General features: G+C 49.2%; 47 protein-coding genes and 1 other RNA gene (1 of these 48 running past the window's edge). 23 read left to right on the top strand and 25 right to left on the bottom strand.

Annotated elements, in window-relative coordinates; translation table 11 throughout:
• Positions 1 to 1,958, top strand: partial view of a serine hydrolase domain-containing protein gene (locus A5320_RS00710; RefSeq protein ID WP_157605564.1) — the 3' portion only. 43 nt of this gene lie to the left of the window's left edge; only the last 1,958 of its 2,001 coding nucleotides appear in the window; its start codon lies beyond the left edge, outside the window; the stop codon is at positions 1,956 to 1,958.
• Between the two features lie 60 nt (positions 1,959 to 2,018).
• Positions 2,019 to 2,705 carry a hypothetical protein gene (locus A5320_RS00705; RefSeq protein WP_068059661.1) on the top strand — a complete coding sequence of 229 codons (687 nt, stop codon included), beginning with the start codon at positions 2,019 to 2,021 and terminating at the stop codon, positions 2,703 to 2,705.
• A gap of 20 nt (positions 2,706 to 2,725) precedes the next feature.
• On the opposite strand, the gene A5320_RS00700 is transcribed toward A5320_RS00705, so the two are convergent.
• Positions 2,726 to 4,297, bottom strand: a complete 1,572-nt coding sequence (locus A5320_RS00700) for a serine hydrolase (protein WP_082971462.1) — start codon at positions 4,295 to 4,297, stop codon at positions 2,726 to 2,728.
• Positions 4,298 to 4,434: 137 nt separating this feature from the next.
• Between A5320_RS00700 and A5320_RS00695 the strand changes: the two genes are divergently transcribed.
• Positions 4,435 to 5,409 (top strand): GlxA family transcriptional regulator, encoded by a 975-nt coding sequence (locus A5320_RS00695; RefSeq protein WP_068059660.1) that lies wholly within the window; start codon positions 4,435 to 4,437, stop codon positions 5,407 to 5,409.
• Between the two features lie 243 nt (positions 5,410 to 5,652).
• Here the strand turns inward: A5320_RS00695 and gcvP are convergent, their stop codons facing one another.
• The 7 genes from gcvP to A5320_RS00660 form a co-directional block, all read right to left on the bottom strand.
• Complete coding sequence (gene gcvP / locus A5320_RS00690) at positions 5,653 to 8,541, bottom strand: aminomethyl-transferring glycine dehydrogenase (RefSeq protein WP_068059659.1); 2,889 nt, start codon at positions 8,539 to 8,541, stop codon at positions 5,653 to 5,655.
• A gap of 159 nt (positions 8,542 to 8,700) precedes the next feature.
• Entirely contained in the window at positions 8,701 to 9,087 is a 387-nt protein-coding gene (gene gcvH / locus A5320_RS00685) for a glycine cleavage system protein GcvH (protein WP_068059658.1), read from the bottom strand.
• 99 nt (positions 9,088 to 9,186) lie between these two features.
• Positions 9,187 to 10,266 (bottom strand): glycine cleavage system aminomethyltransferase GcvT, encoded by a 1,080-nt coding sequence (gene gcvT, locus A5320_RS00680; protein WP_068059657.1) that lies wholly within the window; start codon positions 10,264 to 10,266, stop codon positions 9,187 to 9,189.
• Between the two features lie 280 nt (positions 10,267 to 10,546).
• Positions 10,547 to 11,770, bottom strand: coding sequence for an FAD-dependent monooxygenase (locus A5320_RS00675; protein WP_068059656.1), 1,224 nt, complete (start codon positions 11,768 to 11,770; stop codon positions 10,547 to 10,549).
• A 24-nt stretch (positions 11,771 to 11,794) separates the two neighbouring features.
• Positions 11,795 to 13,108 carry a 2-octaprenyl-6-methoxyphenyl hydroxylase gene (gene ubiH / locus A5320_RS00670; RefSeq protein WP_231916632.1) on the bottom strand — a complete coding sequence of 438 codons (1,314 nt, stop codon included), beginning with the start codon at positions 13,106 to 13,108 and terminating at the stop codon, positions 11,795 to 11,797.
• Positions 13,105 to 14,409, bottom strand: a complete 1,305-nt coding sequence (pepP, locus tag A5320_RS00665; RefSeq protein WP_068059740.1) for a Xaa-Pro aminopeptidase — start codon at positions 14,407 to 14,409, stop codon at positions 13,105 to 13,107. The genes ubiH and pepP overlap by 4 nt, the downstream gene beginning before the upstream one ends.
• Positions 14,410 to 14,455: 46 nt before the next feature.
• Positions 14,456 to 15,034 carry a UPF0149 family protein gene (locus A5320_RS00660; protein ID WP_068059655.1) on the bottom strand — a complete coding sequence of 193 codons (579 nt, stop codon included), beginning with the start codon at positions 15,032 to 15,034 and terminating at the stop codon, positions 14,456 to 14,458.
• Between the two features lie 121 nt (positions 15,035 to 15,155).
• Here A5320_RS00660 and A5320_RS00655 point away from each other — a divergent pair, with 121 nt between their 5' ends.
• The 5 genes from A5320_RS00655 to A5320_RS00635 all read left to right on the top strand — a co-directional run bounded on the left by A5320_RS00655 (position 15,156) and on the right by A5320_RS00635 (position 19,749).
• Positions 15,156 to 15,419 (top strand): cell division protein ZapA, encoded by a 264-nt coding sequence (locus tag A5320_RS00655; protein ID WP_068059652.1) that lies wholly within the window; start codon positions 15,156 to 15,158, stop codon positions 15,417 to 15,419.
• A 36-nt stretch (positions 15,420 to 15,455) separates the two neighbouring features.
• A non-coding RNA gene (gene ssrS / locus A5320_RS00650) (6S RNA) lies at positions 15,456 to 15,639 on the top strand.
• Positions 15,640 to 15,771: 132 nt separating this feature from the next.
• The gene (locus A5320_RS00645) at positions 15,772 to 16,380 is read left to right on the top strand and encodes a 5-formyltetrahydrofolate cyclo-ligase (protein WP_197489936.1); all 609 of its coding nucleotides are present in this window, start codon (positions 15,772 to 15,774) and stop codon (positions 16,378 to 16,380) included.
• Positions 16,381 to 16,509: 129 nt separating this feature from the next.
• The gene (locus A5320_RS00640) at positions 16,510 to 17,847 is read left to right on the top strand and encodes a hemolysin family protein (RefSeq protein ID WP_331712105.1); all 1,338 of its coding nucleotides are present in this window, start codon (positions 16,510 to 16,512) and stop codon (positions 17,845 to 17,847) included.
• 198 nt (positions 17,848 to 18,045) lie between these two features.
• Positions 18,046 to 19,749, top strand: coding sequence for a M28 family metallopeptidase (locus tag A5320_RS00635; protein WP_231916630.1), 1,704 nt, complete (start codon positions 18,046 to 18,048; stop codon positions 19,747 to 19,749).
• A gap of 74 nt (positions 19,750 to 19,823) precedes the next feature.
• Here the strand turns inward: A5320_RS00635 and rlmM are convergent, their stop codons facing one another.
• The 6 genes from rlmM to mutY all read right to left on the bottom strand — a co-directional run bounded on the left by rlmM (position 19,824) and on the right by mutY (position 24,483).
• On the bottom strand, positions 19,824 to 20,894 hold the full coding sequence (gene rlmM, locus A5320_RS00630; RefSeq protein WP_068059645.1) for a 23S rRNA (cytidine(2498)-2'-O)-methyltransferase RlmM: 1,071 nt from the start codon (positions 20,892 to 20,894) through the stop codon (positions 19,824 to 19,826).
• Between the two features lie 2 nt (positions 20,895 to 20,896).
• A complete protein-coding gene (locus A5320_RS00625; protein WP_231916629.1) occupies positions 20,897 to 21,289 on the bottom strand; it encodes a hypothetical protein in 393 nt (130 codons plus the stop codon).
• 94 nt (positions 21,290 to 21,383) lie between these two features.
• Positions 21,384 to 22,076, bottom strand: a complete 693-nt coding sequence (locus tag A5320_RS00620) for an alpha/beta fold hydrolase (protein ID WP_082971461.1) — start codon at positions 22,074 to 22,076, stop codon at positions 21,384 to 21,386.
• 2 nt (positions 22,077 to 22,078) lie between these two features.
• Positions 22,079 to 23,014 carry a transcriptional regulator GcvA gene (locus tag A5320_RS00615; protein ID WP_068059639.1) on the bottom strand — a complete coding sequence of 312 codons (936 nt, stop codon included), beginning with the start codon at positions 23,012 to 23,014 and terminating at the stop codon, positions 22,079 to 22,081.
• A 29-nt stretch (positions 23,015 to 23,043) separates the two neighbouring features.
• A complete protein-coding gene (locus A5320_RS00610) occupies positions 23,044 to 23,322 on the bottom strand; it encodes an oxidative damage protection protein (RefSeq protein WP_068059636.1) in 279 nt (92 codons plus the stop codon).
• Positions 23,323 to 23,400: 78 nt separating this feature from the next.
• Positions 23,401 to 24,483, bottom strand: coding sequence for an A/G-specific adenine glycosylase (mutY, locus tag A5320_RS00605; protein WP_068059633.1), 1,083 nt, complete (start codon positions 24,481 to 24,483; stop codon positions 23,401 to 23,403).
• A 132-nt stretch (positions 24,484 to 24,615) separates the two neighbouring features.
• On the opposite strand from mutY, the gene trmB reads away from it, so the two are divergent.
• Positions 24,616 to 25,353 (top strand): tRNA (guanosine(46)-N7)-methyltransferase TrmB, encoded by a 738-nt coding sequence (trmB, locus tag A5320_RS00600; RefSeq protein WP_068059630.1) that lies wholly within the window; start codon positions 24,616 to 24,618, stop codon positions 25,351 to 25,353.
• On the top strand, positions 25,353 to 26,375 hold the full coding sequence (locus A5320_RS00595) for a methyltransferase (RefSeq protein ID WP_068059627.1): 1,023 nt from the start codon (positions 25,353 to 25,355) through the stop codon (positions 26,373 to 26,375). The genes trmB and A5320_RS00595 overlap by 1 nt, the downstream gene beginning before the upstream one ends.
• A gap of 83 nt (positions 26,376 to 26,458) precedes the next feature.
• On the opposite strand, the gene A5320_RS00590 is transcribed toward A5320_RS00595, so the two are convergent.
• Complete coding sequence (locus A5320_RS00590; RefSeq protein ID WP_068059625.1) at positions 26,459 to 26,851, bottom strand: DUF3293 domain-containing protein; 393 nt, start codon at positions 26,849 to 26,851, stop codon at positions 26,459 to 26,461.
• 202 nt (positions 26,852 to 27,053) lie between these two features.
• Here A5320_RS00590 and A5320_RS00585 point away from each other — a divergent pair, with 202 nt between their 5' ends.
• Both A5320_RS00585 and arcA read left to right on the top strand, forming a co-directional pair.
• On the top strand, positions 27,054 to 28,691 hold the full coding sequence (locus A5320_RS00585) for a sensor histidine kinase (protein ID WP_068059623.1): 1,638 nt from the start codon (positions 27,054 to 27,056) through the stop codon (positions 28,689 to 28,691).
• A gap of 198 nt (positions 28,692 to 28,889) precedes the next feature.
• The gene (gene arcA, locus A5320_RS00580) at positions 28,890 to 29,597 is read left to right on the top strand and encodes a two-component system response regulator ArcA (RefSeq protein ID WP_068059620.1); all 708 of its coding nucleotides are present in this window, start codon (positions 28,890 to 28,892) and stop codon (positions 29,595 to 29,597) included.
• 172 nt (positions 29,598 to 29,769) lie between these two features.
• On the opposite strand, the gene A5320_RS00575 is transcribed toward arcA, so the two are convergent.
• On the bottom strand, positions 29,770 to 32,067 hold the full coding sequence (locus A5320_RS00575) for an ATP-binding protein (RefSeq protein ID WP_068059617.1): 2,298 nt from the start codon (positions 32,065 to 32,067) through the stop codon (positions 29,770 to 29,772).
• 32 nt (positions 32,068 to 32,099) lie between these two features.
• Complete coding sequence (locus A5320_RS00570; RefSeq protein WP_157605562.1) at positions 32,100 to 33,815, bottom strand: cyanophycinase; 1,716 nt, start codon at positions 33,813 to 33,815, stop codon at positions 32,100 to 32,102.
• Positions 33,816 to 34,313: 498 nt separating this feature from the next.
• On the opposite strand from A5320_RS00570, the gene yfcC reads away from it, so the two are divergent.
• The 5 genes from yfcC to A5320_RS00545 all read left to right on the top strand — a co-directional run bounded on the left by yfcC (position 34,314) and on the right by A5320_RS00545 (position 44,672).
• Complete coding sequence (yfcC, locus tag A5320_RS00565) at positions 34,314 to 35,795, top strand: putative basic amino acid antiporter YfcC (RefSeq protein WP_082971460.1); 1,482 nt, start codon at positions 34,314 to 34,316, stop codon at positions 35,793 to 35,795.
• A 10-nt stretch (positions 35,796 to 35,805) separates the two neighbouring features.
• Positions 35,806 to 37,020, top strand: coding sequence for a beta-aspartyl-peptidase (gene iadA / locus A5320_RS00560; protein ID WP_068059611.1), 1,215 nt, complete (start codon positions 35,806 to 35,808; stop codon positions 37,018 to 37,020).
• A 317-nt stretch (positions 37,021 to 37,337) separates the two neighbouring features.
• A complete protein-coding gene (folE2, locus tag A5320_RS00555) occupies positions 37,338 to 38,264 on the top strand; it encodes a GTP cyclohydrolase FolE2 (RefSeq protein WP_068059609.1) in 927 nt (308 codons plus the stop codon).
• 512 nt (positions 38,265 to 38,776) lie between these two features.
• The gene (gene gltB / locus A5320_RS00550; RefSeq protein ID WP_068059606.1) at positions 38,777 to 43,243 is read left to right on the top strand and encodes a glutamate synthase large subunit; all 4,467 of its coding nucleotides are present in this window, start codon (positions 38,777 to 38,779) and stop codon (positions 43,241 to 43,243) included.
• Positions 43,244 to 43,259: 16 nt separating this feature from the next.
• Entirely contained in the window at positions 43,260 to 44,672 is a 1,413-nt protein-coding gene (locus A5320_RS00545; RefSeq protein ID WP_068059603.1) for an FAD-dependent oxidoreductase, read from the top strand.
• Between the two features lie 104 nt (positions 44,673 to 44,776).
• Here the strand turns inward: A5320_RS00545 and A5320_RS00540 are convergent, their stop codons facing one another.
• The gene (locus A5320_RS00540) at positions 44,777 to 45,136 is read right to left on the bottom strand and encodes a hypothetical protein (protein ID WP_157605560.1); all 360 of its coding nucleotides are present in this window, start codon (positions 45,134 to 45,136) and stop codon (positions 44,777 to 44,779) included.
• A gap of 980 nt (positions 45,137 to 46,116) precedes the next feature.
• Here A5320_RS00540 and A5320_RS22085 point away from each other — a divergent pair.
• Entirely contained in the window at positions 46,117 to 46,392 is a 276-nt protein-coding gene (locus tag A5320_RS22085) for a glutaredoxin family protein (protein ID WP_197489935.1), read from the top strand.
• A 152-nt stretch (positions 46,393 to 46,544) separates the two neighbouring features.
• On the opposite strand, the gene A5320_RS00525 is transcribed toward A5320_RS22085, so the two are convergent.
• Entirely contained in the window at positions 46,545 to 48,026 is a 1,482-nt protein-coding gene (locus A5320_RS00525) for an alpha/beta hydrolase family protein (RefSeq protein WP_082971458.1), read from the bottom strand.
• A gap of 9 nt (positions 48,027 to 48,035) precedes the next feature.
• Positions 48,036 to 48,269, bottom strand: coding sequence for a hypothetical protein (locus A5320_RS00520; protein WP_157605558.1), 234 nt, complete (start codon positions 48,267 to 48,269; stop codon positions 48,036 to 48,038).
• Positions 48,270 to 48,434: 165 nt separating this feature from the next.
• Here A5320_RS00520 and A5320_RS00515 point away from each other — a divergent pair, with 165 nt between their 5' ends.
• Positions 48,435 to 48,827 (top strand): GntR family transcriptional regulator, encoded by a 393-nt coding sequence (locus A5320_RS00515; RefSeq protein ID WP_068059589.1) that lies wholly within the window; start codon positions 48,435 to 48,437, stop codon positions 48,825 to 48,827.
• On the top strand, positions 48,824 to 49,597 hold the full coding sequence (locus A5320_RS00510; protein WP_068059586.1) for a hypothetical protein: 774 nt from the start codon (positions 48,824 to 48,826) through the stop codon (positions 49,595 to 49,597). Before A5320_RS00515 ends, A5320_RS00510 begins: the two co-directional genes overlap by 4 nt.
• Here the strand turns inward: A5320_RS00510 and A5320_RS00505 are convergent.
• A complete protein-coding gene (locus A5320_RS00505) occupies positions 49,594 to 50,739 on the bottom strand; it encodes an alpha/beta hydrolase family protein (RefSeq protein ID WP_082971467.1) in 1,146 nt (381 codons plus the stop codon). The two genes, A5320_RS00510 and A5320_RS00505, sit on opposite strands and share 4 nt — an antisense overlap.
• A gap of 159 nt (positions 50,740 to 50,898) precedes the next feature.
• Here A5320_RS00505 and A5320_RS00500 point away from each other — a divergent pair, with 159 nt between their 5' ends.
• The 3 genes from A5320_RS00500 (at position 50,899) to A5320_RS00490 (ending at position 54,978) form a co-directional block, all read left to right on the top strand.
• Positions 50,899 to 52,482, top strand: coding sequence for an amidase (locus A5320_RS00500; protein ID WP_197489934.1), 1,584 nt, complete (start codon positions 50,899 to 50,901; stop codon positions 52,480 to 52,482).
• Between the two features lie 4 nt (positions 52,483 to 52,486).
• Entirely contained in the window at positions 52,487 to 54,019 is a 1,533-nt protein-coding gene (locus tag A5320_RS00495; RefSeq protein ID WP_068059581.1) for an FAD-binding oxidoreductase, read from the top strand.
• 68 nt (positions 54,020 to 54,087) lie between these two features.
• Positions 54,088 to 54,978, top strand: coding sequence for an SMP-30/gluconolactonase/LRE family protein (locus A5320_RS00490; RefSeq protein WP_068059578.1), 891 nt, complete (start codon positions 54,088 to 54,090; stop codon positions 54,976 to 54,978).
• Between the two features lie 53 nt (positions 54,979 to 55,031).
• On the opposite strand, the gene A5320_RS00485 is transcribed toward A5320_RS00490, so the two are convergent.
• The 4 genes from A5320_RS00485 to A5320_RS22200 form a co-directional block, all read right to left on the bottom strand.
• Positions 55,032 to 55,331 carry a DUF1840 domain-containing protein gene (locus A5320_RS00485; RefSeq protein WP_068059575.1) on the bottom strand — a complete coding sequence of 100 codons (300 nt, stop codon included), beginning with the start codon at positions 55,329 to 55,331 and terminating at the stop codon, positions 55,032 to 55,034.
• A gap of 145 nt (positions 55,332 to 55,476) precedes the next feature.
• On the bottom strand, positions 55,477 to 56,415 hold the full coding sequence (locus tag A5320_RS00480; RefSeq protein ID WP_068059573.1) for a glutaminase: 939 nt from the start codon (positions 56,413 to 56,415) through the stop codon (positions 55,477 to 55,479).
• The gene (locus A5320_RS00475) at positions 56,412 to 57,296 is read right to left on the bottom strand and encodes a hypothetical protein (RefSeq protein ID WP_068059570.1); all 885 of its coding nucleotides are present in this window, start codon (positions 57,294 to 57,296) and stop codon (positions 56,412 to 56,414) included. The genes A5320_RS00480 and A5320_RS00475 overlap by 4 nt, the downstream gene beginning before the upstream one ends.
• 1 nt (position 57,297) lies before the next feature.
• Positions 57,298 to 57,671, bottom strand: a 374-nt coding sequence (locus tag A5320_RS22200; RefSeq protein ID WP_231916628.1) for a hypothetical protein, incomplete at its 5' end; no start/stop codon positions are given.

Raw genomic sequence — 57,671 nt, 5'->3', positions numbered from 1 at the left:
TGAGCGCGGGTGCATTCGCCGCCGATACTAAATTGCCAGCCAATAATAAATCGCCCGGCCTTTTTCTGGGTCAGCAACGTCTGCAAATGACTGAGGGCAGCCGCCTTGTCGTTCCTGGCGGCTGGCAGATAAACAACGCGAGCAATATGCTGGTACTCAATATGCCGGGGCATGGTGGCCAGATAGCAGTTGTCGAGGTGCAAGCCGAGGACGCAGCACATGCCATCGCTGCCGCCTGGGCACGCTTCAAACCAGACTTCACTAGTCCGCTACCCAAATTGACGGCGCAACCAGACGCAAACGGCTGGAGCAAACAGGCGCTGGCCAGCTACGAAATGCCCGCCGGCAGTGCAGAGTTTATCCAGGCACAGGCCCGCCATAGCGGGACATTTTGGAACGTGACCCTTAGCGTCGGTAAGGCCGCGCTGTTTGACCAACGCGCCATCGACGTAGCCATCATTAACAGCAGCCTATGGGCACCTGGATTCGAGCGTGAGTCTCTGCTGGGCCGGAAGCCGCATCGGCTCGACGCTGATCGCATCGCCAAGATGAAAGCGTTCATGGCCGATGGCATGGCGCGCCTGCACATTCCTGGGCTCGCTTTTGCGTTGCTCGACGGTGGCGAGATCGTGTTTGAAGGCGGTATGGGCGTACGCCAACTCGGCAAGCCAGAACCGGTAGACATCCACACTGCGTTCATGAACGGCTCGTCCCTCAAACCGATGACCACCATGCTGATGGCGCATCTGGTCGATCAAAATAAGCTGCGCTGGGAGCAAAACGTCACCGGCATTTATCCTGCTTTTAGATTGAGTGATGCCGCCACCACACAACGGGTTCAGTTGCGCCATCTGGGATGCCATTGCACCGGGGTGCCCAATTACCAGCTGAATAATTTTTTCGGCTTTGGCAGTGTCACTCCCGAAATTATGATGGCCCGCATCGCCGACTTGCCGCTGACCACTCCGTTCGGCGAGGTGTACCAGTACAGCAACCAGATGGTGGCTGCAGCCGGTTTCATCGCCGGCCGCGCAGCGTTTCCCAAGCTGGCGCTCGGCCCGGCCTATGACAAGGCGATGCAGGAGTACCTGTTTAACCCGCTGGGCATGCGCGACAGTACTTTCGACATGGCGCGCGCACAGCGCGGCAACCATGCCGCCCCGCACGGGAATGGTCCCGATGGCAAGACCGGCGTCGGGGCCATGCCATTAAATCATCATCTCATCCCGCTTCGCCCCGCTGGCGGTGGCTGGACATCCGTGCACGACATGGCGCTTTTTATGCAGTTCGAAGCACGCGCCGGAAAACTACCCAACGGTAAGCAGCTCATAAGCGCCGAACACGTGCTGGAGCGCCGGGTGCCGCAAGTCGCCACCGGGTTAGACGGCTATTCGGGGATGGGTTTGGGCGTGAGCAATAGACTCGGGGTCACCACCCTGTCACATATGGGTACGGTGCTCGGCTCGAACAGCGACTTCTTTCTCGTGCCGGAGAGCGGGATCGGCATCGTGGCGCTGTCCAATGCCGATCAAGGGCATTACCTTTTTATGATGGCCCGTCAGCGACTGCTGGAATTAACTTATGACGTCAAGCCCACAGCAGAGTCGATGTTGCCTCAGTTGGTCGCTCAGAATGAAGCCGATGCCGCCGCGCGTTTAGCCGAGGTAGCCAAGCCTGACCGTAGCCTGGAAAAACACCTCGCCGCCCGCTATGCCCATCCCGTCTTCGGGAAATTGACGGTGTCCACTGCGGGAGATTTCCCGGTATTTGACTTCGGCGACTGGAAAGCCAGATTTGTCGGGACCACGAAGCCTGATGGTAGCGTGGTCTTCAGCGCCATCGACCCGATCCACGGCCTGTTTGAATATCGTGTCCAGAACACGGCTGACGGGCGGGCTATTGTGCTTGATGATGGGCCGGGGCAACGCATCCAATTTAATGAAGTGAAAGGGGAATAGGTTAATGCGGCACGTCGTATGCCGCTGTCAGAAAACACTTAGCCAGCAAGGATAGACCCTATGTACTTCTTTCGCGCCGTCGGTTCTTTATTGTTGGCCGCCATGCCGTATCTTGTGCATGCAACGCCACCACAAAAAGTGCCATCGGAGGCTAGCCGCGCTGGCAAGCTAATTTTTCTTGAGCAGGACGAAGAAATGCGACTGGCGCTCGGCGCAGCGCCCGAACATTTACGCGCACAGGCGACTGTGTATGTCTTTAAGAGCCAGGGTTACCAAATGGTCAGACAAGGCAGCAACAACGTCGTCTGTCTGGTCAATCGGGATGGGCAACAAACGGGCAGCGATATCCTGCGCCCGACATGCTGGGATGCCGAAGGCAGCGCAACCATAGTGCCGGTGATGTTGCGCGTTGGAGAATTGCTGGCGCAAGGCAAACCGGCACTGGAGATCAAACATGACATTGACGATGGGTTTTCCAAAGGGCGTTTTTCCAGCCCGCGCAAAACCGGCGTCGCTTACATGCTGCTCGGTGACATACGTTATGACAGCGCCACCAAAGTCGTGACTACCTTGTTCCACCCCCACTATATGATTTATGCGCCCGGCGTTACCAACAGTGATATCGGACTAACGAAGGCTGCGCAGGATAACCATAGCAACCTGCCTTTTATCTTTGCGGGCTATTCGGGCGGCGCACATACCGCCTACCTGATCATCGCGGCCAGCCTAGGTCACAGCACGCCATGACGAACCTCTGGCGGTAGCGTTTAGTGTCCGGACTTTCCGGCAGCTACACGGCGGGTGAAAACGATATCTTGCACACCATCTTGCAAGTCCATTTGTAGCGAGCTCACCTGGCCATCTAGCGCCGTGTTGAACTGTACCCGCTGCAACTCAAATAGAGCATTGACTGCGGCCCGATCCCCCACAAACATGTCGTAATGCCAGTGTTGCAGGGGGGTCACCACACCATGAAAATCAAAGCTTAACTTGCCCTTTTGTTCCTGCACGGTAACGGTGCCATAAGCCGGGTGTTCAAAGCTGCCAGTAAAGTCTTGTAGCGTATGGCTGGGTTGGGTACCGGCGACTCGTTTTTCCGGTGGTTCTAAATCCATATGGTGTGGGTTTATTCCTTTGGCCAGCTTTTCCAGCGCACGCGCGCTCCAATCCACCCGAGGCAAATGCAGTAAACGGTCAGCCGCGGCGCGTGCGGTGAAATGATGGGCATCGGTCATATCCAAATTGGCCAGCACAACGATACCGATATTATCATCCGGGAATATCACCATGGCGCTGCCGAACCCGTCAATGATGCCGCTGTGTTCCAGGCGACGATGTCCACGGTAAAAACTGGCGAACCACCCTGGTGCATAGCCAGTGGGGACCAACTCGGCGGTAATCTCGCCGTCGCTCAGCGTGTGCGGCGTATGCAGAAAATCGATACTAGCCGCTGACAATATTTTTTTGCCCTGGTACTGCCCACTGTTCAGGTGCATCCGTAACCATGCTGCCATCTCATTGACACTAGAGAAAATTCCGCCCGCCGGCGCAATTTGGTGAGTCGGCGTGAAAGGTATGTTCTGCACGGCTCCGTGTACTGGTTTTTGATAGCCCAGACTGAAATTGCCATCCCGCTGGCTTTGCGTCACGGTGAAGTTAGTGCGCGTCATGCCTAAAGGTCCAAGCAATTGCTCGCGCACGGTATCTTGCCAGCTCTTGCCGCTGACAACCTCCGTGACGTGACCGGCGGCAACAAACATGATGTTGTTATACTGAAATTGAGTGCGAAAATCCGTTGCTGGCTCTAAGTATTGCAGGCGCTGGGTGATATCAGCGAGTGTAAGGTCAGGTGCGTTATACCAAATAAGGTCATGCCGGGGCAGGCCGGTGCGATGGCTCACCATGTCGAGCAGACTCACACGTTCAGTAGCCATATTGTCGTGCATCTTGAATGCGGGTAGCCAGGTTTTCACCGGCTTGTGCCAATCAAGTTTCCCCTCCTCTACCAGCGCGGCAATCGTAGCGGCGGTAAAGGATTTGCTGCTACCAATTTGTAGCAAGGTATCCGCGGTCATCGGTAAGTTTTGCGCCACATCGCGCAAGCCATGGCCTTTGGCGTATAGCACTTGATCACCCTTGACTATCACCACGGCCATTCCCGGTACGTCCCAATCCTGCCGAATTTTTTCAACTTCACTGTCAAATCCAGCCAAGTCGTTTTCTTTAGCAAGATGTTGAGTTGCCTCAGCAGGGGCTGCAGCCTGTGCGGGTGCTATAATTGGGGCCCCCACGCTCAGCAGTGTGGTCACAAAGAGTAAGGTCAAACCAAAGTGTTTCATTTTTTTGCTCAATCAGGATGGTTGTCAATGATAAGGCATGGGCAGTTTTTACCAACACCGTCCAATCTCTAGAAAACTGGGCCATGATAGAGTGTTCCAATTAGACAAAAATGCCAAAAACAGGTTAAATTCTGCCAATGACACTGCCACGCAATATAGCAATCCTTTGTTTTGACGGGATCCAGATACTCGATGTAACTGGACCAGCTGCGGTCTTTGCCGCAGCCAATGATGCCGCCGGCCGTGCGTTCTATAACGTACTTATCTTGTCTGCCGAAGGCGGACTCGTACAAAGCAACAGCGCAATCACCTTGTCCACCCAAGCGGTTCTTACCATAGCCCACGACAGCATCGATACCTTGCTAATTTCTGGCGGGAGCGCTGACGGCATGGCGCGGTTTGTCGCCAACGCTGCGGTAAAAACCTGGGTGCTGCAAACGAACCAGCATTGCCGCCGTTTAGGTTCAATATGTACCGGTGCTTTTGCGCTTGGCCAATTTGGCCTGATCGACAACAAGCGTGTGGCAACACACTGGTCGTCGTGCACAGAATTGGCCGAGCGTTATCCGTATGTAACCGTCGATCCTAATGCACTGTTTATTCAAGATGGAAAGGTGTGGACCTCCGCTGGCGTAACTACCGGTATCGACATGTGCTTAGAATTAGTGGCGGCCGATTTGGGCAATCATATTGCAAATGCCATTGCCAAACGGCTCGTACTTTACGCTAGGCGGCCAGGCTTCCACTCCCAGATGAGCCCGATACTGTCGGCACAGTCACATGCTGACCCACAATTTTCACAACTGATCGACTGGATCCGGGAGCACTTAGCCGAGCCCTTGAATGTCGGCAGTCTGGCTGCGAAAGTGGCGATGTCTGAGCGAAATTTTCATCGTAAATTCACCGATGCAGTTGGTGAAACCCCTGCCCATTTTATCGAAACTCTCAGATTAGATTTGGCACGCCAACTTTTGGCAACAGGCCTTTCATTCAAGAGTATTGCAGCGCAAACGGGATACGCTGGGACAGCTCAACTAGCAAAAGCATTTGAACGGCGTGTTGGTATCCCGCTAACGCATTTTAAAGAAACACAAACGCTAAGAGATGAATGAGTCCGGAACAGACCTAAATGTTGACCTGAACTGATACGGGAAAGTAGTGTTTTGTTGAACTATTGAATTTGCGATGAGCTTTTTGCTGAACGACAAGGCCTGATTCAGACCTAAAAAAAGAGGCGAACCTAAGTTCGCCTCTATTCATCAGAGTTTCACACGAGTTTCCAACTACATTTGTCGGTTTCCAACTAGATTGGATCGGTTACCAACTAGAATTGTCGTGATCAGTAGTTGATTTTACTAACGATAATCTTCCGGACTAGGGCAAGCGCACATTAAATTCCGGTCGCCATAAACGTCATCAATCCGTGAAACGGTTGGCCAGAACTTGTTGTCGGCGACGTATTGCGCCGGGAATGCGGCGTATTGACGGTCGTAGGCGCGGTCCCAGTTGGTGTCGAAAATATCGGCCATGGTGTGTGGCGCGAAGTGCAGCGGGCTGTTGTCCGCTGTCCACTCACCTGCTTCAACCCGGGCGATTTCAGCACGAATAGCAGTCATCGCTTCGATGAACTTGTCCATTTCCACTTTGGCTTCAGATTCAGTTGGTTCAATCATCAGCGTGCCAGCAACCGGGAACGACATAGTCGGAGCGTGGAAACCGTAGTCCATTAAACGTTTGGCGATGTCCATTTCAGTCACGCCAGTGGCTTCTTTTAATGGACGCATGTCGATAATACACTCGTGCGCAACGCGGCCGTTGGCGCCTTTGTACAATACCGGGAACATTGGATCTAACTTGGCGGCCATGTAGTTGGCGTTTAAAATCGCCATTTCAGTGGCTTGACGTAAACCGTCGCCGCCCATCATTTTGATGTACATCCAGCTGATTGGCAGAATGCCGGCGCTACCAAATGGTGCGGCCGAAACTGCGCCGTTATCCGCGCCAGTACCAGCAATTTTCACGACAGCGTGGTTTGGCAGGAACGGCGCCAACTGTTTTTTGACGCCGATTGGACCCATACCTGGGCCGCCACCGCCGTGTGGAATACAGAAAGTTTTGTGCAGGTTTAAGTGAGATACGTCAGCACCGATAAAGCCTGGTGACGTCACGCCAACCTGGGCATTCATGTTCGCGCCGTCCATATAGACCTGGCCGCCGTGCGCGTGAATAACGTCACACAGTTCGCGAATTGATTCTTCAAACACACCGTGCGTTGACGGGTAAGTCACCATAATGGCGGCTAATTTGTCAGAAACCGCTTCGGCTTTGGCTTTTAAATCAGCCATATCGATGTTGCCGGATTTATCACAATCCACCAGCACCACTTCAAAACTGGCCATTGCTGCTGTTGCCGGGTTAGTACCGTGCGCCGACACCGGAATTAAACAGATGTTGCGGTGTGAATCACCACGGCTTTCATGGTACTTACGGATGGCAATTAAACCAGCGTATTCGCCTTGCGCGCCCGAGTTTGGCTGCATCGACATTTGGTCATAACCGGTAATATCGACCAGCCAATCAGCCAGTTCGCCGATCATCTGGTAATAACCTTCGGCCTGATCTTTTGGCACGAACGGGTGTAATGACGCAAATTCTGGCCAGGTCACCGGGATCATCTCGGCAGTAGCGTTTAATTTCATGGTGCAAGAACCTAATGAAATCATCGCGTGGTTCAGTGCTAAGTCTTTGTTTTCCAGCTTTTTGATATAACGCAGCATCTCAGTTTCGCTGTGATACTGGTTAAAGACCGGGTGCGTTAAGTATTTAGAAGTCCGCACTAAATCAACAGGAATAGAGTTCGAGCCTTTAGCAACGATAGCGGCATCCAATGCAGCAACATCTAAACCGTGGCCAGCGCCGAATACCACATCAAACAGCTTGGCAATATCGGCCGCTGCAGTTTGCTCGTGGAAGCTGACACCTAAAGTATCGGCTAAATCGGTACGGAAGTTCACGCCAGCAGCTAATGCACGGGCTACTACTTCGCTACGATTGGCAACAGCGAAAGTCACAGTGTCGAACCAGCTGTTGTGTTTCAGCGCAACGCCTTTGGCAGTTAAGCCGGCTGCGAAGATGTCGGCTGAACGGTGAATTCGCTCGGCGATATTTTTCAGGCCAACCGGGCCATGGTACACGCAGTAGAACGACGCCATATTGGCCAGTAATACTTGTGCAGTACAGATATTCGAGTTGGCTTTTTCGCGGCGGATATGTTGCTCGCGCGTTTGCATTGCCATGCGCAGTGCCTGATTGCCACGACGGTCTTTCGACACGCCGATAATCCGGCCTGGCATCGAACGTTTGTAATCATCACGGGTAGCGAAAAACGCTGAGTGTGGGCCACCAAAAGCCATTGGCACGCCAAAACGCTGCGCTGAACCCAGCACCACATCAGCACCTAATTCACCAGGGGAGGTCAACAGCAACAGCGCCATTGGATCAGTTGCTACTGCAACAATGGCTTTTTTCGCTTTTAAATCAGCAATCAGCTGAGCATCGTTACGCACTTCACCGGTGGTGGACGGGTATTGAATTAATGCGCCAAATACATCATGGTTTACTGCATCCGCAGCAGAACCTACGATAGTTTCAAAACCGAACATCTCGGCACGGGTACGTACAACGTCGATGGTTTGTGGATGCACGTCATCGGCGATGAAGTAAGTGTTAGATTTGTTTTTAGTGACACGTTTGGCCAGCGCCATCGCTTCAGCAGCGGCAGTCGCTTCGTCCAGCAGGGAGGCAGAGGCCAGTTCCATGCCGGTTAAATCTAATGAAACCTGTTGGAAATTCAGCAGCGCTTCTAAACGGCCCTGGGCAATTTCCGGCTGGTATGGCGTGTACGCGGTGTACCAGCCCGGGTTTTCCAGCACGTTACGCAGAATGACATTCGGCGTATGTGTTGGGTGATAACCCATACCAATGTAAGAGGTAAACATTTTGTTTTTGCTGGCAGCAGCTTTTAAGTAAGTCAGCGCATCCGCTTCTGTGGTCGCTTCGCCGGTGGACAGAGGCGTAGTCAGACGAATACCGGCAGGTACTGTCTGAGCAATCAGCTCTTCGACACTGCTGACGCCCAGTTCAGCCAGCATCGCTGCGGTTTCAGTAGCGTTCGGGCCGATATGACGGGCGATAAAATCAGTTTGATTCGCAAGTTGCGACAGGGTTTTCACAGAAGTGGTCATGCCTGGAATTTCCTAAAAAGCTTAACGGGGGTGAAAGTTGGCTTTGATACGCAGTCAACTGGCATTCAGCCTTGTCTTTCACCAATTTAACACTGGATTTATCCACGATGGGATAAACAAAACCCCGCTGGTTAGCGGGGTTTATTCTATTTTTCGAACTTATTCTGCGATAGAAGCTGCGTAACCGGCAGCATCTAATAAACCAGCCAGCTCGGCTTCGTCAGATGCTTTGATCTGGAACATCCAGCCATCAGCAAATGGTGCGCTGTTCACTGTTTCTGGTGAGTCGTTCAGCGCGTCGTTCACGGCTACGATTTCGCCAGAAATTGGCGCGTAAATATCAGAAGCCGCTTTCACTGATTCAGCAACAGCAACATCGTCGCCCTGAGCAACAGTGTCACCCACATCTGGCAATTCAACAAACACCATATCGCCTAACAGGTCTTGCGCGTGTTCAGTGATGCCAACGGTGTAAACGCCGTTGCCTTCGCTACGAACCCATTCGTGTGATGATGCGTATTTTAATTCTTGTGGGATAGTGCTCATGTTAGTTCCTCAGACCTTTTATTCTCAGTATTTATTAATGAGTATTTGTTTGTTGTTTTTTCGCTGGCAGGCCCGGAAGCCGACCAGCGCACAGCTAGTTTAGATGACTTTTTTGCCCATACGTACAAATGACGGTTTCACAACCTGAACCGGCACTAATTTACCACGGATATCCACTTCTGCCGTGTCGCCAACCGTAGCTGGTACGCGGGCCATCGCAATACTGTAACCCAGAGTTGGCGAGAAAGTACCTGAGGTGATTTCGCCTTCGCCGCCTGCAACAAGCACTTTTTGACCATGACGCAGCACACCTTTTTGCTCCATCACCAGGCCAACCAGCTTAAAGGTACCGGCAGCACGTTGTGCTTCCAGCGCGCTACGGCCAATAAAGTTACGGTCGCTTGGTTCCCACGCGATGGTCCAGCCCATATTGGCGGCCAGTGGTGATACCGTTTCGTCCATATCCTGGCCGTACAGGTTCATGCCTGCTTCTAAACGTAAAGTGTCGCGGGCGCCTAAACCGGCAGGTTTTACCCCAGCATCCAGCAGTTGTTGCCAGAAATCAGCGGCAGCGCCGTTTGGCAGAGAAATTTCGTAACCATCTTCACCAGTGTAACCGGTAGTGGCGATAAACAAATTACCGGCTTGTACGCCAAAGAACGGCTTCATGCCAGCAACTGCAGCTTTTTGCTCATCGGATAATAAGGTCGCCACTTTGGCTTTGGCGTTCGGGCCCTGCACTGCGATCATCGCAAATTCAGGACGCTCGGTGACAGTGACATCAAAGGCTTTGGCCTGGGCGTTGATCCAGGCCAGGTCTTTTTCGCGGGTGGCAGAATTCACTACTAAGCGGAAAAAGTTTTCAGTCATGAAATAAACGATTAAATCGTCAATCACGCCGCCGGCTTCGTTCAGCATGCCGGTGTACAGCGCTTTACCAGGGGTAGTTAATTTGGCAACGTCGTTGGCGACTAAATAACGCAGGAATTCGCGGGTGCGGGAGCCTGTCAGGTCAACAATGGTCATATGAGAAACGTCGAACATGCCAGCATCGGTGCGGACCGCGTGGTGTTCTTCAATTTGAGAGCCGTAATGCAGTGGCATATCCCAGCCATGGAAATCGACGACTTTAGCGCCAGCTTCGAGATGTTTGCCAATTAACACAGTTTGTTGAGCCATCTGTACCATCCTCTGCGCTGATGTGGGCACCAGCTATTGTCATAGGGTAGTAAAGTTACTGTAGTTCCAGCTTGTCTGACAGCATGCCACAGCTATGGATCACTGCGGCTTCTGCCCGGCAATTTTGCTGAATTCCACAGCATCATTACGGGTATCGCTAAAAGATGGCGCGGATTATAGCCGATGGACTAAACAGCAAACAGCCCCATTTTCATTAGATTTAATAATGCGAAACCACCTACATCCTTCCGGTTGTATACCTTATATTATTAAAATCCTATTAAAGTTTAATGACTTCAGGCCTTGCCAGCTGCGGCAAGTCGCCACTGTTGCCAAGGGCGGCCGCCATGATCTTTTCCTTCAACAACGGCAGCTGATCAGTCAGTTTCATCCCAACAGCTCTGACCAGCTTCGGTAGTTTCAACTGGCTACCAAAACCGCGTTTAAACAGCTCCATCGCTGCAATCATTTGTTGTGCCTCACTTTTTCGCCAGCGTTCGTATTGGCGTAACAATCGTTGTTCTACCAGCGGTAAATTCCGCGCTAACTGCTGATTGATTAGTTCTGCTAATGCAGCAACGTCCATCAACCCCAGGTTCATGCCCTGCCCGGCCAATGGGTGAATGGTATGCGCGGCATCGGCGACCAGCACTGCTTGTTGCCGAAACCATTGTTTCGCGTAGCGCATGGTCAATGGATAGACTGACGATTCACCGACCAGTTCGGCCATACCCAGTACGGCGTTGCAGGCACTGGTCAGCTGCTGCGAAAAGCTTGCTGAACTTGCTGCATGCAAGCTTGCCGCATGCTGTGGGCTGGTGCTCCAGACAATCGAACACAGATGTGGATCAGCAAGCGGCAACAAGGCCAAAGGACCGGCCGGTAAAAATACTTGCCGCGCCGTTTGCTGATGGGGCTCAGCCGTTCTGATCGTCGCCACCAGCGCATGCTGCTCGTAATCCCAAAACGCGATTGGCAATTGCAGCTGCTGGCGTACAAAGGAATTAGCGCCATCAGCACCAACCAGCAATTTAGCCAGCAATATTTGCCCATCGGCCAGCTGCAACAGGTTTTGCTCATCGCCAGCGCTGATTTCTTTAATGGTCACGCCAAACCGGCAGCTGATCTGCGGTAGTTGTTGCACCCTCGCATACAGCTGCTGGCGTAATTGTTCGTTATCGACAATAAAACCAAGCGCGGGGTGGCCTAAAGATGCCGCATCAAACGAAATCCGGGCGAAACTGTCGGCTTCCCACACTTCCATCCGCTGATAGGCCGGGTTGGCGGTCAGTTGTGGCCATACCGCCAGCTGTTCTAATAGCCGTTTTGACGCCAGATTAAGTGCACTCACCCGCTGAAAAGTGGCCGGTTGTGGTAATGGTGCCGGGCCTTGATCTAATAGCTGAATGGACAGGTGTTTACTATGCTCGCCGGTTGCCAGCAACAGAGCTAAGGTCAGGCCGGCACTGCCACCGCCTACAATGACTACATCTGAAGTTTGCATGCTTTATGGCACCGCCTTTTGTTTTTATGGGGGATTGGTTGATGCTGGATTGCCTGACGGTAGCAATGACTCTAGCTGTTGCTGTTGCCGCAAGATTGGGCTTAACCCCATGCTTTGATTGGCAAACTTGGTTTTAAGCTCAGGGCAACTCATCAACGCCGTTAAACCAAGGCTGCGACCCAGGGCCATTAAACGACTGTTGTTGGAAAAAAGTCGCACCAGCGCGTCGGTAAACTGAATGACCTGGCTGATATCGGGTTGGCGCAACTGCTGATAGGCTCGGGTCACGGCATAACAGCCAACATCGGCGGGTTTTTCCGAAGTTAATTGTGTCGAGATGAGGCCAGTAATGGCGGCGATATCGCGTAGCGCCAAATTAAATCCCTGGCCGGCGATTGGATGCAAATTATGCAGGCTATTGCCACAAAGCAATACCCGGTGTTTGGATGGTTCAGCACTGTATTTGAGCGTTAACGGATAGAGCTGCCGCTGGCCAACTTTTTGAAACACGCCGGCTCTATAGCCAAAAGCTTGTTGTAATTGCTGTAAAAATTGCTCGTCTGGCAGTTGTAGTATTTGCTGTGCTTGCTGTGGCGGTAAGGTCCAGACCAGCGAATAACGCTGCTTAGTTAACGGCAATAAGGCAATTGGGCCATCTGCAGTAAAACGCTCAAAAGCAATGTGTTGATGCGTCTCAGCCAGCCCGACATTGCTAATAAGTGCCGCTTGGCTATAAGGCTGCTGGGTCAACGCCATGCCGGCCAGTTGCCGGGTTGGTGAATCACCACCTTCACAGATAATCAGCAGTTTGGCAGTAATTTCGACGCCACTTTGTAGCTGCAAAATTTGCTGCTCGGGGGTGGTTTGCAGGCTCTGGATGCGATCCGGTCTGAACCAGTGCAAGCGACCTTGGGCGCTGAATTTGGCTAATTTGGGGTATAACAACGCACCCAGCCATTCAATTTCCAGCACCTGACCCAGGCTTTGCCGGTTAAATTCGGCCGCGTTTAAATAGGTTTTACCAAAATGGCCGCGATCGGACACCTGAATTTGTTTTATGGCGCAGGCATTGGCCGAAATTTCCGACCACAAACCCCAGTGCTGCAGCAATTCCACACTGCCGGCAGCAAGCGCAATGCTGCGACTGTCGAAACTGTTGATTGGAGCGCTGGCCAACACGGCAGAGCCTGAACTCATTGCAGTGGCAGCTGAACTAACGGTTTCAGCAGTTTGTTCAACAATAGCCAGCTGTAACGACGGATGCTGCGATAACAACACCTGCGCCAACATAGCGCCGGTCATGCCACCACCGGCAATCACCAGATCAAAGTTTTTCACCTGAGCATCAACTGTTCAATAGCGCTGATTTCTTTGGGCACAGTATCGGTCAAATTCAAATGTCCTTCGCTCGTTACCAACAAGTCATCTTCAATCCGCACCGCCAGCCCCCACCATTTGGGGTCGCAATCAGAGCCGGTTGGGATATACAAACCAGGCTCAATCGTCAGTACCATGCCGGGTTCAAATGGCCGTTCGATATCATTGACTTTATAAGCACCAACATCATGTACATCCAGCCCCAACCAATGGCCAAGGCCATGAATAAAGTACTTTTTGCAGGCCAGCTCCGCGACGAGCGACTCTTGTTCGCCCTGTAAAATGCCAAGTTCTAACAAGCCTTTGGTTAGCGCAAAAATGGCTGCAGCTAAAGTATCTTTGCTGCTATTACCCGGCTTCACTGCGGCGCAGGCTGCATATTGTGCATTTAACACAACCTGATAAATCGCCGCCTGCTCAGCGCTGAATTTACCGTTCACCGGGAAGGTACGGGTAATATCGGCGCTGTAACCTTGTAGTTCACAGCCGGCATCAATCAGCACTAAATCACCATCTTTAAGCTGCGCATTATTGTCGGTGTAATGCAAAATACAGCCGTTTTCGCCGCCGCCGACAATAGTGTTATAACCACATTCGCGGGCGCCTTGCATACCAAAATGATGGCGAATGGTTGCCTCTAACTGATATTCCCACATCCCTGGCTGGCAAACCTGCATCGCTTTAACGTGAGCTTCAGCGCTAATCACACCGGCCTGGCGCATCACCGCGACCTCGGCTTCATCTTTAAATAATCGCAGTTCGGCAATCACTGGCCGTAAATCAAGGATTTGCGTCGGCGCGGCATAACCGCGTTTGGGGTATTTGCGCAGCGTCGACAGGCTGCTGCTGACCAGTGCATCAAATTCGGCATAAGTGCCTGGCGCATACATCAGCGTGGTTTTCTGGTTCAATGCATTTAATAGCTCAGTGTCCAGCATGGTATTGGCAATAGCTGGCAGCCCAAATTGTGTTGCGGCCTGCTCAGGGCCAAAACGGCGACCTTGCCAGATTTCGGCCATTTGATCTTTTACCCGGCATAACAACAATTCGGTGATGTCGCCGGACGCAGCTTTTTGGATAATCAACAGTGCATCTGGCTCCGGAAAACCGGTTAAATAGGTAAAATCGCTGTCCTGCCGAAAAGCAAACTCGGTATCACGGCTACGGGTAATTTCGGTAGCCGCCGGCACTAACAGCACTGAATTTAACGGCAAACTGGCCGCCAGACGGGCGCGGCGTGAAGCAAAATGGGCAACGGACATCATCAACTCCGAACTTAAAATGGCTGCTTTTGCAAACAATCGCAGCTTAATGCAAGGTTTTTGAAGCGACTTCGCTGATGGTAAATTTCTGTCCGACTTCGTTAAAACAAGTCAGCACCATCAAACGTACATGTTCCAACACCAGATAATAAGATTCTTCATTTTCTGCTTCACTGACATCGTCTTCAGTATAAATATCAATACGGGTTACTTCGGATAACTGTTCAATCGCATCCCGCACATCAACTGACACCAGAGATAAATCGGTTTGCTGAATGGCAAAACCAACCAGAAATGCTTGCGCCCATTCCACTAATGCTTCGAGGCGTTCTGGCATCGCATCGTCGTCGGTCGGAACTAATAGTTGCAAACTGTAGTCTTCATCAGCGAGTTGCTTGGCAGTTTCGGTGATTAATTGTTCAATGGACACTTTTAATTGTGCATTGAGCGCCTGTCCATCGTTTAAGAAGTCGTACAATACTGGTAAAATCGTCGCCGAATCCGCCGGAACACCGGCGCTGAGCATGCCAGCAATCAAACCATGTAACTCGGCAGCTGACGCCATCACCGAATTTTGATCAAGTTGACTGGTCCAGTGATCGTAATTAAGCAGTTGAGAATTCATTGAAGGTTGCCATGACAATAAAGATGCTCACTATGCTATCACCAGAGCCCGGCAGCGCCAAGTCAACCGCAGCTGTCTGAGCAAAACCTGAACCCTATTCGTTTTAAGATTGAAGGCCATTATGTACCCGAAAAAGCAAAACCCAGAACAGCAACCAACCAAACCAAAACAAAAACAACTGACGGTTTCGGTATTAGGCCGCCATATGAAAATTGCCTGCCCGGCCGGTCAGGAAGAAAAGCTGCAAAATGCCATGCTGGAACTGGAAGAACGAGTTGGAAAAACCCGTTATCAACCAGGTGTGCATGGCGCCGAAGACGTGTTACTGATGATTGCGTTAAATTTGTGCAATGAGATCCTGGAACTGAAAAAGAACGCAGAATAAGGGTTCCCGCAGGTTATTCCGGTGATATACTTACCCCGTTCTCTGGGTTGTTTGTGATCAAGCCGATGTCCCCGAGCCGATAATTGTTTATACATAGGAATTCTTTTCCAGCACTATTGTGCAAGCCCGGCTCGTATCGGGAAGCCTGCGGTGCTGATCTGACTTCCGCCTTGAACCTATGGTTCGAGGCTAACGTTTGACACGGCAACCTCGAGAACACTTACCTGCTCTACCATTTTGCTTTATCCTCGTTTTATCTTCATTTTCAGTTACGGCTTAGTCACTGCATTGTAAAAGCTGGTTCTGGCCAGTATTCAACATTGATTGCCGCCGTCGTTGCCGGAGCTCGCCGTTGTCAGATATCAGCACCAAACGTAATCAATTGCGCCAGCTTATTCGGCAACGCCGTCAGGCATTAAGCCCGACGCAGCAACAAATAGCGGCAATTGAGTTAGTCCGGCAATTTAGCACGCAGCCACAATTGGCGAAGCTGCAACATATCGCCCTTTACCTTTCCAACGATGGTGAGCTGGATACCGGGCCACTGATTAAGTCGCTCTGGCAACAAGGTAAATCGGTGTATTTACCCATTTTACACCCACACAAACCCGGTTATTTAGTGTTTCAGCAATACCGTTCCGACACCCCAATGATCAGCAACAAATTTGGCATCTTTGAGCCTGTACTCGATGCCACTCAGTTAAAAGCTTTACCAGAAATAGAGATGATTGGCTTGCCGCTGGTGGCTTTTGACAAGCAGGGGAATCGGATGGGGATGGGCGGTGGTTTTTATGACCGCACTTTGGCCAACGCGGTGTTTTGCCAACCAGCGCCGTTATTGGTTGGTTTAGCCCATCAATGTCAGCAGGTGGAACAGGTGCCGATCGAGTCCTGGGATGTACCACTAAATTTAGTGGTGACGCCAGAACAAGTGGTGCTGCCACAGGCGTTTTCGCGCTAAAACCGGCCTAATTCGCACAATTTATTCATATAAAGCCGCTAAATCATCACTGTGTCGGCAGCGGAAAGCTCTGCTAAGCACTGGTATCCAGCAAACTTTTTGATATACTCGCCGCTTCGCAGTTACAAAATGGTTTGTATGGAAATCCTGATCCTCGTAAGTTTAATTCTGCTTAACGGCATTTTTGCCATGTCAGAAATTGCAATTGTCACCGCCCGTAAATCACGATTGACCGCACTCGCCCACAATGGCAAATCCTCAGCAGCCATAGCGCTGAAACTGGCTGAAGATCCAACCCAGTTTTTATCAACAGTCCAGATTGGTATCACTTCCATCGGTATTCTGAACGGTATTTTCGGTGAAGCCATCTTAGCCGGGCCTTTTGCTATCTGGCTGCAAAGCTTTGGTATGTCCGTCGCATTCAGTTCAATTTTAGCTACAGTGCTAGTGGTTATTGTGGTGACTTATGTTTCCATTGTGGTCGGTGAACTAGTACCAAAACGGATTGGGCAGATTAGCGCTGAATCAATCGCCTGCGTGATGGCAAAACCAATGTTATTACTGGCGCTGCTGACCAAACCTTTTGTCTGGTTGTTATCAGGTTCGACCCACACTTTAATGCGGGTATTTGGTTTTTCGCATAACCAGAGCTCGAACGTAACCCATGAAGACATCCATGCTTTATTGCAGGAAGGCTCCAGCTCCGGCGTCATCGAACACAACGAACATACCATGGTGAAAAACGTGTTTCGCCTCGACGAGCGCAGCATTTCATCGTTAATGGTGCCGCGCTCGGACATCGTATTTTTAGATGTCGAACATTCGATTGAAGAGAATCTGAAACTGTTAACCTTGTCGCCGCATTCCCGTTTCCCGGTTTGCCGTGGTAATGCCGACGAGCTGATTGGCGTGGTATCCACCAAACAATTATTGGTGCAATCGGTGACCGGTAATTTGACCGATTTAACTGCCTTAGCCCATCCGTGTAACTTCGTGCCGGACAGTTTAACCGGTATGGAATTACTGGAACATTTCCGCACGTCTGGAAGCCAGATGGTGTTTGTAGTTGATGAATATGGCGATTTAAAAGGTTTAGTCACGCTGCTGGATTTGATGGAAGCTTTAACCGGTGAATTCACCCCGGACAGTGGCGAAGATATGATGGTGATCACCCGCGAAGATGGCTCGTTATTACTTGATGGCTTATTGCCAGTGATCGATTTGAAAGATGCGCTTCATATCAACAAGTTACCTGAAGAAGAAAGCAACCGTTACCAAACCTTAAACGGCCTGATCATGCTACTGCTGGGCAAAATGCCGCAAACCGCCGACAAAGTTAAAGTGGGTGTCTGGTCGCTGGAAATTATTGATATGGACGGCAAACGGATTGATAAAGTACTGGCGATAAAAGATCCCGAGCCTTTAGAAGATGGCGAGCTGGACAGCGACAGTGAAAAGTCTGGTTAAGCGACTGGCGCTAAATTAGCGACACTTGGTTATACTTTGTTACAAGAGCTCGGCTTTTGCCGCTTTAATCCGACAGTTCACCGCAGTTTATCAGCCGCCTTTAAGGCGGCTTTTTCTTTTCATGATAGTCTGACGTGTTTTTAACCTGACCATCCGCAGTCAGAACCCCTCAACATTTTGCAATTTTTTGGAACATTTATGTCAATCAAACCTTGGATGACACTGTCATCTGCGTTGTCGTTGTTCGTGCTTGGTGCGTGCGCCAGCAGCCAAACCGCTGTAGCTCCAGCAGCCAGCACCCAAACCGCCGCCGATGCCAATCGCATTGAAGCCCATATGACCTTTTTAGCCGACGATGCACTCGAAGGCCGCGATACCGGTAGCCAGGGTCACTTGATCGCAAGCCAGTATATTGCGACCAACTTTAAACAGCTTGGCTTAAAGCCGGCTGGCGATCTGGTTAACGGGCAACCAGGTTATTTTCAAAAAATGAACCTGAAAAAAGGCCAACTGGTTAAACACAGCGCTGGTCTGACGCTGCACCACAAGGGCGTAGATACTGTGGTGCCTTATCCAAAACACTTTATCACCCGCTCTAGTAGCCACGACGGTAAAGTTGCAGTAAAGGCCGATTTAGTCTTTGTTGGTTACGGCATGGTGTCTCCGGAATTTGGCATTGACGATTACGCCGGCCTTGATGTGAAAGGCAAAATTGTAGTGATGTTGCCAGGTCGCCCACACAAACTGCCAAGTGAAGAAGCGGCACACTTAAGCTCGCAAAAAACTCGTTTAGCCGCTGAACGTGGTGCCATTGGGATTATTTCAGTGCATACACCGGAAGCTGAAAAAACCCGGCCATATGCCAATAGCTTGTTGTACCTGAACAGCCCGGATTTAAGCTGGGTCAACGCTAAAGGTGTGGCGGAAAAAGATTATCCGGCGATTAAAGTCAGCGCTTATATGCACATGGATGCGGCCAAAACTTTGTTTGCCGATGCGCCGAAAAGCCTGGAACAAATTTATGCCATGCTGGAAAAGAAAGAAGTGCCAAAAGGTTTCGCCCTGCCCACTTCTGCCAGCCTGACCCGTGAATCCAGCCATAGCATGATCCAAAGCCAAAACGTCGCTGCCGTACTGGAAGGTTCTGATCCAGTCCTTAAAAACGAATACGTAGTCGTGACAGCGCACTCTGATCACATCGGTATTGGTAACGACTTACGTTCAAAAGACAAAATTAACAACGGTCTGATGGACAACGCCGCTGGTGTCGCCATTCTGTTGGAAACAGCCCGTTTGTATACAGAATCTGCAGTAAAACCAAAACGTTCTATTTTGTTTGTTGCGGTGACCGGTGAAGAAAAAGGCCTGTTAGGTGCTGATTATTTTGCCCATTATCCGGTCAAACCAATCGAATCGCTGGTTGCTAACGTCAATCTGGATATGCCGGTACTGCTTTATCCATTCGCTGATATGGTTGCCTTTGGCGCCAACCATTCAACACTGGGCGCCACTGTAGGTCGTGCGACGGCCAAACACGGCATTAAGTTAAGTGCTGATCCAATGCCAGAGCAGGCCATTTTTACCCGCTCAGATCACTACACTTTAGTGAAAAAAGGCGTGCCGGCAGTGTTTCTGATGACTGGTTTTACCTCAAAAGATCCAGCGCAAAAAGGTGGCGAGATTTGGGGTAAATTCTTCGCCAAGCATTACCATAAACCAACAGATGACGTTGCGGGTTTAACCAAAGATTTTGGTGCTATTCGCTATGACTCAGGCGCGCTGTTTGCCGATATCAACATGGCGATTATCGAAGAAATTGCCAACACTGAGCAACGGCCGCAGTGGTTAAAAGAATCGTTTTTTGGCAAGACTATTGGCTTAAAGATTAATACCCAGCAGTAATTTGTTAACCTCGGGGTCAGAGTCAATTGTTAACAGTTTCTGTTAACAATTGACTCTGACCCCGATATTAACATTTATGCCTTACACAAATGCACTGTCACTTCTTCACGGTCGTGAAACAGATGTTTCGCCTGAAATATTACTGCAAGTCCTGCTTCATCAAAACGCGCCTGCATCTGACCCAGTATTTCCTGTAAGGTTTCGTAGCGCTTTTTCATCGGCAGTTTTAAGTTAAAGATACTTTCCTGACACCAGCCTTTAATCAGCCAGTCGCAAATCAGTTGGCCAACCCGGTCTGGTTTTTCAATCATGTCGCAGACCAGCCAATGCACGTTGCGTTTTTCTGGCCGGAATTTAAACCCATCCACCTGAAAATGTTTCACCTGACCGGTGTCCATTAGCTTTTGGTCCATCAAACCGTTATCAATGGCTACCACCATCATCGAGCGGATCACTAACTGATAAGTCCAGCCGCCTGGGCTTGCCCCTAGATCTACGGCGTTCATACCGGAGGTTAAACGGGTTTCCCACTCATCGCGTGGTACAAACTGCAGAAAGGCTTCTTCTAGTTTCAGCGTGCTGCGACTTGGTGCATCGTTCGGAAACTTTAACCGGCGAATACCGTTTTCCAGCTCGCTGCTGTTTTCCGGATACGACAGTGCCAGATACGCCTGTTTGCCCGATAATAAAAACAAATGCAGCACCGGCGCGCGTGATTGTTGTTTTGGCAACATCACACCAGCCTGACGCAAGCTTTGGCGCAGTGGTACTGTTAACTTACGCGCTAACGTAGATAATTCTTTACCATCATTGGTATCCGGATATTCCACCCGAATTTCACCACAAGGACTAAGTTCTGCACTAAGCGCCAACTCAACCACAGCACTGACGCGATCTGTTGGTGGTAACTCAATTAAATCACCAATCACTAACGCCCATTGGCGAACAAACACCAGCTGTTCAAACGGGAAATCACGATAGAATTTTGCCAGCGCTTCGCTGTCATAGGCTTCAAACACCATATAGGCGCTGTCATTTTTTAGTTTGCAATAACCAAACACGCCATGCTGACCGGCTTTGTCCTGAATTTCCGCCGCGCATTCTTTTTCAAAACCAGCACGACAGTACAAAATTAGTTGTTTCATCTTTATTTCCTGATCCAGGCAATCACCGCCAGCAACAGCCAGCTTATTAACAGCAACTGACCGCCCAGTGGAGCCAGCTTACCAAAATGCAGGGGCAGCGCAAAAAGCCCTGCCCACACCGTATATACAAACATCCATAAACCCAGATGCCAGCCAATAATCACTAAAGGCAGTAATTTACCTGGGCTGGTGAGGGTTTTTAAATATAGCCCTAAGGCCAATAAAGCCAGCGTCTGAAACGCCAGCAGTGCCGTGCTGCTCAGCAACGACGCCAACATATTGCCGCTAAACTGCGCCAGAAATACATGGGAAATTGCCGCTGACATGCCAACCACTATTGCGCCATAAAGAGCGGTCAGGCTAAGGCTTAGTTTTATTAAAAGTTGTGGATTCAAAATTTTATCCATCTTAAACAGAGCTTTTTTACTGTGCTTTGTCTGTAGGTTGTAGAGCCATTTGACGATGACTAATGAGCATTCATTAACGTATTCAGCAAAAAGTCCGCCTGATAAAAATACTGGCAATAGCGGCCGTCTGCGTCAGCAATTGTGATTGCGTGTGGCTATGGCGTTTTAGCGTCTTTAAATCGTGATCGCCACCTTCAAGCCAGCTGATTTCAACCAAAGGCCAACTATAGCCTGCCAAATCTTCCGGCATACCAAAAGCATCTCTATCGCCCTGCACTATCAACAACGGCTGTTGCAATTTTGCAAAATGCAAAGTCCGTGGTTCGATACCAAGCTGCTTTTTTGCCGGTGGGCAAAACGGATAACCAAAAGCCAGCACGCCTTGCACTTTGCCCGGCAGTAATGGTTTATCAACTACTGCTGCATCAGCTGCCAGCAGCGTCGCCACCCGGCCGCCCATCGATTTGCCACCGATAAACAGCGGTAAATCATCGGGCAAGGTGCGGATCGCCGCCGCAATTTCCTGCAAAAGTGTAGCTACTTTCGAAGGGGGTTGTTTTTTGCCAGCAACCGTTTTTGCCATATAACCAAAGTTAAAACGCCAGACTTCAATGCCCTGCGCTGCTAATTGCTTCGCCAGCTGCTGTAAATAATCACTGTCCATTGGCGCGCCGGCACCGTGTGCCAGTAATAATCGGGCAACCGGCTGTTCTGCCTTATCGACAATAAAATCAGTGGCATTGAACTGTTTACTCAACTGGGTATTCAACTGCATACTCAATCAGTCACCGGCGCAATATTAAATTGCTGCTCTTGAAAGTCTTCCTGCTCACGTTGCACCAATTCAATCATCCACTGCCGGAATGCGGCAATTTTGCCAAGCTCGGTCTGATTATCACGACATACCAGATAATGCGCGTCCTTGGTTTGCAGTACATGATTAAACGGCACTATCAAGCGGCCGGAATTAATGTCGGGTCTTGCCAATACGTTATGTGCCAGCGCCACACCTTGCCCATGAATGGCCGCCTGCAACACCATGGCACTGTGGCTGAAAATCGGCCCCTGATTGACGTTAAAATGCTTAAAGCCCTGACTGGTAAACCAGGCTTTCCAAGCGTCACGGGTGGTGTCGTGCAATAAGGTATGAAAACGTAAATCGGCCGGCTCATTTAAAGGTTTGGCGCGATTCAAAAGCATCGGCGAACAAACCGGCAACAAATATTCGGTGTGCAGTTTATCTGAATGCAAATTGCGCCAGTTGCCACGACCATAATAAATGGCGACATCAATGTCGTCACTCATCGAACCTTCTTCGGCATCGACGGCGCGAATTCGCACGTCAATATCCGGATGTAATTCACTAAACAAGCTTAAGCGTGGCACCAACCACTGAATGGCAAAACTTGGCTGCAGACTGACGGTTAACGCACCTTTGGCACCACGTGCCAGCAGTTTTTCAGTCGCTTCATGCAGCTGCAGGAATATTTCTTTAATATCCAGAAAATACCCCTGGCCTTCTTCAGTCAGCAGCAACGAGCGATTCTTGCGCATAAACAGCTTCAGACCAAGATGGTCTTCCAGTGCTTTAATCTGATGACTGATGGCCGCTTGCGTCACATACATTTCTTCTGCGGCCTTGGTAAAACTTAAATGGCGGGCAGCAGTTTCGAAAGTTTTAAGCGCATTTAACGGTGGTAACCGGCGGGCCATAGTTCATCCTAATACTGATTAATAGCTTGTTACTTGCCGTTCGCAGGAGGAACATACCCATCAACTTTGACTTCCTGGCCTTCAAATAAAAACTGCTGCATGTTTTCTTCCAGCAATTTGCGATGTTCCAGGTTCATCATATTGAGCTTTTTTTCGTTGATCAGCATGGTTTGCTTGGCTTGCCACAGGGCAAAGGCTTCTTTGCTGATGTTATCGAAGATTTTTTTACCCAGTTCACCCGGGTACAGTTGAAAATCGAGGCCTGGTGCCTGCTTTTTCAGATAAACACAAAATACTTCACGAGCCATCAGTCAATCTCCTGCCATCAAAACCGGCGGTCGCCGGTGGGAACGGCGGCATTGTAATCTATTTTAGCCTTGCTGGCTTCAACCGATGTCGGGCTTTGGAATTGGCGAATTGCTTACGTTTAAAAATTCCGGCTGTTGCTCGATAAAACTGCGGATTGGCGCTGGCAAACCAACTTCCGCCAATTGCTTTTTATGGTACCAACTGCTGGGTTGTTGTTCCTGTGCCGAGTCTTGCACCTGCAGCACCTTCGCCAAATGGCTGTGATCAAGCTGCCACACCGTGGCGTTTAATTTGTAATGGGTAAATTGGTGTACAAACTCGCCATGTTTTTTGGCTTGTTTTAGCAAAACATCATCAGCTGCGACTTGCGGCAACGACCATAACGAAGCCCAAATCCCAGGCGCTGGCCGTTTTTGCAGCAATACCTGCCCGTCTTGTTGCAACCAAAGAAAATGCCCGTCTTTCACCGGCACGGTTTTTTTCGGTTTGGGTGTTGGCAGTTCATCAACCCGGTTTTGCAATAACGCCTGACAGGTTAACGCCAGCGGGCATTGCTCACATAATGGCTGCCGGGGTTTGCAGATGGTGGCGCCTAAATCCAGCAAGCCTTGGGCAAAGCTTTTACAATTTTCGCTTGGTGTCAGTTGTTCGGACAAAGTCCATAGCTGTTTATCAACAGCAGAACTACTGGTCACGCCGCTGATGGCAAAATACCGGGCATATAACCGCCGCACATTGCCATCGACAATTGGACCGTAAGCGTCGTAAGCGAACGACATAATGGCACCCGCGGTATATCGACCTACCCCCGGCACCAGTAATAATTCGGCAAGCGTGGCCGGAAACTCACCAAGCTCGTTGATATAAACGGCCGCTTTGTGCAGATTACGGGCTCTGGCGTAATAACCCAACCCCTGCCAATGCGCCATCACCTGATCGTTACTGGCACTGGCTAAAGCTTCAACGGTCGGAAAAGACAACATCCAGCGGTTAAAATATGGAATTACGGTACTGACCTGGGTTTGCTGCAGCATCAGTTCTGAAACTAATACCCGATAAGGATTACTGGCTTGCTGCCATGGCAATTGATGTCGGCCATGGGTCTTTTGCCAGTTAACTACCTGACTTTGAAATGTTTTTACTACCAACTGCTGCAACATACTTGCTGATACTCCGTTCTGAACGCGCAGTCTAACCCGCCAATTGTGCGCTGCCAATGCAAAGTCGGTTGAGTAGATAGGCGTTACCACGCATAATGTGCGCCGCTAAAATGTCCGATAGAGAGTGTCCAGATGACCACACCAGATAACACAACCGCCACTTCAGCTCAGGATGAAACCACCGAACAGCCGAAATATCTGCGCCGCATTCGCAGTTTTGTGCTGCGTGAAGGCAGGTTAACCAAAGGCCAGCAGCGCAGTTTAGAGTTATTCTGGCCAACCATGGGTTTGGAACATCAACCACAGCCTTACGATTTTGAACAGGTGTTTGGCCGTAAAGCGGATCTGGTACTGGAAATTGGTTTTGGGATGGGCAAATCTTTTGTCGCCATGGCGAAAGCTGCGCCAGAACTGGATTTTATCGGCATTGAAGTGCACAAACCTGGCGTTGGTGCTTGTTTAGGTGAAGCCGAAACTGAAGGCGTAAAAAACATCCGCTTGTTTGAACATGACGCGGTCGAAATTCTAAACGATAGCATCGCCGATGGTTCGTTAACCACCATCCAACTGTTTTTCCCGGATCCATGGCACAAAACCCGTCACCATAAACGCCGTATCGTGCAACCTGACTTTGTCCAGGTGCTACGCCGCAAGCTGAAAATCGGCGGTGTATTTCATATGGCGACCGACTGGGAAAACTACGCCGAACATATGCTGGAAGTGATGACTGCCGCCGAGGGCTATCAGAACCTGGCAACCGACAATTTATATGTGCCCCGCCCGGACAACCGGCCTCTCACCAAATTCGAAAACCGTGGCGTGAAGTTAGGCCATGGTGTTTGGGATTTAATGTTTAAGAAGACAAATTAATGCTGACCCCACCGAGTCAACTGCTGCTTAGAAATATCAACGACTTAACCGGCAAAGTGCTGCTGGTTGAACCTATGGCCGACGATTTGGCCCGTGAACTGGCGCAGGCAGCCCCTGAACTGCAGCTGTTTTGCTATACCACGGACAAGACCGTTGCCAACAGCTGGCAGGCACAATCAGAAGCTCCGTGCTTTTTCTCTGTGTCGCTTTCCACCGAAGAAGTCTTTGATACTGTTGTTATTTTCTACCCAAAAAGTAAAGAGCAACTATCGTTTAGCCTGTCGCAACTCACGGTAAACATCACTGCCAAAACCGAAGTTTATCTGGTGGGTGACAACAAAGGCGGCATCAAAAGCTTAACCGGTCATGCTGAAAAACTTGGGCTTACCGCGCATAAACTGGACAATGCCAAACATTGTCTGTGGTTTGCATTAAATGGTTTGGCGGATAAACCACAACCAACCATTGCCATGCAACAATTCAGCGCCAAAACTGCGAATAGCAGCATTAAATTCTGCTCCTTGCCTGGTGTGTTTAATCACGGCAAGTTAGATATTGGCACCGCGATTTTATTAGAGCATGTGGCCCATATTCATCAGGGTACAGTGCTGGATTTTGCCTGCGGCGCCGGTATTGTCGGTAGCTATTTATTGCAGCAACAGCCAGCTTTAAAAATGTATTGCTCAGACGTCAGCGCCTTAGCGGTTGATAGCAGCAAAGCGACTTTCGCGCTAAATCAGCAAACTGCCACTGTGCTGGCCGCCGACGGTATGCCAAATGGCACACCGCTGTTTGACCACATTATTAGTAATCCGCCGTTTCATACCGGGATCAAAACCGACTACAGCGTGGCGCAGAAGTTTATTGATGACAGTAAGGGCAAACTGAAAAGTGGTGGCAGCCTGACAATAGTCGCCAACGCGCATTTACCTTATGCCGAATGGTTAAAAACGACCTTTGGCAATGTCAAAGAGCTGGCCAGACGCCAGGGTTTTGTGGTTTATATGAGCCGGAAAAGCTAAAAGATAAATAATCGCAACGGGAATTTTTAACCGCCCGTTGCGTGCTTCTAAAATTACATCAAACTAGACCAGTTGACCCATAATCAAAGCACAATTTGCCGCTGGCAATACAACCCCAGATATTCTTCATTTTGCGGCATTAACGCCGGCACCAGAAACAACTGCCCTGCTTCAACCCAATAAATGGCATTTTGATCAAACTGCAGTGCCATATCCAAAGCGATTGCTTTGTCACAGAGCACGGCAAAGCTGTTTTCCTGAAACGTTAAATCGGGTGAGGCGCCAATCAAGGTGCGATATGGCAGATGTAAGTCGTTGAGATGGGTTTCGAATTCGCGGTTTAATGTCAGGTTATGTTGCAGCGGATAAATTTCACCTTTCGGATTTTGCGCGCTGATAATGGCAAAATCGATTTGATCACCCAGCGATTGATGGCACAAAAACACGCTGGTTTTGTAATTTTCCCACAGATCCATCGTTGGCTCCTGTTGGCTACAGTGTTCTCAAAACCAGACAAAATTGCCGGTTCAGGGCCACTGTCGATACCGCACAAAGCAGCCGACACTTACTATAACCGGCGCCAACATATTTGTCAGGCTGGTTTGCTTAATTTGCTGAAAATGCATAACATCAAAGTTATAACTATCTGACGTAAATTAAGGTTTAGTGACCGGATACATGAAACCCTTATTACGCACGACCTCAATAAAAGGCGCACTGAGCTGGGTTGTGATGCTGATATGCAGCATTACATTGTTCGCCTCGTTAACTATCTCCTCATTGCAAGACATCAATTTTCAAAAGAAAAAGCTGGTTGACCAACTGCATGCTTACGCCAATATCGTCGCTTTTAACTCCAAAGCCAGTATTTTGTACGACGATGCCGAGATGGAAGACGGTCGGTTAAAATCGTTTGCTGCTGTCGATATTTTGCACAACATTCATATTTATAAATTAACAGCAGAGACCAATCAGCTGAGCTTTTTTTCCAGTTATAACAGGCGCGACGTTGGCCCTCACCCAACACAGTTCGATAAAGTCGATGAGCTGCTGGAACCACATTTTGATGGTGATGTGATCGAAATTGCCAAAGCTGTTGATTTTGAAGGTAAAAAAATTGGCTACATTTACTTGCGCGCTAGCCTTGATGAACTGAATAAATACATGCAAAACAGGATCTTGTATGATTTATTAATCGCCATTATTGCTTTAATCGGTGCTTTTTTTGTCAGCGTGCGTTTACAACGTCGGTTTACTAAACCGATTGAAACATTGCTAAGTGTTGTGCAAAAAGTAACCAAAGAGAAAAGTTATTCAGTACGGGCACCGGCGGCAGACATCGAAGAGCTGCATATGCTCGGCCGTGCCATTAATAATATGCTGGATCGGATTGAACAGCAGTTTAATAAGGTGCAACAGGCCGAACTGGAAATCCGCCAGCTGAACCAAGGTCTGGAGCAGAAAATCAGCGAGCGGACGCTGGCTCTGAAAAGCTCCAATCAGGATTTACTAAACACCTTAGAAACGCTGCATCAATACCAGAATCAGATCGTCGAAACTGAAAAAATGGCCAGTCTTGGTCAGATGGTGGCCGGCGTCGCCCATGAAGTAAATACGCCAATCGGCTTAGGCGTGACCGCATCTACCTTGATGCAGGACAAGCTGGCAGATATTCAAACGGCCTTTGATGAGAAAAAACTCACCTCTTCGCAGCTGGCAAAATTCATGGCCGAAAGTAAAGAAAACCTGGGCATCATTTACCGTAATCTGGAACGTGCCGCCAGTTTGATCCGCAGCTTTAAACAAGTTGCCGTTGATCAATCGAACGAAAACAGACGCCAATTCAACATGCTACAGCTGATGAATGAAGTGCTGTTGTCGCTGCGACCAAACCTGAAAAAGACTCAACATCAGGTAGAACTGGTCTGTGATCCAACATTGGAAATCGATAGCAAACCAGGTCCGGTTAACCAAATTCTGATTAATCTGATCATGAACAGCTTAATTCACGCCTTTGATCAAACCGATCATGGTTTGATTAGAATTAAAGTCCACGTCGCGCACAGCCGCTGTTTTGTCCACTACTCCGACAATGGCGGCGGTGTACCGGAACATATCAAAAAACGTATCTTCGACCCCTTCGTCACTACCAAACGTGGTGAAGGTGGCAGTGGCCTTGGGATGCACCTGGTGTACAACCTGGTGACACAAGCGTTGAATGGTAAAATCACTTTAGAAAGTAGTCTCGGCCACGGCGTAGATATCATGTTTGACTTCCCGGTGGTTATTAAAGCATCAGCAGCGCAAACCATGTAAGCGCTATAAATCATTGAATTTAAATGATTTCAGCTAAAACTCTTTCATCATAAATTAGCCCAGGCTAATTGTTAACAAAATCACTTGTTAACAATTGGCCCGAAAGCTATAATTGCAAAAAAAATGACAACCACTTGTCATTTTTGCCCTTTCGACCTGTATAAAAATCCAACACAATTTACATAAGGTTCATCTCCCATGCAGACGCCTGTAATATTGATCGTAGAAGACGAAGAAGTAACACGTTTAAACCTGGTCAGCCTGTTTCAGGGTGAAGGTTATGACGTGCTGGAAGCTGTTAATGGTGAAGAAATGCATCAGAAACTGACCGACAACGCAGTCAATCTGATTGTAATGGACATTAACCTGCCAGGGAAAAACGGCTTAATTCTGGCGCGGGAGTTACGCCAGAAAGAGAACATCGGTCTGATTTTCCTGACCGGTCGTGACAGTGAAGTCGATCGTATTCTGGGTCTGGAAATTGGTGCTGATGACTACCTGACCAAACCATTTAATCCACGTGAACTGACGATCCGTGCCCGCAACCTGTTAAGCCGTACTGTGTCACAGCCGGTGGTTGAAGAGCATAAGAGTATTGTTAAGTTTAACGGTTGGACTCTGGATGAAAACAGCCGCAATCTGACATCGCCAAAAGGTGTGTCACGTCGTCTGCCAAAAGGTGAATACCGTGCGCTGCGTCTGATGCTGGATACTCCGGGCAAAATTTTCACCCGTGAGCAGTTAATCCGTCATATGACCGGCCGTGATTTACGTCCAAATGACCGGACCGTAGATGTCACCATCCGCCGCATTCGCAAACATTTTGAATCTGATGTGGATAGCCCGGAATTAATCAGCACCATTCATGGTGAGGGTTATCGTTTTGTCGGCAAGCTAGAAAAGTAAGTTTTAGCCTTCATCCTTGACGATGCAGGGTTGTTGCCTTCGGTCTTTCGCCCCAGTCACATAGTAAACTATGCTCCTGGGGTCTCTTTCCCTCGTCGCCTACCTGAATCGCCAATGATTTTGGCTAAAAGCCTGCCTTTTTAGTTGAAGTGTGCATACACTTAGACGGTTATTAGTATTGTTCGACGTATTCATGTAGAGCGGCCAGGTGCCGCTCTATTGTTAAGTGAAATTCAATCAGCTGCCGTTCAATACTCTGCCAGTTTGGCTGCTCTTCTTGTTCTAACTGTTTTGCCTGCTGTTGCACCCATAACAATCCGACTGATGAGGCTGCGCCTTTGAGCTTATGGGCTGCTTCCTGAAATTCCGTTAAATCCTGTTGCGTCGCCGTTTCCAGCATTTTATTGATGTACCCTGGCAACACCTGCTGGAACAACTGAATGCTGCGTTTGACTGAGGTTTTACCCAGCGATTGCAAATAATCCTGCAAGGTGTTGATATCGAGCACAGTGTCCTGCGGAGTTGTCACCACGGTTTGCACAGAGCGCACCATACTAGGAGAAAACAACTGCGCTAGTACCTGATCCAGATTGGTGGTATTTATTGGTTTGGCCAGCGATCCGGCAATCTGAATGCCCGCCAGCTGTTGTTCAGCTTTTCGCACATTGGCGCTCAGCACCACAATCGGAATTTGCGCCAGATGGGGTTCTTCTTTCATAAAACGGGCAATTTGGTCGCCGGTCATATCAGGCAATTGCATATCCAGCAGCACTAAATCAATGTCATCTTCGGTTTCCAGTAATGCCAGGGCGTCTTCACCGGTTTCGGCATGGATCACTAAATGGCCGCGCTGCTCCAGCAGATTACTGGCGATTTCAGCATTGAGTGGCACATCTTCGACCAACAATATAGTCAGACTTGGACAAGAAACGGCAGCCACTTGCGCTGGCTCCGCCATCAACTCTGTTGGTAAATGCACACTAAAACTACTGCCCTGATTGAGCTGGCTTTGTAAGCTGATCTGCCCGCCCATCGCTTCAGTCAGCGCTTTGGATACGGACAATCCAATGCCAGAGCCAACAATACTTAGACGGCGGCCATCACTGGACTTGTAGTACATATCGAAAATTCGGGTTTGCTCTTGTGGCGCAATGCCAATACCGGTGTCGCTGACCATAAAAATTAAGTGACAAGGCTCAGCATCGGCGACAAACTCGCAGTACAGACTGACCGTGCCTTTAGCGGTGAACTTCACGGCATTATTGAGTAAGTTCCACAGCACCTGGCGCACCCTTGTGGGATCCAGCCTTGCAAATACCTGAAAATCACCAATTTGTTGCAGCTTAAATTGCAGCCCTTTTTGCTGGCAAATCAGCTCGGCGAAATTGGCGATATCACCGATAAACTGCGCCAGATCAACACTTTGGCAGGCAATATCTAAATCTTGCCGGTCGATTTTATCCAGATCGATAATGTCATTAAAAATGTTACCCAGGGTTTCGGCGCTACTGAAGATAGTATTGGACCAACTACGCTGCTCGTCAGTCAGGCCGGTTTGCAACAAACGCCGGGTTAAGCCGACAATGCCGTTTAACGGCGTGCGTAACTCGTGGCTTAAGGTCGCGATAAATTTGCCTTTGTCCTGATAAGCGCGTTCCAGCGCTTGTTCGGCCAATTTACGTGAGGTGATATCACGCCCAAAGCCAAGTAAACCGATGTAACGGCTTTGCCGGTCAAAAAACGGCACTTTGCGCATTTCAAACCACATCACCTGACCCTGAGGCGTGGTGTACTCGATATCTAAGGTCAGTTCGGCCTGATTTACTGACACTTCATGATCAGTGAGAATTGCGGCCGGCGCTATATCCGGCGAGTAGATTTCCGACGGATAATGACCAATCAGTTCAGCCGAAGTTTTACCTATTAACTGCTCAAACATTTTATTACAGCTGGCAAAGCGGCCGGTTTCATCACGGTAATAGAATAAATCGGGTGAGCTATCGACGATAGACTTCATCAGCAAACTTTGTTCTTCAAGTTCGATTTGGGTCTTTTTACGTTCTGAGATTTCTTTGCGAAGTTCGTCAATTGCCCGACGTTTGGCCTGAAAAGCTTTTTTACGCTCTTCTATTTCAAAGTTCAGTTGCCGGATATTTTCCTGCAGGTTTTCGTTGAGTAAGGTTTCCTGGCGAGCGGAATCTTTTAGATAAAACAAGGCCGCATCAAGGTGCCGGACCAGATACAGTAAAATAGCGACAAACACCGGCGCGGCAACTGCGGCAACCATCAGCGCGATGGCGACCATGTGCCAGTGAACCTGGTTATACAGGATTAAACTGACAGCTAACGCCAGTAAACCGCTACTGAGCATCAAAAACAAAATCATCAGGCTGGCAAGTTGCAACCAGCCCCACAGCTTGAGAACGGCAGCTAAACGACGTACCAAAGGATGAACCGGATATTGGCTCACAGCTGCGGCCCTCTTGTCAGCTCCACTAGCAGTTACAGCGCTGGTTCAACCGATACCAACACATTACGATAAGAACAATAAGATTTATGTACATTACCGACAGCGTATTGCCCCGTTCTGCTGGCCGCTTGTGCCGGGCGATGTAACTTCAGCTTATACTCCCTGCCGGCAACATCAAACTGCCCCGTTGCATCACGGCTTTGCGTGCCGCATAACAGTTGCGCCAGCTGCCGGTAATTGTCTGAGCTAAATACATTGCCAGAGTTCAGTAAAGGCCGGTTGCTGGTATTTGGTGCATATTTCCAGTCGGCGAAATTGGCAATCAGCTGACCTTGTTGCAAGCTGAAACTATCGCCATTGGTAAAATAATGACTGGTCATTTCTGTCAGTTTTGATGGCTTAAACTGACTGTTAGCACTACGCTCTGCCAGATAAACACCGTTGTTTCCTTTGACATGAAAACGCACTAATGCTGGGTTTTTGTCGTCAAAACCAACCAACAACCCGGTTGCTTCGTCTACACCAAAACCAAAGCTAGCCTGAGTTTGTGCCACTAAAGTCAACAACCGCCCCTGACGGCCTCGTTCTGAAAAATGCGTGTCCAGCACGCCCCATGGGAATAAACTCAAACCACTTGCTTGATAAGTAAGACTTTTTTCATCAACGCCTTCACCACAGCTCTGATCATTCTCACAGCCGTCAGCCGGAGCAGGTTGCGCCAGAGCACCTTGATAAAGTGCCTGGGCGCTTTGACCGTTACTAATCATCACCGTTTGCTGACCCAAATAACTGCCGCCGGATAACACCGCTGTTCCGGCACTGGTGCCGGCTAAAATCAGCTTGCCGCGTTCAAGCATCGAACGAATTTGTGCAAGTTCCGGTGTGTCAGTGCCATCGGGTTGCTTTAACGCTTTGTAGGTCAGACTTTGATCTCCACCATTGATAAAGATCGCATCGGCTTTACCGATTTGTTTGACGGCGTGAGCAGAACCTTTCAGACAAAAATCTTTTTGCTCAGACGCTAAATCCGGATATACCCGGGCGCGCTGAAAACTACCTTGTTCTTTGGTTAAATATTGTGGAAAGTTATTGCAACCGGCTTCAACACCGGCGCTGTCACGTAAAGCGGCCTGATACGCGGCATTGATCGGCAGCCAACTGACGGTCGCCCCCAGTTGCTTGAACAACGACTGGTAAAAGTCGACCGCGGCGTATGGATCACGGCCAGAAGCGGTCAGGACCACAATATGCGGCGCTTTTTTGGCTGGTTTCTTGTTGGCATTCACTTCACGAGCCAAATCAACAAACTGCTGATACAAACCTAATGAAAACTGATCTTTACTCAACTGAGCCGAGACTTGTTCCTCGACCCGGCTTTTCGTCAGCGAAGATTTTTTCACCGCAATTTCGAGCTGGTCAAAGATAAAGTTCAGCTCGGCGCCACTTAAGCTACTATAAAGCTCACGCCCAGATACCCAGCTGCCATTTACTTCCACTTCGCTGCTACGCCATAACCGGCTTAATTCACGTTGCGTCACGGGCGTGTCCGCCAACTTTGACTGTAAATGTTGCAACATCGCGGCAACCTGAATCAACAGCGGTTTGCGATCAGCCGGCCAATCTTCGGCGTTGCTAATGTTCTTAATATAATGCGGCTGGATCAGGTACAGTTCAGCTTTTTTAGCTTCGTCAGGCCATTGTGGTGACGAAACACAAGCGGATTCCTGGGTAGAGGAGCAAATTGACAATCCTCCTCCCATCAAAACCATTGAATAGGATGGAAATTTTTTCGTTTCGGCCGCGAGGGCGGACCCAATCGGTAACATCAAAAGCAACAGTGGCAAGTGGAAATGGGCTAATTTCATAGTCTCTTTCTTGTTATGTAGTTGACATCAGGTCGTACTGAAAACGAGTTTGCTAGATTAACTTGTATTGACTTATTTGCCAATTAGAAGTAATTCTACGGGTACAACAAAATAGAGTGATTCTGCGAAACTGCACTGGTATGTTAAAAAAAGCTCACCGTCTGGATTCATATCACTACTCGTCTTTCTACCTTTCGGAGTGGTTTAACGAGTAGAAACTGCTTTGGCACCACAAGTTGTGCCGGCGGTTTCTGTCAATAGAACCCCACCCCAAATTCAATTCAGATTAAACGCGCGGTCGCGGATTCAGCCATTTGCGTTTAATTCCCGCGGTGAATTCGGTTTCCCCGCTAACTTCGTTTATTAATACAGGTTGTAACTATGTCTGCCGCCAATAAAAACCCGGTATCCATGCCTGATGCTTTTGTAATTTTGTTTTTCGTGATGCTGCTCGCTGCAGTGGCATCTTATATTGTTCCGGCCGGCAGTTTTAACTTGCTGCCCGCAGAAACCAATGCGGCAGGAGAACTGCAAAAACCACGCATTGACCCGCAGAGTTTTAGTTACAGTGAAAATGCTGACCAAGGCGTGAAGCTGTTTGCCGAACAGGGTGAAACCGGTTTTCTGAATTATGCCTTTGAGGGCATGGTTTCAGGCGACAAAATGGGCGCCGCTGTTGGCGTGATTGCTTTTATTCTGCTGACCGGTGGTGCCTTCGGCATCATTATGCACAGCGGTGCGGTGAATAACGGCATTCTGGCGTTGATCAAACGCACCCAGCATATGCAGTTTGTATTTATTCCATTGATGTTTACCTTGTTTTCACTGGGTGGTGCAGTGTTTGGCATGGGCGAAGAAGCGATTGCTTTTTGTATTGTGCTGCTGCCGCTGATGCTGGCATTGGGTTATGACGCGATCAGTACGGTGCTGGTGACCTATGTCGCCACCCAAATTGGTTTTGCTACCAGCTGGATGAACCCTTTTAGTGTTGCTATTGCCCAGGGTGTTGCCGGTGTCCCGCTGATGTCTGGTTCGGGTTATCGGATGGTTTTGTGGGCAATTTTTACCTTATTTGGCATTATTTTTACCATGAAATATGCCAATAAAATCAAAGCAAATCCGCAGTTATCCGTCAGCTTTGTCACCGATCAAAAATTGCGCGGCCAGCAGGAAGCGCAACAACAAAGCACTTTTGAGCTGGTTGATGCCGTGATCCTGAGCTTGTTTGTCGCCGGTATTGGCTGGGTGATTTGGGGTGTAGTAGCGCGGGGTTATTATATTCCGGAAATCGCCACCCAGTTTTTTGCGCTTGGCATCGCGACCGCCATTGTCGCCATTGTCGGCAAACGGATGACCATGAATGGTGCAGCCGATGCCTTTAAACAAGGCGCAGCTGAGCTGTTACCAGCGGCACTGATTGTCGGCATGGCTAAAGGCATAGTGTTGCTGCTCGGTGGTGACGATCCAACCCAACCGTCAATCCTAAACACGCTGCTCAATGCCGCTGGCAATAGTTTTGAAGGCGTGCCGACCTACCTTTCCGCTTGGTTTATGCTGATTTTTCAGTCAGTTTTTAATTTTTTCGTGACTTCAGGCTCGGGCCAGGCGGCTTTGACCATGCCATTGGTGGCGCCGCTGTCGGACTTAGTTGGCGTATCAAGGCAGATTGCAGTACTAGCCTTTCAGCTTGGCGATGGCTTAACCAATTGTATTATCCCGACTTCGGCCTCGTTAATTGGTTGTTTAGGTGTAGTGCGGGTCGACTGGATGTTGTGGGCAAAATTTGCCTGGAAATTGCAGTTATGGCTGTTTGTGCTGGCAAGTTCGGCGGTGCTGTTCGCTGTCGCCATCGGCTACCAATAAGGAGCCTGCCATGACTGCGATTAAATTATTTAAAAATGCGCATGTGCTGGCACCGGAAGATTTGGGTGTGCAGGACGTGTTGGTAGCAGCCAATAAAATTGTTGCTGTAGCAGCTGGATTAGGCGCTGACTTTAGCAGTGCATTAAATGTAACGAACAACAATTTGCCGATTGAAATCATTGATGCGACAGGGTTTTATCTCACGCCGGGTTTTGTCGATTCGCTGGTGCATTTTATCGGTGGTGGTGGTGAAGGCGGTTTTGCTTCACGTACGCCGGAAATGCAACTGACCGATGCGACCTTAGGCGGTGTCACCACAGCGATTGGCGTGCTCGGAACTGATGCGACTACCCGCACTTTAACCAACTTGCTGGCCAAAGCGCACGCGCTGGAAACTGAAGGGATCACCACTTATTGTTACACCGGCTCCTATCAGGTGCCTTGTCGGACTTTATTGGGTTCGGTGACCGACGATCTAATCCTCATCGACAAGTTTATCGGGGTCGGAGAAATTGCCATCAGCGATCATCGTTCATCACAGCCAACTTTGGACGAACTTCGAAAAGTCGCCGCAGCGGCCAGAGTCGGTGGCATGCTCGCTGGAAAAGCCGGTATTGTTAGTGTACACGTTGGGGCCGGCGCTTCATTGCTGGATCCTTTGCACCAGGCAGTGGCTGGTACTGAGTTGCAAATTAGCCAGTTTTACCCAACCCATATCAACCGTAATCAGGCGGTGTTTGCTGCTGGGTTGCGATTTGCGCAGGCCGGAGGCGTGATTGATTTTACCACCAGCACCACTATGTACGATTTACAACACGGCGAAGTGGCAGCAGCTCAGGCGCTGGCATTGGCGTTGGACAAAGGAATACCGGTGTCGCAACTGACATTGAGTTCGGATGGCAATGCCAGTTTGCCTATTTTCAGCAGCACAGGTCAGTTGTTGGGCTTGGAAGTTGGCAAAGTAAGCTCTTTATATCAAAGTGCCAGAAGCGCCGTAATGGACTATCAGGTGACTCTGCCTAATGCCATTGCAGCTATTACATCTTCGCCGGCTGATGTGTTAGGGCTTAGCCATAAAGGCCGCATCGCGCTGGATAAAGATGCCGATATTGTGTTGATTAATATAAATAATCTGCAAATCGACAGCGTGTTCGCCAAAGGGAAACTGCTGGTGAAATCAGGCAAAGCTGTGGTGTTTGGTACTTTCGAAAAGTACGACCGGTAACCGTCTGCAACAATACCAATTGCCACAATCGCAGCGAAGGCTTCGCCGGCAATTGATCCGCTTTGCTTGTCACCTCGTAAACTGACAGAGTAGAATACCCGAGTGTTTTAATCGGGTATTTTGCTTTTCAAAGCGATCACTCGAAAAAATGGATGACCTTATCGCAAATTTTTCATAAGACAAATTTGTGAACTGCGGTAAAATGCAGCCCTTTTTCGGCTATCCAGCAGTTGCGGCACTTTGTTCTGGCCTTTGCGCCCTGAAACTAACCGCCCGCTGCGCTGAACTTTTTTGCAATCGACGGACTTGGAGAATTCATGCCGACAGCGATGCCAGATGTAGCCAATCACTCTAGTGCCACCACCGAAGGGGTACTGGACTGGGTTGGAATGAGCAATATTGAAGTGCCACTGATGCTGGCCATTGCCGGTGAAGCGCCACGTCAGGTTAGTGCGCATGTTGAAGCTTTTGTGAACTTAAAGGATCCAAAAGCCAAAGGCATTCATATGTCCAGGCTGTATTTATTGCTGGACGATTTATCTCGTGAGTCCAGCTTAAGTCATGCCAGTCTCTGCGAATTGCTGGACGGTTTTATCAGCAGCCATGAAGATTTAAGCGATCAGGCCTTTGTGAAGTTCGATTTTGACCTGCATTTACGACGCAAAGCGCTGATCACTGAAAAACAAGGCTGGAAAGCTTATCCGGTCACGGTAACCGGTCAAGTGGTTGATAAAGAATTATCGGTCGAACTGGCCGTTAAAGTTCCTTATTCATCGACCTGCCCTTGCTCCGCAGCATTAGCGCGGCAGCTGATCCAGGAAGCTTTTACCGCGAAGTTTGCCGGCCAACAGCAAATCAGCAGTGAATTGGTGGTCGACTGGTTGGGGACAACTCAAGGCATCGTGGCAACACCACACAGCCAGCGTTCAGTTGCTGAAATTAAAGTGAAGCTCAATCACAAACTGACCGACTTCCCGATTGTTGCCCTGATTGATGCGATTGAAGACTCGTTAAAAACGCCGGTACAAGCCGCAGTTAAACGCGCTGACGAACAGGAATTTGCCCGCTTAAATGGCCAAAATCTGATGTTCTGTGAAGATGCGGCCCGTCGGGTAAAATACACGCTGAACCAGCTGAGTGAATTTGATGACTTTTGGCTTCGCGTCAACCATTACGAATCACTGCACGCCCATGACGCGGTGGCAGTCACAGTAAAAGGCTTAAAGAACGGCTATCGTGCCTGAATTTAGCGAAAATCGCTGGTTCTGCCGAAATTCATAAGCGCATAACTACCGCATAACCTTCGTGGTAATCCAACTAAAAAAAGCTGCTTCGGCGGCTTTTTTGTTGGCTTTTTTTCATTAAATCCGGCCTTTCCCGGCTAAAGCTGTAATTTTATTACAAAACTCATCGGATCAGCTACAGGCGACGACTGGCGGGTTATTCACCAAAAGTCAGCTTGCATTTTTGTCGATTTATCGGTATATCTAACTCAGGTCTTTATGTTTAGACGTCTAAACGACGCACCGACCACTCTAGAGTAAAAACACTAACAACCCTTGACCCTTGAAAGTATTGCCGTTATTTTCTTTCAAACGTAAAAAAACTAAAAATAAGAATAATAATTCATTAATTTGACATATTTATACCAAAATCATTGGCAATGTATGTAGGTGTGGTCGGTAACGGCTAACAAAGCTGCAGCTTGAATGACGACGGGTATTTTTGAATGCAGGACAGGTTGGAGGATTATTTCATGGGGTTGTATCACCACAGTCAGGCCAGGGAAAACTGTGGCTTTGGCTTGATTGCGCATTTAGAAGGCACCGCCAGCCATCGCATCGTTCGGACTGCTATCAGCGGTTTGGATCGGATGCAACATCGGGGTGGGATTTCAGCAGACGGCAAAACCGGTGACGGTTGTGGTTTGCTGATGCAAAAACCAGATAGTTTTTTTCGCGCTATTGCCGAAGAAAATGGCTGGGTATTAGGCAAAAAATATGGCGTGGGAATTTTCTTTTTCAGCCAGGATCCGGTCAAAGCCGAATTTGCCAAACAAATCGCCGAAGCAGAAATTGCCCGCGAAACCTTAACTTTGGTCGGCTGGCGCGAAGTGCCGGTGGATCCATCAGTGTTGGGTCCTATCGCACTGAGTTCAATGCCCAAAGTGCTGCAGGCTTTTGTCAGCGCACAGCCAGGCTGGGGCGATCACGATTTAGAGCGTCGCCTTTATATGGTGCGCCGTCGCATTGAAAAACAAATCGTCAATGACGACGATTTTTATATCCCAAGTTTTTCCAGTTTAGTCACGGTCTTTAAAGGCCTAATGATGCCGGCCGATTTACCAGGTTTTTATCTGGATTTAGCTGATATCCGGATGGAAACCGCCATTTGTGTATTCCACCAGCGTTTCTCTACCAACACCATGCCACGCTGGGCATTGGCACAGCCATTTCGTTTCCTCGCTCACAACGGCGAAATTAATACCATAACCGGTAACCGCCAGTGGGCGCGCGCCCGTCAGTACAAGTTTGCTTCGCCGTTATTGCCAGATATGCAAAACGCCGCACCTTTTGTTGGCCAAAAAGGTTCAGATTCCAGTTCACTCGACAACATGCTGGAACTGTTTTTAGCCGGTGGTATGGATTTATTCCGCGCCATGCGTTTGTTGGTGCCGCCAGCGTGGCAAGGCAATAAGGTGATGGATGATGATCTCAAAGCCTTCTACGAATTTAACTCGATGCATATGGAGCCGTGGGATGGTCCGGCCGGTATTGTCCTGACCAATGGCCAGCACGTGGCCTGTAACCTGGATCGCAACGGCTTGCGCCCTGCCCGTTTTGTTATTACCAAAGACAAATTAATCACGCTGGCGTCAGAAGTCGGCATCTGGGACTACACACCTGATGAAGTGCAGGAAAAAGGCCGCGTGGGGCCGGGCGAGATGCTGGCAGTTGATACACAAACCGGCAAGATCTGGCGCTCAGAGCAGATCGATCAGGATTTACGCGCCCGTCACCCCTATCGCCAATGGCTTAGTGAAAACGTACAGCGTTTAGTCCCTTACGAAAAATTTGAAGTCGACCTGATCGGCAAGCGCGTCTTCACCGACGATGAAATGATGGTCTACCACAAGCTGTTTAACTACAGCTATGAAGAGATTGAACAGGTTATAACCGTCCTTGCCAAAGATGGTCAGGAAGCGGTGGGTTCGATGGGTGATGATACGCCGATGGCGGTGTTATCACGCAAACCGCGTACTTTTTATGATTATTTCCGCCAGCAATTTGCGCAGGTCACCAACCCGCCGATTGATCCGCTGCGTGAAGCACACGTGATGTCGCTGGCGACCAGTATTGGCCGTGAACACAACGTATTTTCGGAAACTGCCGGTTATGCCCGCCGGATCCAGTTTGAATCGCCGGTGATGATGTATTCGGACTTAAAACAGCTCAAAACAGCTGATGAAAAATATTATCGCCATCAGATTTTTAGTCTGAATTACAACCCGAACGACGAGACTTTGGAGCAGGCGGTTCGCCGCGTGGCACTGGAAGTCACCACCGCAGTGCGCGAAGAAAAAGTGGTGCTGGTGATTTTAACCGATCGCCGGATAGCGCCAGAACTGATCCCGATCCCAGCCGCTATGGCGGTTGGTGCTGTGCATCATGCGTTAGTCGACGCGCAGTTGCGCTGTGATTCCAACATTGTGATTGAAACTGCGACAGCGCGGGATCCGCACCACTTTGCGGTGTTAGTGGGCCTTGGCGCGACCGGTATTTATCCGTTTTTGGCGTATGAAACGGTCGAGCAGTTGTGCGAAAAAGGATCCTTAAATATCACGGCGCGTGAAGCAGTCACTAACTATCGCAAAGGCATCAATAAAGGCCTGTATAAAATCATGTCAAAAATGGGCATTTCAACAGTCGCCAGCTATCGCTGCTCGAACCTGTTTGAAGCCGTTGGCGTGAATCAGAACGTGATGAAACTGTGTTTCCCGGATGTACCTTCACGCTTAAGCGGCGCTGATTTTGAAGATTTCCAGCAAGACGTGCAACAACGCGCCAATATGGCATGGTTGAAACGTAAGCCACTGAATCATGGTGGTTTACTGAAATACGTGCACGATGGTGAATACCACGCCTATAACCCGGATGTGGTGCAAAGCTTACAAAAAGCGGTGAAAAGTGGCCTGTATGAGGATTACAAAGTCTACTCAGATTTTGTCAATCAGCGCCCTGTTGCCCATATCCGCGATTTATTGACTGTGGTCACCGATCACGTGACGCCAATTGCACTGGATGAAGTAGCACCTGCCGAGCAGTTGTTCCCACGCTTTGACAGCGCAGCGATGTCGATTGGCGCATTAAGCCCGGAAGCGCATGAAGCTTTAGCGATTGCAATGAACCGCTTAGGTGGACGTTCGAATTCTGGTGAAGGTGGTGAAGATCCACGCCGTTTTGGCACCGAGAAAAACAGCAAAATTAAACAAGTGGCGTCGGGCCGTTTTGGCGTGACGCCGCATTATTTAGTTAATGCTGAAGTCATTCAAATCAAAGTGGCGCAAGGTGCGAAGCCGGGCGAAGGTGGCCAGCTACCGGGTGAAAAAGTTACGGCGGAAATTGCCCGTTTACGTTATTCGGTGCCTGGGGTGACGTTGATTTCCCCACCGCCGCACCATGATATTTATTCAATTGAAGATTTGTCGCAGCTGATTTTTGACTTAAAACAGGTCAATCCACAGGCATTAATTTCAGTGAAATTAGTGGCTGAGCCTGGTGTTGGTACAATCGCCACCGGTGTGGCTAAAGCTTATGCCGACTTGATTACCATTTCCGGTTATGACGGTGGCACAGGCGCAAGTCCTTTAACTTCCGTGAAATACGCGGGTTCTCCGTGGGAATTAGGCTTGGCCGAAGTACATCAGGCGCTGGTCGAAAATGGTTTACGTGACCGGGTTCGCTTGCAAGTCGATGGCGGTTTAAAAACGGGTCTTGATGTAGTCAAAGCCGCGATTTTAGGCGCCGAGAGTTTTGGTTTTGGTACCGGTCCAATGGTGGCGTTAGGTTGTAAATTCTTACGGATCTGCCACTTAAATAACTGCGCCACCGGTGTAGCGACCCAGGATGCAACACTGCGCCGGGATCATTTTAACGGTTTGCCAGAAATGGTCATGAACTACTTTAAATTCTTAGCCTTTGAAGTACGGCAGTTACTGGCTGAAATGGGCGTGAAAGAAATTACTGACCTCATCGGCCGCACCGACTTACTGGTACAGCGTCAGGGCCAGACCGCGCGGCAGGTGAAACTGGATCTATCGCCAATTTTACAAGCCTGTGGCGTGAAGTCGGAACAATCGCTGCACTGCGTGCAAAACAACGATCCGTTTGATTCTGGTCCGCTGAATCAGCAGATGGTTGCCAAATGCTTTGATATGGTGAAATACAAAACCGGTGGCCGGTTAAGTTTGCCAATTCGCAATACTGATCGATCGGTTGGCGCAGCCTTGTCCGGCTTAATCGCCCGTCATCACGGCAATCAAGGCATGGCGACTGAGCCAATTGAAGTGCAATTTGTTGGTACCGCAGGCCAAAGCTTTGGCGTCTGGAATGCCGGTGGTTTGCATATGTCACTGCAAGGTGACGCCAACGATTATGTCGGTAAAGGCATGACTGGCGGCCAGCTTGCGGTCTATCCGCCAAAAGGCGTCAGCTTCGCTAAAGACAACGCCACTATTGTCGGCAACACTTGTCTGTACGGTGCAACTGGCGGACGCTTCTACGCTGCAGGTCGGGCTGGTGAGCGTTTTGCGGTGCGTAACTCTGGCGCTATTGCGGTGATTGAAGGTACCGGCGACAACTGCTGCGAATATATGACCGGCGGTGTGGTGGTGGTACTGGGTCAAACCGGTGTCAACTTCGGTGCCGGTATGACTGGTGGTTTTGCCTATTTATTTGATGAACATCAGGATTTAGCCCTACGGGTCAACCCGGAACTGGTGGAATGTCTGGATGTCAGCACGCCGATCTTACAAGAGCATCTACGTAGCCTGATTCACCAACATTTTGAAGCAACCGGCTCCGAGCGCGCGCACAAATTATTGTCGTCGTTCCAGAGTTGCTTAAACCAGTTCAAGTTGATTAAACCAAAAACCAGTGACGTCAATACGTTATTGGGCCACCGCGCACGCTCCTCTGCAGAGCTGCGGGTTCAGGCAATGTAAGGGTGAGGAATTAGATATGGCACAGAATGTTTATCAGTTTATCGATGTGAAGCGGGTCGACCCGCCGAAAAAATCACATGAAGCGCGCACTATTGAGTTTGTCGAAATTTACCAGCCAATGACCGACACGCAGGCGGCAGGTCAGGCGGATCGTTGTCTGGATTGTGGTAACCCCTATTGCGAATGGAAATGCCCGGTGCATAACTATATTCCGCAGTGGTTAAAACTGGCTAACGACGGCAAGATCATTGAAGCTGCAGAATTATCGCATAAAACCAACAGCTTACCTGAAGTCTGCGGTCGGGTTTGCCCGCAGGACCGACTCTGTGAAGGCGCTTGTACCCTAAACGAAGGTTTTGGCGCTGTCACCATTGGTTCGATTGAAAAGTACATCAACGACAAAGCCTTTGAAATGGGCTGGCGGCCGGACTTATCCGCCGTGGTTAAAACCGATAAAAAAGTGGCAGTGATTGGTGCAGGCCCGGCCGGTTTGGCTTGTGCTGACGTGCTGATCCGTAACGGCGTGACACCTGTGGTATTTGATAAATACCCAGAAATTGGCGGCCTGCTGACCTTTGGGATCCCGCCGTTTAAACTGGAAAAAGGCGTGATGCAACTGCGACGCGAAATTTTCACGGCGATGGGTATCGAGTTTCGGTTAAACACGACTGTGGGCGTAGATGTCAGCTTTGACAGCCTGCTGCAAGAATACGATGCAGTGTTTTTAGCCCTTGGCACTTATACGCCGATGGCCGGTAATCTTGCCAACGAACAAGCGCACGGCGTTTATGAAGCCCTGCCCTATCTGATTGGCAATATCAACAACCTGATGGGCTGGCAAACCGAACATCAATTTGTTGATTTAAAAGGCAAAAGTGTTGTAGTTCTTGGCGGTGGTGATACCGCGATGGACTGTGTGCGAACCGCCATTCGTCAAGGCGCCAGCAAGGTGATTTGTGCTTACCGGCGCGATGAAGCCAATATGCCGGGTTCACGCAAAGAAGTACAAAATGCCCGCGAAGAAGGGGTTGAGTTTATGTTCAACCTGCAACCGCTTGGCATTGAAGTGAATGATGAAGGTCATGCTTGTGGCGTGAAAGTGATTTCAACCGCACTGGGCGCGCCGGATGCCAAAGGCCGCCGCAATGCCGAAGCTGTCGCTGGTTCTGAACAAGTACTGGCGGCGGATGCGGTGGTGATTGCCTTTGGTTTCCAGCCTAGCCCGCCGAAGTGGCTACAGGACAAAGGCATTGAGCTTGATAGCAAAGGCCGGGTGGTTGCCCATGAGGACAGCCTGTTTCCACTGCAAACCAATCAACAAAAGATTTTTGCCGGTGGCGATATGGTGCGCGGCTCGGACTTAGTGGTAACAGCGATTGCGCAGGGTCGTAAAGCGGCTGAGGGTATGTTGGATTATCTTGCCGTTTAATCATTGACTGCCAACGGATGCACTGAAAAAAATTCATTCAGATTTTTGCGGTACGACCAGAAATTAAATCTTAAAAACCGCCTCGGTATGAGGCGGTTATTCGATCAGAATTTTAAAATTGAAACATTTTTTACTACCGGAAAACCACTGACACAGGCATTGTCCAGCGTGACTTGCATACCAGAACTAGTAGCTGTCGCCGACAATGGATATCCTGCCAGCAGCATCGATTTAATGTCGTCAAACTGCACATGCGATTTTAATAGCAAATAATAGTCATTTCTGGCACATCCAAACGGATTGATTTTCAGGTTGGCTGCAGGGTGATGTCGAATTAGTAATCCCTGAATTCCAGTCTCGGTTTTAATTTCATAAATTATGCCTGACCCTGTCGGATTCGCTTCTACAACACCTGTGACTACTGAGGTCAAAACTGCAAACATACCAATCATCATATTTTTCAACTTCGTATACTCCCTCATAAAATAAGACAATCTAAATTTCCGCATCATTGCGGGAGCACAAAATACCCAAAACAATAAACATGTGTCAATGGTTAATTTATTGAAATTTAAAGGTCAATTTTATGGATTAAAAGGACTTTGCTGTGATTTATGCCTGTCACCACGAAGTGAGTAGAGCATTGTACAATCGGCTTAGTCGTTCCGCACAATAGGAAAGCGCTGGTCATTTTGTCTAGGTGGCGACGACCGTCTTTTACTACAAACCAACCTGAAGAGGCCGGTAGTAAACGCTGGCTTTTATACCAGCTCTTGTCATTCGCCCCGTATTTGTTTTCAGTTTGGCCAATCAACCTTTGTTATTTAAATTTTATCAACGCTTTATCATTTTTCCATCACGCATTCGCCCTGCAAATTTAACGACTATCAGGCTGCAAAGTCTGATAAGTGATGCAACTATTGCAAATTTGCTAAATGAGCGAGAGTCTGAATTTTGCAATTTATGATGGATGCAGCTGCGAGCTATCAGCCTTAGCCAACAAGATTTATCAATGTTCCATTAATTCTGACAACTATAAGGTACACCAATGAAAATCAACAAGTTAATTAAATCTCTGGCTTTTGGTGCCGGTCTTGGCGTGGCATTTTTCAGCTTTGCCTCTGATTTCTCTCCGTACGAGGAATGCATTCTCGATTGCCACCAGAAATCGCGTATTTGTCTGGCTGGCGGCGGCCCTGCAGCAACTTGCAGCAGACACCTGCAATTATGCAAATGGGGTTGCGGCACACCGCAATAACAATTAAATCGACTATAAGGCACTTTTGCTATGCACAAGTGCCTTTTTCACAGGCAGGACAAAATGAATCGAATTCATATTAAAGAATTCATTAACTTAGTGCTGATAACCATCCTCGGTTTTACGTTGGGCATTGGTACTCTGTATAGTTGGCAACATCTGAACCGGCCAACCACAGTTTTTGACATGGAAACCTCCGCACATTTTGCGACAACTAACAAAGTGTTGATCCTGTATTCCGCATCCTGGTGTGAGTACTGTCAAAAAGTTAAAAATTATCTGGATCAACATAAAATTACCTATGAAAACAGAGATATAGAATCAACGGATACGACAATCCAGCAACTTTTTCAAACACTGGGGGCGACAGGCATACCGCAAATCCTGATCGGCAATAAAGTGATTCGCGGTGCGGATCTGGAGGCTTTGGAAACTGAGTTGAAAAAGCAACAACTGCTGTAACGACTTCGTCATCTGATGTAAAAAATCCGGTCTGGACATGCAACGACAAGTCTGTACAACAATTTCATACGTACAATCAATGCATTGCACTACAAGCTCAGACAAAGCCTGTCGCTTTGTCCAAGTTTGTAGTGCCGTCATAACAACGAATGTTATGGCTGTAGTGGAAATGCTCTTTCCGGAGATTGTGTTACTTGCTTGAGCCAATCGCTGATACTGGTCAGCATCCTGGGTGACAAGGTTTCAGATATACCGGCATATTCATCCCAACGTCCGCTCACAGCCGGTTGAAACATATGATTTAATCCTTCTAGCAATATCACCTGATAACGGGCATTTTTGGCCTGTTGTAACGACTTTTCAATTGCCGCCAGATTCGTTTCTGGTTCGAGTTGAGTATCTTTATCGCCATACAACACTAACGTTGGTACCTGAATTTTACTCAGCCATGGCTGTGGATCGTGCCTTTGAAAATATCGATACCAGTTGTTTTGCAGCTCGGCCAGACGCTCCGGCGACAGCCGTCCGCCGCCTAGGGGAATGAGCTGCTGTTTGACCTCTGACGGCAATGCCTGCCACAGCTGTTGATAATGTGTTTCAAGTTCCGCCACATCAGGTTGTTGCTGCTGTGCTGCCAGCTTATTCATACTTTGATAAATCGTCGTGGCATGGCTCACCGTACTTTCTGGTACACCACGCGCTTTTAGCATCGATGCAAATTGCCTGGTTGAAACCTCTGCACCTGGTATACCAGGCGCTGCCAATAGCACTAAAAAACCAACTCCGGCCTGTTGTTGTGACACGATAGGTGCGATCAGACCCCCTTCACTGTGGCCAATCAGTCCTATTTGCTTCTTGTTGATGTCCGGTCGATGTTGCAAATAGCGTACTGCGGCACTGACATCACTGGCAAAATCTAAACTTGTAGCCTGCAGGAAAGTCCCACCGGATTTGCCTATGCCCCGATCATCAAACCGCAACACCGCAAAGCCCTGCCGGGTTAAATAGTCGGCCAGTACCAAAAAAGGCCGGTGCCCCAGCATTTGTTGATCTCTATCCTGCGGGCCAGAGCCTGAAATCAACACCACTGCTGGCACAGCTTGCACAGCATTCGCTGGACGAGTGAGCGTCCCCGCAAGCGCAATACCTGCCGCTTCATTGTTAAAGCTAATTTGTTCCTCAATATAGGGATAGGGTTTAACCGGATCCTGTGGCTTACGTGCTTCTTGTAGTTGCCTGGTTAAAATCAATTCAAATGACTGACCACCTTGCAGCCATTGTCCCTGAATTTGCTCAGGCTGCGCCTGATACAGCCCCTGGTATGAAGCTTGGGCGACAGTAACGTCCAATTTCAACTGCTGACCAGTTAAAGTTACCCGACCGATCGGAATTCCACTGGCCCCCTGGTCGATACTGTCCATGGTTGCGCTGTAGTTTTGATTATCAGAGTGCTGTTTTGCATCCTGAGTCAGATTAAATCTCAGTCGCAGCTGACTGGCCCGGACTTTGATTGAACCTACCCAAGCCCCTCGCAGATCCGGGGTTGCCTCTGCGGTAGCCTGCAGCGGTAGCAGACTTAGCAATAATGTGCTGCCAAACAGCACATTTCTTATATTTATCAGCATAGTTTTCATCTGAATTCCTTATGATTTTTTAGCCGTCAACTTGCACTGCCGACTATTGTCCAAGGCATCAACATCTGCCTGGCGGCGCTTACAAAAACCGTACTGCAGCAGATTGTGGCTACAGCACCACAACGCCACCGCACAAAATAACCATGAGCTTTGAATAGCATCCTCCTTGAACCACCAGGCCAAAAGCAGCATCGCTGCCGCCCAGAGCAAACTGTGTAATAACATCGCCGAAGTCTTTTTCATCTGTTTATCCTCGTTGCAGGCTAAAATCATCATTGCAGAATTATATGTACTACTAGATCGTGTGGTACATGTTGCAGCCACCCTAACACCCGTGTACTATTAGATCAAGTAGTACATGTGAAAATATTGGTTGATTTTCAAACAGCCGTATTGAGCGGAGAACTCATGGAAATTCTGATCGATACCGACAGTGCAGAGCCCATTTTTGGGCAATTGATTAGCCAGATTAAGCAGTTGATCAACTCAGATGCGATCCAGCCCGGTTTTCAGTTGCCCTCAATCCGGCAATTAGCCACCGATTTAGGTATTAACCAAAATACTGTGGCCAAAGCTTATAAATTGCTGGAACGAGACGCAGTGATTGTCAGTAAAGGTTATCGCGGTACTTTTATTCACCCACAGGCAAAGCAAAATTGCCTGGTCGACCACAGCCAGCAAGCCAGGCTGCTGCTGAGTCAAACTATTGGGCAACTGCGGGAACTCGGTCTGACTGACTCTGAGATCCGCCTGCAATTTGCAGAACTTCTGAAAGACCGGACTTTAGTGGAGCCTGTATGAGCAAGATGCATGTTTTGATGTATTTGATTTTTGCACTGCAGCTGGCACTGCTGTCCTTTTGGTTGCCGCTGCGTTGTCAGCATTTACGAATGCCTTGGTCGCTGGAAGATAATCAAACATCAGACCGCCTTCAGCGCAGGCGACTGGCGTCTTTGGCGAATTTGCTGCTGCTTGGTAGCGGGATTGTGCTGTTGCTGCTTAGTCTCACCGGCTGGCTGGCGCAGCCTGTCACCCCGATTTTTATGTTCACTACGCTGCAGGTACTGTTCTTATTGGTCATGCGGCAATGGTTGCCAGTAGCAGCGGCAATTCCGGCAAAACGTAAAGCCAGCTTACAGCGGCGCTCAGTATTCGATTTTATAACGCCGCTGGAACGAATGCAGACGATACTGGCGCTTTTTTGTGTGCCAGCTCTGGCGCTTATTTTGCAAAAAAGCAGCCTTTGGACCAAAGACATCATGCAATTGTGGCAACTGTGTGCGGTCAGCGGCCTGGCTAATTTATGCCTTTGCGTGGCGATTTACCGCGTGGTGTTTCGACAACGCCAACATAATCAGAGTATCGAAACTGAACAGACTTTGCCGTCTCAGCAAAAGATCCAACAGAAAGTAAGCCAGTACCTGAGCGCGCTGATAGCTTTAAACCTGCTGCTGATGCTGCTTTTGCTGCTGGGAATATTTGGTACTCAGCCTGAATTACTTTATATCGGCATCAGTCTGTTGTTACAGCTGATGCTGGTAAAAAGTTCATCCGGTAAGGCAACTGCTTAATGGATCTGAACTAGCGCAGTACTCGAAACAGCGGTGATGACTGACTCCTGCTCTGCCAGTTCAAATCTCGCTAATAAGGCCTGATGCTGCAGTTGCCACTGTTGCAGCAGGCTTTTATCTTGCAAAAACAGTCCTTGCAGAAAAGCTCCTGACAAACTTTGGGTCGCTGCCTGCAACACTTGCGCCTGTAAATTCAATTCCGGCCTTTGCCGTCTACCGGAGAAAATATTGTGATTACCGCCATGAAACACCGCCAGCACTTTGTAGCTACTCCCCATTGCCCGGTACAAATCAATGCGATCAGATGGTGCCGAGTGATAACCCGGCACTTCAATTTCATCCATGGTGTTGGTGATATGCAAAGTCGGTACTGTCACCGATGACAGCACTTTTGCCAGTGGTTCGCCATCATAAAATGGCGGCGCTGAAATCAGCAAAGCTGCACTAAAACGCGGGTCGCGCAGCGGTGGTAATGAATTTGAACGTTCGACTTTAGCCCCAACTAATAACATCGACGTATTGGCGCCATAAGAATGACCAGCCATCACCAGTTTGCTTTGATCAATAGCTGCAGCAAAGTCAGATTCAAGCAAAGTGCTGAGGGCAAATTTAACGTCAGCCACCCGCGCCAAAGCTTCTTCGTCCCCCGCAGCTGCCATCAGCCGGAAGGGTAGAGTTAACCGGCTGCCGCGCCAAACCTGGCGATCACTACCAACGTGTTGTACATGTAAACTGGCAAAACCCTGGCTGGCCCAATATTTCCCCAGATAAGCGTAACGATCGCGCGAACCACCAAGGCCATGTGAAAACACGATTAAGGGCAATTTGTCGGTACTCAGTCGTTGCTTCGGCGCGTAATACAGTACCGGCACAGCCCGGGCCCGGCTGTTGTCGAACCATTCCAGCTCTTCGCTTTGGATAAGATCCGGCCAGCGCTCATTCAGCAGCTGCGCATGTTGTACCGAGGGTAAATTTAACTGTTGTTGCCACTGGCTGGCTGACAGTTCCGGCTGCAGTTTTTGACTGCATCCGAGCAATACAACCAATCCTAACCCCGGCAGCAGCAGTTTTTTCAGCGGCTTCGTCAGCCATCTAAAGTTCAGAGATAACTTATTGATAAATTTCTGATAAATAGCTTTCATCACTGGCAGTTCCCTGGTAATTCCAAGACGATTGACGGCTGCAGCTGCCATTAGTCGATTTTTCTGTCGATATTGGCTGATGCCTCTTGCATCCAAAGGCTAAAACGTTGCACTGTAAATTCTGATTCAAAATAACAACAATTGATGACAGGTCCCTGAATGAAACTGAACTTTCCCGCCATAAATATGGCTGCGCTAAGCATGGCAGCATTGGCACTGACCGCTGCGTTTTGTAATCAGGCCGTGGCTATTGAACAACAGCTTCTGCAACAAATATCGGCACAACAAGCTCTACAACTGATGGAGCAGAAGCAGCTAAGCTCTGTTGAACTTACGCAATATTACCTTGCGCAGATCGAAAAAAATAACCTGAAGGGCGCACAAATCAGGGCGATTGTCGATATCAACCGCGATGCCGTAAAGCTGGCGACGCGATTAGATGCCGAGCGTAAAGCCGGCAAAATTCGAGGGCCACTCCACGGTTTACCCGTGGTGCTAAAGGCCAATATCGCGACCAAAGATGGTATGCCAACGACAGCAGGCGCTTTGGCGTTAAAAGGTTTTCTGACCAAAAGCGACGCCGAAATCGTGACGCAGTTGCGCGCTGCCGGAGCGGTGATCCTGGCAAAATCTAATTTATCAGAATGGGCTAATTTTCGCGGTGAAGGCTCGGCCAGCGGCTGGTCGTTATTAGGCGGTCAAACCAAAAATCCACACCTGTTAAGCCAAAGCCCTTGTGGGTCCAGCTCTGGCTCTGGCGCTGCGGTGGCAGCCGATATGACTTTGTTAGCCGTTGGCACTGAAACGGATGGCTCGATTACCTGCCCTGCTGCTGCAAACGGTGTTGTTGGCATTAAACCGACTCATGGTGCGGTGTCCGGCACTGGTATTATTCCGATTGCTGCATCACAGGATATTGCTGGCCCCATGGCGCGTTCCGTGGCGGATGCCGCGTTGTTACTGGATAGCCTGACCACAGCGGCTGCCAAAACACAATATGGCCAAAGTCTGGCGACTGCAGCGTTATCTTCGTCCCTATCTACGCCGTTACCAGTGAAAAAAGTAGTCTTAGTTCGCGCTTATGATGAAAAATTTCCAGCAATTAAGGCGATGCAGGATAAGGTCGCAGCAACCCTAACGGCGAAAGGTGTTACCGTGCTGCAAATAAACCAATGGCAGTTACCAGAGCAGCTCGGCAAAGATGAGTTAACGGTGCTGATTTACGAATTTAAACGTGATTTAAACCAGTGGTTGCTGGATTATCAGGCACCAAAAACTGTGAACTCCATCGCCAAAATTGTTGAATTTAATCGGAAAAAAGGTAAAGCGGCACTGGCGTTTTATGGCCAGCAATATTTGGAACAGGCCAACAACATCGACTTAACCCAGGATGCCAAAGCCTACCAACAGGCGCTCGCCAACAGTAAAAAACTGGCTGCGGCAATGTTAGATAAATATTTGGTGGACGCTGGCGCCGATGCCATTTTACTGCCGGCAACCACAGCCGCCTGGGCCATTGATCATATCAAAGGTGACGACTACAGCTTTGGCTCATCTACAGCAGCCGCGGTTTCTGGATACCCGGCTATCACGATCCCGGCCGGCATGGACGGAGTGCTGCCATTGGGTTTAAGCATTGTTGGCGCTAAATGGTCAGAGCCTAAGCTGATCAGTCTGGCAACGCTGCTGGAGCAACAATTACCCAAGCGCAGCATCCCGGGTTATATCGTCAGTGTGAAATAACCCGATGACAGCATTGATGAAACGACGTGATTTTCTGCTGCTTTCTGCCGCGACTTTGGCTGGTTGCCACTTGCCGCCACCGGTCTTTTCGGATGCTGCAAAAATCAGTACCGCACTGCCGGATGCCGATGACTGGCAACGGCTGGCGCAACAATTAACCGGCGATTTATTGTTTCCCGCTGCCGATGACTATAACCGGCTGAAAAAAGCCGCCAATGCCCGTTATGATGAAGTGCCCACCGCGGTGATCATCCGCTGCCAAACCGCTGCTGACGTGCAGCATGCTGTAAGGTTTATCCGCCAGTATCAGTTGCCATTTACCGTACGCAGCGGTGGTCACAGCTATACCGGGTTGTCGTCAACTTCCGGGGTGCTGCTGGATATAGGTTTGCTCAATCTGATAAGTCTTCGTCAAAACATTGCCAGCATCGGTGCTGGCGCTAAGCTCGGGGATGTTTATGCCACACTTGGACTACAGCAACGCTCTATTCCGGCCGGCAGTTGCGCCAGCGTTGGCATCGCTGGTTTGGTGCTGGGCGGTGGTTTGGGGATTGCTGACCGGCGTTTTGGCCTGACATGTGATGCACTACGCCGGGTGGAGCTGGTGACAGCGACCGGCGAGCTGATTTACTGCAGCAATACTGAACATCCGGAGTTATTCTGGGCACTGCGCGGTGGTGGCGGCGGTCAATTTGGCATCGCCACCCAGTTTGAATTTGATACTTTTGCCACGGCACCTATTCGTAATTATATCGGCCGTTACCCGCTAAAAGATGGTAATCAGGTACTAGCCGTGTGGCAGCAATGGCTGAAAACGCTGCCAGATGAAATCTGGTCGCAGGCCACCGTTTGGTTTAACGGCCAGCAGGATTCAAAACCAGAAATTCAGTTGCGCGCCTGCAGTATGGGGCATCCGGCCTTGCTCAGTCAGCACTGGTATCAATTGGCGTTGCAGCTTGGTAGTGTCTGGTCGGAAGTGGATATGCAGGACCATCAATATCTCGATTTTATGCTCACCGACTGCGACGGCTTGGAAATGCCGGAATGCAAATTACCCAACCAACATGAACGGGGCCAGCTGAAGCGAGTGGCGATGGCGGGAAGTTCGGACATTTTTAATGACTATCTGCCGTTGTCCGCACTACATCATTTGCTGAACGCCATCCGCAAACGTCATCGAGACGGTTTTCGCGGCGGCTTAATGTTGACCTCGATGGGCGGCGCTATTCGGCGGGTTCCGCCAGGACACAGTGCTTTTGCTCATCGAGCGGCAGTATTGAGTGCCCAGTATCTGTTCAGCGGCCCGGTCGGCACGCCAGAAGCGATGCTGCAGGAGGGCGCTGTCTGGGTCAACCAGATGCGCAAGCAAATGCGGCGCTGGAGCAGCAATGGTGCTTATCTTAACTACACCGACGCTTTAATTAAAGACTGGCCGCAAGCTTACTACGGCGACAACTATGTTGCATTACAACAACTTAAACGCCAGTATGATCCAGACAATTTATTTCGGTTTGCCCAAAGTATCCAACCTGCTTGATAAGGTTAAACCGAGAATAATGCAACTCAAAAAAATGCGCAGCTTCACTATGTCAAAGGAGTGTCTTCATGTTCGTGTTATTGCAATTTCTGGTTGCCAGCAGCTTGTTACCCGCGCTTGCCAGCCCAACGTCAACAGCAGGTGCCGACAGTGAGACATTTATCGCTGATGGCGTTTTTCACGGCGAAATTGAAGGGCCAGCGGTCGATGCTGCCGGTAATTTATATGCGGTGAATTTTGGTGGCAGCGGCGATGAAAGCAAGGGCACCATCGGCAAAGTGACACCACAGGGTCAGGCAAGTTTGTACCTGACCTTACCGCAAGGCAGTGTCGGTAATGGCATTCGGTTTGATCAGCAAGGCCGGATGTATATCGCCGATTATACCGGCCATAACATCTGGCGTTATGACGGCAAAACCTTAAAGGTGTTCAGCCATCAACCGAAAATGCATCAACCTAACGATTTGGCAATTACCCACACAGGGGTATTGTTTGCAAGTGATCCCGACTGGAAAAACAACAGTGGCCAGCTTTGGAAAATTCAGCCGGACGGCAGCTCAGTGTTAATTGAAGACAAAATGGGCACCACCAATGGCGTTGCAGTCAGCCAAGATCAGCGTTTTTTGTACGTCAATGAAAGCGTACAGCGACGGATTTGGGTCTATCAACTGGACGCAGCTTACCAGCCAACCCAGAAAAAACTGTTGATTGAATTTCCGGACTTTGGCCTGGATGGCATGCGCACCGACATTGCTGGTAATTTATATGTCGCCCGTTATGGCAAAGGTGTGATTGCGAAAATCAGCCCACAAGGGGAATTGCTGGCGGAAATTGCTTTAAACGGCAAATTTCCAACCAACGTTAGTTTTGATCCAACCGAGCAGTGGTTGTATGTGACGATGCAACAGCGTGGCGCGATTGAGCGTATTTCGCTCAAAGCGGCAAAAACCAGCAACTGAAGCAGGCGCAGTGGTCCAGAGTTCGCACTCTGGACATGCCTCCAGACGTAAACTTAGTCCCAGCTAATATTGTGTTGCTTTTTGGCAGCGCCGCGTAACATTTCGAGCAAAGGCACTGCTCTGGTATGCAGACTAACTTGTGCTTCGGCGGCCTCTGCAGCGACAGTTGCTGTGAGGTCCTGTGGTAAATCTTCCAGGTTTTGTTGCAGTTGCCATAAGGCCTGCGGCACATCTTCAGCGTAAATTGCCCCAGGTACTTTTGGCGTACAGCCCATTTTTTCAATCAGTTGCAGCGCAGCTTCGCCAAACATAGTGATAGGGTAATAATCTTTGCTATGAAAAGTTACGATCATGATAGTCCTCCCCCGACAGGTTTAGCTCATAAGCAGAATTGCAATGTTCGACCATAGTGTTGCCTTAATTTAACTATAAACCTATCTGCGATGACTGCCTATCTGTTACGACTTTTGACCACCGAAAATCCGAAATCAAACCACATTAATACACCGACAATCCCAACTCTTCAGCCAATCGGCGGATCAGGTACATCGACAAGCAAGAATTGCCAAAACTATTCAGTGGCGGGCTCCAGCTGGCGATCACTCCATAATTGGGTACGATGGCCACAATGCCACCGCCGACACCACTTTTCGCCGGCAAACCCACGGTAAAGGCAAACTCGCCGGATTGGTCGTACATGCCACTGGTCGACAGAATCGCATTGACCCGTTGTGCGTCTTTGCGACTACAAATTTGTTGATCGGTCACCGGATCCACGCCACGATTGGCCAAAAACAGCCAACTGCGTGCCAGTTGCTGACAGCTCATCTCCACCGAACACTGATGAAAATACTGCGCCAACACTGCGGGCACATCGGATTTAATATTGTCAAAACTCTTCATAAGATAGGCCAGCGCCGCGTTTCGACTGCCATGTTGTTGTTCAGAGGCATACACTTTGGCATTGGCAAAAATCTGTTCTGTTTGTGCTAAGCGGCGGATAAACATTAAAAATGTGTTTTTCGACGCTGAATAATGGCTGGTTAACACATCGGACACCACTATGGCTCCGGCATTAATGACCGGGTTGCGCGGAATACCCTGCTCCCACTCCAGCTGCACAATTGAATTAAACGGTTGACCCGAAGGCTCCATCCGCACCCGCTGCCATAAGGCATCACCTTGTAACTGCATCGCCATCACCAGCGCGTACATTTTCGACAAACTTTGAATGGAAAATGGCTCGGTACTATCACCGGCAGCGCAGATGTTACCGTCCAGTGTGGCGACGGCTATTGCCAGTTTATCTGCCGGCACTTCCGCCAGAGCCGGAATATAGTTGGCCACTTTGCCGTCCTGTGTTACCTGCATTGCCTCATGCAGTAAGGCTTGTAAGCGGCTTTGCAGATTGTCTATCGCGCAATAATTTTGGCTCATCTTTTTTGCTCTGATAGCGGTGTGCCTGTCGCCGATTGTGCCGGGTCTTTTGGCGAGGCGCTTGTGGTTGAAGGTGTGACAGCTGCAGGTTTTTTTGCTACTGCAGAGTCTGGTATTGCCTTGTTTGGCGCTGGTATAGACGCTGGAGATCCGGGTTGGGTGTTTACTTTCACCAAATCAGGCGATAGCGGCAACAACACGGCAATGTTGGCATGCGGTATGACTTTGACCTGTTCCTGATGATAAACAAACAGATAACTACTGGTTCTGGCAATAATCTGCACCTGATCCAGCTGCATCGTTTTCACCGCATCCTGCACCGGATTAATCAGGCTTAGCTGAAAGCCCCTTTGCTGTCCTGCTTTGATATTTTTTGCCAGATCGGTTGATTCACCGATTGCAGAATTGTATAAAAATAGCAAAGGCGTAATGGCAAACAGCGGAAAATAGAGTTTGAATTTGTCATTCTCATAGTATTTCTCCGACCAGAGTGCATACCAGTCCAGCCGACTTCTGGCGAAACGATCGATCCAGAATGCTGCGATAAACAACAATATCCAGCCAACAACATTCAATAACACCCAAGGGTGGGTAAGCGCCGCCAGCATAAAGTCGGTCAGTTCTAGATAAGGTAAAATGTCAAAATCGAAACGTACAAACAATTTGATCACAAACAACATGCCAAGCATGCTGCAAAGAAGATAGGCCAGCGTCAGCAACATGCTGGGATGACGGATGATAAAGCGTTGCCCGCGACGCAATATTGAATCCAGCTCAGCATCATATCGCTCGCCATGAATCATTTTTGGCTGAAGCTGCGAGGGAGAAAATTGCAATTGTGGATCAACAACTGGCTCGCTCACTGTATCTGAGGTTGTCATGTTATAAATCTCTGAAAATGCTCACAACTGTTATCAAAACATGAATTCTGGTTTGCGCACAAGCAGTTAACACAGAAAACCGAGAAAACCGGACATCCACCAATTTCCAGAAGACATGAGAGAAAAAGAGGACACAGAAAACCGGACATCCACAAATTTCCAGAAGACACAAGGTAACGAGAAAACCGGACATCCACCAATTTCCGAGAAAACCAGAAAACCGGACATCCACCAATTTCCCGAGCAAGGAAAACCAGACACCCACCAATTTCCATAAAAACTTGACATTAACTTTTTTGCAACCAAATTTAAAGCCAAAGGATTTTTTGACTGTCAGGATGACATCATGCCCAAACCACGTAAATTGCAAATCTC

Source organism: Rheinheimera sp. SA_1 (assembly GCF_001669775.1).
Lineage (GTDB): Bacteria > Pseudomonadota > Gammaproteobacteria > Enterobacterales > Alteromonadaceae > Pararheinheimera.
Note: the sequence above shows the minus strand (reverse complement) of the source record. Positions and strands in the feature narration are given on the sequence as shown.

Excerpts from the sequence above, each read along its gene's own strand:
- A5320_RS00615 (WP_068059639.1), bottom strand. The coding sequence starts at position 23,014 with ATGGCCCGCCGGTTACCACCGTTAAATGCGCTTAAAACTTTCGAAACT.
- A5320_RS00620 (WP_082971461.1), bottom strand. The coding sequence starts at position 22,076 with ATGCAGTTGAATACCCAGTTGAGTAAACAGTTCAATGCCACTGATTTT.
- A5320_RS00510 (WP_068059586.1), top strand. The coding sequence starts at position 48,824 with ATGAGCAAGATGCATGTTTTGATGTATTTGATTTTTGCACTGCAGCTG.
- A5320_RS00490 (WP_068059578.1), top strand. The coding sequence starts at position 54,088 with ATGTTCGTGTTATTGCAATTTCTGGTTGCCAGCAGCTTGTTACCCGCG.
- rlmM (WP_068059645.1), bottom strand. The coding sequence starts at position 20,894 with ATGAAACAACTAATTTTGTACTGTCGTGCTGGTTTTGAAAAAGAATGC.
- gcvP (WP_068059659.1), bottom strand. The coding sequence starts at position 8,541 with ATGACCACTTCTGTGAAAACCCTGTCGCAACTTGCGAATCAAACTGAT.
- trmB (WP_068059630.1), top strand. The coding sequence starts at position 24,616 with ATGACCACACCAGATAACACAACCGCCACTTCAGCTCAGGATGAAACC.
- A5320_RS00695 (WP_068059660.1), top strand. The coding sequence starts at position 4,435 with ATGACACTGCCACGCAATATAGCAATCCTTTGTTTTGACGGGATCCAG.
- iadA (WP_068059611.1), top strand. The coding sequence starts at position 35,806 with ATGACTGCGATTAAATTATTTAAAAATGCGCATGTGCTGGCACCGGAA.
- yfcC (WP_082971460.1), top strand. The coding sequence starts at position 34,314 with ATGTCTGCCGCCAATAAAAACCCGGTATCCATGCCTGATGCTTTTGTA.
- pepP (WP_068059740.1), bottom strand. The coding sequence starts at position 14,409 with ATGTCCGTTGCCCATTTTGCTTCACGCCGCGCCCGTCTGGCGGCCAGT.
- folE2 (WP_068059609.1), top strand. The coding sequence starts at position 37,338 with ATGCCGACAGCGATGCCAGATGTAGCCAATCACTCTAGTGCCACCACC.
- A5320_RS00500 (WP_197489934.1), top strand. The coding sequence starts at position 50,899 with ATGAAACTGAACTTTCCCGCCATAAATATGGCTGCGCTAAGCATGGCA.
- A5320_RS00545 (WP_068059603.1), top strand. The coding sequence starts at position 43,260 with ATGGCACAGAATGTTTATCAGTTTATCGATGTGAAGCGGGTCGACCCG.
- A5320_RS00675 (WP_068059656.1), bottom strand. The coding sequence starts at position 11,770 with ATGCAAACTTCAGATGTAGTCATTGTAGGCGGTGGCAGTGCCGGCCTG.
- gcvH (WP_068059658.1), bottom strand. The coding sequence starts at position 9,087 with ATGAGCACTATCCCACAAGAATTAAAATACGCATCATCACACGAATGG.
- A5320_RS00610 (WP_068059636.1), bottom strand. The coding sequence starts at position 23,322 with ATGGCTCGTGAAGTATTTTGTGTTTATCTGAAAAAGCAGGCACCAGGC.
- A5320_RS00700 (WP_082971462.1), bottom strand. The coding sequence starts at position 4,297 with ATGAAACACTTTGGTTTGACCTTACTCTTTGTGACCACACTGCTGAGC.
- A5320_RS00480 (WP_068059573.1), bottom strand. The coding sequence starts at position 56,415 with ATGAGCCAAAATTATTGCGCGATAGACAATCTGCAAAGCCGCTTACAA.
- A5320_RS00640 (WP_331712105.1), top strand. The coding sequence starts at position 16,510 with ATGGTTTGTATGGAAATCCTGATCCTCGTAAGTTTAATTCTGCTTAAC.
- gcvT (WP_068059657.1), bottom strand. The coding sequence starts at position 10,266 with ATGGCTCAACAAACTGTGTTAATTGGCAAACATCTCGAAGCTGGCGCT.
- arcA (WP_068059620.1), top strand. The coding sequence starts at position 28,890 with ATGCAGACGCCTGTAATATTGATCGTAGAAGACGAAGAAGTAACACGT.
- A5320_RS00515 (WP_068059589.1), top strand. The coding sequence starts at position 48,435 with ATGGAAATTCTGATCGATACCGACAGTGCAGAGCCCATTTTTGGGCAA.
- A5320_RS00705 (WP_068059661.1), top strand. The coding sequence starts at position 2,019 with ATGTACTTCTTTCGCGCCGTCGGTTCTTTATTGTTGGCCGCCATGCCG.
- A5320_RS00485 (WP_068059575.1), bottom strand. The coding sequence starts at position 55,331 with ATGATCGTAACTTTTCATAGCAAAGATTATTACCCTATCACTATGTTT.
- A5320_RS00655 (WP_068059652.1), top strand. The coding sequence starts at position 15,156 with ATGTACCCGAAAAAGCAAAACCCAGAACAGCAACCAACCAAACCAAAA.
- A5320_RS00590 (WP_068059625.1), bottom strand. The coding sequence starts at position 26,851 with ATGGATCTGTGGGAAAATTACAAAACCAGCGTGTTTTTGTGCCATCAA.
- gltB (WP_068059606.1), top strand. The coding sequence starts at position 38,777 with ATGGGGTTGTATCACCACAGTCAGGCCAGGGAAAACTGTGGCTTTGGC.
- A5320_RS00475 (WP_068059570.1), bottom strand. The coding sequence starts at position 57,296 with ATGACAACCTCAGATACAGTGAGCGAGCCAGTTGTTGATCCACAATTG.
- mutY (WP_068059633.1), bottom strand. The coding sequence starts at position 24,483 with ATGTTGCAGCAGTTGGTAGTAAAAACATTTCAAAGTCAGGTAGTTAAC.
- A5320_RS00595 (WP_068059627.1), top strand. The coding sequence starts at position 25,353 with ATGCTGACCCCACCGAGTCAACTGCTGCTTAGAAATATCAACGACTTA.
- A5320_RS00660 (WP_068059655.1), bottom strand. The coding sequence starts at position 15,034 with ATGAATTCTCAACTGCTTAATTACGATCACTGGACCAGTCAACTTGAT.
- A5320_RS00585 (WP_068059623.1), top strand. The coding sequence starts at position 27,054 with ATGAAACCCTTATTACGCACGACCTCAATAAAAGGCGCACTGAGCTGG.
- A5320_RS00520 (WP_157605558.1), bottom strand. The coding sequence starts at position 48,269 with ATGAAAAAGACTTCGGCGATGTTATTACACAGTTTGCTCTGGGCGGCA.
- A5320_RS22085 (WP_197489935.1), top strand. The coding sequence starts at position 46,117 with ATGGAAACCTCCGCACATTTTGCGACAACTAACAAAGTGTTGATCCTG.
- A5320_RS00525 (WP_082971458.1), bottom strand. The coding sequence starts at position 48,026 with ATGAAAACTATGCTGATAAATATAAGAAATGTGCTGTTTGGCAGCACA.
- A5320_RS00635 (WP_231916630.1), top strand. The coding sequence starts at position 18,046 with ATGTCAATCAAACCTTGGATGACACTGTCATCTGCGTTGTCGTTGTTC.
- A5320_RS00495 (WP_068059581.1), top strand. The coding sequence starts at position 52,487 with ATGACAGCATTGATGAAACGACGTGATTTTCTGCTGCTTTCTGCCGCG.
- A5320_RS00505 (WP_082971467.1), bottom strand. The coding sequence starts at position 50,739 with ATGAAAGCTATTTATCAGAAATTTATCAATAAGTTATCTCTGAACTTT.